Source organism: Microbacterium gorillae (assembly GCF_000826185.2).
Taxonomy (GTDB): Bacteria; Actinomycetota; Actinomycetes; order Actinomycetales; family Microbacteriaceae; genus Microbacterium; species Microbacterium gorillae.
Genome location: NZ_LN648873.1, coordinates 113,669 through 171,339 on the forward strand (window position 1 = coordinate 113,669; position 57,671 = coordinate 171,339).

The following is a 57,671-nucleotide window of genomic DNA, read 5'->3' on the forward strand; positions in this document are numbered from 1 at the left end:
GGCACGGCCAGGAGGAACGTCGGCTTGAACGAGCCGAGGGTCGGGACCAGTTTCGAGGTGTCCGGCTGGTGTCCGGTGCGCACGCCGGAGTGGATCGCGAGGATCGCGATGAAGCGCGCGAAGACGTGCGCCAGCGGCAGGAACAGGACGGTGGAGGACCCCGGCTGCTCGACGACCTCGGCGAGGCTCTTCGCGGAGTTGCGCGAGAGCTCCACGAAGTTGCTGTGCGTGAGCACGCAGCCCTTCGGACGCCCGGTGGAGCCGGACGTGTAGATGAGCGTGGCGATGTCCGAGCCGACGGCGATGTTGCGGCGTCGCTCGATCTCCTCGTCGGGCACCTCGGTCCCGGACGCGGTGAGGGTGTCGATCGCGCCCAGGGCGAGCTGCCAGGTCTCGCGGACGTTCGGCACATCCCCGGCCACCTCGTCGAAGCGGGTGAAGTGCTCGGCCGACTCGACGATCAGCGCGATGGCGCCGGAGTTGTCCAGGATCCACTGGATCTGGCTGGGCGAGCTGGTCTCGTAGATCGGCACCATCACGGCGCCGGCGTAGAACAGCGCGAAATCCACGAGCGACCACTCATAGGTGGTGCGCGCGAGGAAGCCGACCTTGTCGCCGGGCTCGATGCCGGCCGCCACGAATCCCTTCGCGAGGCCGATCACCTGCCGGCGGAATTCGGCCGCGGTCACGTCTCGCCAGCCATCGCCGACCGGGACGCTGAACAGCGCGAGATCCGGGGTGGCCGCGACGCGCTTCTCGAGCAGATCGGTGACGTTCGCTTCGGGATCGGCGGGGACGATGGCAGGGATGTCGAATTCAACCACGGCAGCTCCTTCGGTACCGGACAGGACGTGCACGACGCGGCGCGCGGGTTCACGTGCCGTCGTCTCCTCGAGTCTATGGCACCAGATACCCGATGACGTGGCACTCAGTGTCGAAGTCGGTGGGAGCCCGGGTCGATCCGGGGCGTGGGCGCCGACCGCGTCGTACCGCGCCGATAGACTTCCAACCGTCGCGTGCGCGCGCGACGAAAGACGGAAGGACGCGCGAGTTGCTCACAGTCGGCATCGACATCGGGGGAACCAAGATCGCCGGCGGTGTGGTCGACGCCTCGGGCGGCCTGATCGACCCACTCCGAGTGCCCACGCCGCGCGACCCGCGTGAGATCGAGGACGCCGTGGTCGCCATGATCACAGACCTTTCGCAGCGTCACCCGTCCGTCGGCGCGGTGGGGATCGCGGCCGCCGGCTTCATCGATCGAGACCGATCGGTGGTGACCTACGCCGCCAACATCGCCTGGCGCGATGAGCCGCTGCGCGCGCGCATCGAACCACGCGTCGGACTGCCCGTGGTGATCGAGAACGATGCCAATGCGGCTGGATGGGCGGAGTACCGGTTCGGGGCCGGAAGCGGCACGCGCAACATGATCATGCTCACGATCGGCACCGGAATCGGCGGAGCCGTGATCACCGAGGGCGCGCTGTACCGCGGCGGACACGGGTCCGCCGGCGAACTCGGCCACATGCGCTTCCAGCGCGACGGTCTCCAGTGCGGGTGCGGACAGCACGGGTGCATCGAGCAGTACGCGTCCGGACGCGCGCTCCAGCGCATCGCCGGTGAGCTCGCGGATGCAGGCGGGATCGGCTCTGCGCTGGCCGCGGCACGGGAGAGCGAGGGCACCCTCGACGGGCGCACGATCTCGGGGCTGGTCAGCGCCGGGGACAGCGGAGCGATCGAGGCGCTGCGCCGGATCTCGTCCGCCCTGGGGGAGGCCTGCGGCACGTTCCAGGCGGCGTTCGATCCGGAACTGTTCGTGATCGGTGGCGGCGTCTCACAGCTCGGTGAGATTCTGCTGGCACCGATGCGCGAAGCCTACGCGACGGCGGTGCCGGCACACGGCAACCGCCCGGGCGCGGACTTCGCGATCGCGCGTCTGGTCAACGACGCCGGAGTGATCGGGGTGGGCGATCTCGCTCGGGAAGGACGTCACTGATGTTCTACTGGCTGATGAAGTACGTCGTCATCGGGCCGATCATCAAGGCGATCTTCCGGCCGTGGGTGACCGGACGCGTCCACATCCCGCGCACCGGCGCGGCCATCCTGGCCAGCAACCACCTGTCCTTCGCGGATTCGATCTTCCTGCCGTTGATGATCGATCGCCCGGTGTCGTTCCTGGCCAAGAGCGACTACTTCACCGGCAAGGGGATCAAGGGCTGGGCCACCCGGATGTTCTTCAAGGGCACCGGTCAGCTCCCCATCGACCGCTCCGGCGGCAAGGCCTCCGAAGCCTCGCTGAACACCGGCCTGCGCGTCCTCGGCCGGGGGGACCTGCTCGGCATCTACCCGGAGGGAACGCGCAGTCCCGACGGGCACCTGTACCGCGGGCGCACCGGCATCGCTCGGATGGCGCTGGAGGCGAAGGTTCCCGTGGTGCCCGTGATCATGGTCGACACCGACACGATGATGCCCATCGGACAGCGCATGCCGCGCATCCAGCGGGTCGGAGTCGTGATCGGTGAACCGCTCGATTTCTCCCGCTTCGAGGGCATGGAATCCGACCGGTACATCCTGCGCAGCATCACCGACGAGATCATGGTCTCGCTGCAGCAGCTCGGCGAGCAGACCTACGAGGACGTGTACGCCTCGACCGTCAAAGATCGCCTCCGCGCGCCCCGTCGGAAGTGACGTCGGCAGCGGCGGCGTAACCTGCCGTCGCGGACGCCGTCGTACGGTCCGGAGCACCGTCTGCAGGGCGATACGATCAAGTAATGTCCCTCGCAGACCTCGATTCGTGGCGCTCCCTTCCCATCAAGCAGCAGCCGCAGTGGCCCGATGCGGCCGCCGTCGCCGACGCCTCGCAGCGACTCGCATCCTTCCCGCCGCTGGTGTTCGCCGGCGAGGTCGACCAGCTCCGCGAGAAACTCGGTCGCGCGGCGGCCGGTGAGGCGTTCCTGCTGCAGGGCGGCGACTGCGCCGAGACGTTCGCCGGTGCCAACGCCGACAACATCCGCAACCGGATCAAGACGATCCTGCAGATGGCGGTCGTCCTGACCTACGGCGCGTCCATGCCGGTCATCAAGATGGGACGCATGGCGGGGCAGTTCGCCAAACCGCGTTCGAGCGACACCGAGACCCGCGGTGACGTCACGCTGCCGGCCTACCGCGGCGACATCGTCAACGGCTTCGATTTCACCGAGAAGTCTCGCGTGGCCGACCCGCAGCGTCTGCTGCAGGGCTACCACATGGCCGCGTCGACGCTGAACCTCATCCGCGCGTTCACTCAGGGCGGCTTCGCGGATCTTCGCGAGGTGCACAGCTGGAACAAGGGCTTCGCCTCGAACCCCGCGAACGCCCGGTACGAGGGTCTGGCCGCGGAGATCGATCGTGCCATCAAGTTCATGGAGGCCGCCGGGGCGGACTTCGAGGAGCTCAAGCGCGTCGACTTCTACACCGGCCACGAGGGCCTGCTGATGGACTACGAGGCGCCCATGACGCGCATCGACTCCCGCACGCAGACGCCGTACAACACGTCGGCGCACTTCCTCTGGATCGGCGAGCGCACGCGTGAGCTCGACGGCGCGCACGTGGACTACTTCTCCAAGATCCGCAACCCGATCGGTGTGAAGCTCGGTCCCACGACGGATATCGACACGATGCTGCGCTTGATCGACAAGCTCGACCCGAACCGCGAGCCGGGACGCCTGACCTTCATCACGCGCATGGGGGCGGGCAAGATCCGGGACGCTCTGCCGCCGCTGCTGGAGGCCATCAAGTCCGCGGATGCGACGCCGCTGTGGGTCACCGACCCGATGCACGGCAACGGCATCACGACGCCGACCGGCTACAAGACGCGCCGCTTCGAGGACGTCGTCGACGAGGTCGTCGGGTTCTTCGAATCTCATCGCGCGGCCGGTACCCATCCGGGCGGCATCCACGTCGAGCTGACCGGTGACGACGTCACCGAGTGCCTCGGCGGATCCGAGATGATCGACGAGGCGACCCTGGCGACGCGCTACGAGTCGCTGTGCGACCCGCGCCTGAACCACATGCAGTCCCTCGAGCTCGCCTTCCTCGTGGCGGAGCAGCTCGAGAACCGCTGACCTTTTCCGCGAAACACCCGGGCACGGCCGAAACACCCCGCATTGCGCGGTTTCTCGGCCGTGCCCGGGTGTCTCGCGCGGCGTAGGGTGGGCGCGTGCCGGACCGGACGCGACACCTGAGCGGGGCGCTCGTCGTCGTCGCTCTCGTCGGAGCGGTGATCGGCAGCCTCGGGGCGCCGCTGATCACGCCGGTCTCGCGTGAACTCGGCGTCTCCCTGAATGACGCGCAGTGGACGCTCACGATCACCCTGCTCGTCGGCGCCGTCGCCGGACCCGTGCTGGGGCGACTCGGTGGGGGAGCGCAGCGTCGATCGGTGATTCTCGGCGCACTGGTCGCCGTCGTGATCGGGGCCGTGCTCACCACGGCCCCGGGGCCGTTCTGGCTGCTCCTGGTCGGGCGCGGACTCCAGGGGCTGGCGCTCGGAAGCGTGCCGCTGTTGATGAGCGTCGCGCGCTCCCACCTGCCCGACGAGCGCGGACGTCGTTCGATCGCGGCACTGTCAGTGACCTCGACCGTCGGCATCGGGGTGGGCTACCCGCTGGTCGGCTGGATCGACGATCTCGCCGGCCTGCGTGCGGCCTACGGCCTCGGGCTGGTCCTGGCGGTGATCGCCCTGGTCGTGGCCTGGTGGGCGGTGCCCCGGGAAGCGCCGGCGCCGCCGCCCCGCATCGACATCGTGGGCGCGGTCCTGCTCGGCGTCGGCACCCTCGGGGTGCTGGTCGCGATCGCGGTCCCGGCGGTGTGGGCCTCCGCCTCCTCGGCGGTCCTGCTGCCGCTGGTGACCGTCGGCGTTCTCGTGGCCTGGGTGGTCGTCGAGCTGCGCACGCCGACGCCCCTGGTCGATCTGCGCCTGCTCGCGCGCCCGACCGTCCTCCGCGCGAACGGCGCGATGCTCGTCTCCGGTATCGGGATGTATCTGCTGTTCAGCCTGTTCACCCGGTTCCTGCAGACCCCGGCCGACGCGGGTTACGGTTTCGCTCTCGCCGGCGTCGCGGCCGGGGCGGCCCTCATCCCGTTCTCCGCACTCGGATTCGTCGCCGGTCGAACGACACCACCGCTGATCGTCCGCGTCGGAGACCGGGGCGCGTTCGTCGTGGCGATCGGTGCCGTGATGCTCGCTGCGGTGGTGTTCGCGGCCGGGACCACGTCGCTGATCCTCGTCCTCGTCGCGATGGCCGTCCTGGGCTTCGGCGTGGGCGCGGTGTCGGCCGTGATGCCCGCCCTCGTTCTGACCGGGGTGCCCGCAGCGGAGACCGCCAGCGTCCTCACGGTCAACCAGGTGCTGCGCCAGATCGGCTTCAGCGTCGGCAGCGCGCTGGCGGGAGCGATGCTGGCAGCGGCGACTCCGGCCGAGGGGGAGTACCCGACCCCGGACGGCTACCTCGTTGCGGCGTGGTGGGCGCTGCCCCCGCTCGCACTAAGCCTCATTGCCTTGCTCGTGTCCAAGCGCGGGTCTTCGGGTCAGTAGTGCGCGTTTGTTCCTGTGACCGAGCGCCCGCAACCTCACGGACCGGTGATCGTCACTTCAGAGCCACGACGTACGGACGTCCCGCCTTGTGGGTCGGTGTTGACCGCCGGCACGAACGACCACAGGCGGCGGTCGATGTCCGGCGGGACGATCGGGACAAGGTCGGCAGCGCGGATGGCGTCGACGGCCTGTGAGATCGTCATGGCGCCCATGGTCGGCACAGTCACAAGGTCCACGCCCTTTGAGACGATGAGAGTCACCGTGTCCCCGGGGAACCAGTTTCCGCTTTCACGATCGGCAATGCCAATGACTGCTCCCTTATCGACCGTGTCGCTGAACTCCGTCTGGTTCTCGCCACTGACCTTCAGCCCGACGCCGTCGAGGGTGCTACGAGCATCCGATTCGGACTTGCCGGCGACATCTGGGACCGCGCCTCGTGAGACAACCAGCGTCACCGAGTCGCCTTCCTGCCAGTCGCGGTCGCGCGGACCGTTAACGTAGGCGACGAGGCCAGCGTTCACAGTTGGGTCGAAAACACCTCCCGAGGTCGCCTCCACCACGAGCTTCGCGGCGGTCAGCTTGGCGCGAGCTTCTGCTTCCGGAAGACCCTTCACCGTCGGAAGGTCGCCGCGTGACACGGCGAGCGCGGCCTTGTCGCCCTGGTGGACGCTGCAGCCCTCGGTGCAGGCGACGGCGTCGCCGCCGGCGCGTGGGGTGATGGTCACGGAGATGATCTGACCGGCGGCGACGTCACCCGTGAAGACGTAGGAGGTCTTGGTGATGTCGATGTGCTGGTCGCCGAGCACGGAGGTCGCCTGCTCCTCGGTGACGCCGACGAAGGTCGCGAGTTTCGCGGCGGCCGGACCCGTCGAGACGTAGACGGTGACGGAGGATTTCGCGTCCACCCGGGAACCGGAACCCGGCTTCGTCGACACCACCTTGCCGGCGGGGACGTCGAGATCGGCCTTGTCCGCGGGCACGCCGGTGAGACCGAGGTCCCGCAACTGCGCGACCGCTGAGTCGGAGCTCGCACCCCGTAGATCGGGAATCGCGATCTGCGAACCGGGCCCGGAGCCGAACCACCAACCCGCGCCGCCGGCCAGTGCCGCGAGAACGAGGACCAGGACGACCAACCAGCCACCGCGGCGGCGGTTACGGGAGACGACCTTCCGCAGACGGGTGCTGTTATCGCCGGTCTCGACCGGACCCGTGGGCACCGCACCGGTGGCGGGCAGGACCATCGTGGCACCCTCGGTGCGCAGCGGCTCGTCCGGAATCGCGAGTCCGGCGGTGGGCAGCGGTTCGCGTGTGGCGGCCACCACCGGAGCCACGCCCAGTTGCCGCTCGATCTCGCGCAGACGGTCGAGCATCACCTTGGCATCGGTCGGCCGGTCATCCGGCTCGCGTTCGGTGGACCAGAGGACGAGTTCGTCGAGCTGCTCCGGGACCCCGGGGTTGCGCACGCTCGGGCGCGGCACCGACTCGGTGGCGTGCTGGAACGCGATCTGCATCGGCTGCTCGCCCCGGTAGGGCTGCTCGCCGACGAGCATCTCGTAGAGCATGATGCCGAGCGCATAGATGTCGCTGCGGGCGTCGGCGGTACCGCGGGTGACCAGTTCCGGGGCGAGATAGGCGATCGTGCCCATCAGCTGCTGACCGGTCGCGGTGTTCGCGGTGGTCGCGCGCGCGAGGCCGAAGTCGCCGATCTTGATCCGGCCGTCCTCGGCCAGCAGCACGTTCTCCGGCTTGACGTCGCGGTGGACGATTCCGGCGCGGTGTGCGGCGGCGAGACCGGACAGGATCGAATCCATGATCGTGATCGTCTGGCCGACGGTGAGACGGCGCTGCTCCTTGAGCAGTTCGCGCAGCGTGATGCCCGGGAGGTACTCCATCACCAGATAGGCCAGTTCGCCGTCCTGACCCTGATCGAAGACGTTGACCACGTTCGGGTCCGCGAGCCGAGCCGCGGCGCGAGCCTCCTGGATGAAGCGGCTCTGGAAGACGGTGTCATCGCTCAGGTGCCCGTGCATCACCTTCAGCGCGATGCGTCGCTCGAGGCGAAGGTCGGTCGCGACGTATACGGTGGCCATACCGCCGCGGGCGATCCGAGCCCGGACGCGGTACCTGCCGTCGACGAGCCGCCCGATGAGCGGGTCGGCGGTCTGGCTGGTGGTCACGACCCGAGTCTACGAAGCGATTCCCGCCTTACCTGGGAACGGCTCGCCCCTCCTGGTCACGAATCGGCGTCGGCCGAGCCCGTGCGGATGAGACACTTGTGGGGTGACTTCCGCAGGTTCCGCTCCCGTTTCCACCGATTGGCTCGCTCTTCCGGACCTCGTCGAGGTCCTCGGGGAATCGCTCAGCCGCGTCCGCAAGCTCCTCGATGACCAGCACCTCGTCGGTTCCCGCCGCGACGGCGCGCTCAAGGTGCCGTCCGTGTTCATCGTCGACGGGCACCCGCTGTCGTCCCTGCGTGGCACCATCATCGTGCTGAAGGACGCCGGCTTCGCCGACGACGAGCTGATCGACTGGCTGCTCGCCCCGGAGGAGTCGATCGGGCTCGCCCCGATCGAGGCGTTGCGCGCGGGACGCAAGAGCGAGGTCCGCCGCGTCGCCGCCGCGCTCGGCTGAACCGACTCAGGCAGAGCGCCGCGTCGCCGCGTCGGCGAGGACGCTCAGCTCCTCGATCGCGTCCGCGGTCAGCGGCGCCGCGGCCAGGGCCGCGTCGGCTTCGCGCTGGTACTGCGCGATGCGCTCTTCGACGCGTGCCAGCGCGCCGGTGTCGCGGATGCCGTCCTGCATGCGCGTGATCGACGCCTCCTCCAGGTCGACGTCTCCGAGCCGCGCGTCGAAGGCGGCGCGATCCGCATCGCTCATTCCCTCGCGGGCGTAGGCCACCAGCAGGGTGCGCTTGCCCTCGCGCAGGTCATCGCCGGTCGGCTTGCCCGTGACCGAGCTGTCGCCGAAGACACCGAGGACGTCATCGCGCAGCTGGAACGCCAGGCCCACGGGCATCCCGAATCGGCGCAGCGCGTCCAGCTGTGGGGCGGATCCGCCCCCGAGCGCGCCGCCGATGACCAGGGGCTGCACCACGCTGTACCGTGCCGATTTGAGGGAGGCCACCTCCAGCGCGCGATCAGCGTGGGTGTCGTCGGGTTGCACGATCCATGCGGACTCCTGAGCGATGTCCAGGAACTGCCCGAGCGTCACGTCGCGACGCATGCGCGCGTACTCGTCGCGGGCGAGAGCGGGATCGGCCAGGGTGGCCAACGCGGACTCGAACAGGTCGTCGCTCCACGCGACCAGCAGGTCGCCGAGCAGGAGCGCGCCCGAGCGGCCGAAGGCGGCGGCATCCCCGGTCCATCCCGCCGCGCGATGCATCGCCTCGAGAGCGCGATGGGCACTGGGGCGACCGCGCCGCGTGTCGGAGTTGTCGATGATGTCGTCGTGCACGAGAGCGGCGGCCTGGAAGATCTCCAGCGCGGCGGCCGCATCGATGATGGCGGCGGAGCCGACGGCGGGGGAGACGGAGCGCCATCCGGTCTCGCAGAATCGTGCGCGCAGGCGCTTGCCGCCGGCCAGAGCAGACTCCGCGGCGTCGATCAGCAGCGCGGCATCGGGGCTCTCCGCGGACACCGCGGACCGCTGCTGGGAGACGAAGCCCCGCAGTCGCTGAGAAACCGCTTCGGGAACGTCCTGGGAGCCTGCCACGGACCTAGCCTAGTGACCGTCTCAGGCATAGACTGAGAAGCCAGCGCACAACACAAAGGGGGCCTGATGCCACTCTCCGAACAGGAACAGCGGCTCCTCGACGAGATGGAGCGGAATCTGCTCCACAACGACGCGGACGTGGTCTCCGCCGGGGGCGGCCGTTCCTTCAGTTATCGCAACCTCGTCTACGGCGCCCTCCTGGTCGTCGTCGGTCTCGCCGCTCTCGTCGCCGGCGTCTCGTTGTTCCAGTCGCTCGGCGGCGCCGCCTTCGTCGGCATCATCGTCGGTGTGCTCGGCTTCGCTCTGATGTTCTTCGGCGTCATCGTCGCCATGCGTCGCTCGCGTGATCCGTTCGATCTGGACGCTCCGACCCAGGACAGTGCCAAAGCGCCGTCCCAGCACAACGTCGGGTTCATGGACCGGATGAACGACCGGTGGGATCGTCGTCACGATCCCGACCACTGACACCACAGACACGACCTTCTTCCGAAAGGGCGCCGACGATCTCGTCGGCGCCCTTCGTCGTCTCCGGACTCGGCAGCGGCGCCGGGTGAGCTGAACCGTCTCCACCGGCCTCCCGGTCGATTCTCCACTTCCCTCCCCGAGCCCCTCCATTTCCCTCCCCGGCGTCCAAGACCTCCCTCCGAACCGCGCGATCGGCGCGTTCTGCGGCGTGATGACGAGGTCCGACGGCGCTGTCCTTCGCGCCGTCGGACGCAGACCTCCCTCCGAACCGCGCGATCGGCGCGTTCTGCGGCGTGATGACGAGGTCCGACGGCGCTGTCCTTCGCGCCGTCGGACGCTCGGGGGAGGGGCGGCGGAATTTCGCTCCACTTCCCTCCCCGAGAAAAATCCGCGTGTTTCCGCGGCTTGTGCGATGCGCGTCTGGAGAAACATCGCGATCATCATGCAAATGTGGAGTGAAGTGGAGTAAAGTGGGGCTCATCTCGACAGGCCGGTGAAGAGAGGGGGTGGCGGCGATGTTGTTGGGCACCCATACCCCCAAGCTCGATGACAAGGGCCGCGTCATCCTCCCGGCGAAGTTCCGTGAGGATCTCGCCGGCGGCGTCGTCATCACCCGCGGACAGGAGCGCTGCCTGTACGTGTTCTCGAATGACGAGTTCGAATCGGTCCACGAGCGCATCCGTCAGGCTCCGCTGAGCAACAAACAGGCGCGGGACTTCCTGCGCATGTTCCTCTCCGGAGCCAGCGCGGAGATGCCGGACAACCAGAACCGCATCACCATCCCGCCGGCGCTGCGCGCGTACGCCGGGTTGGAGAAGGAGCTGGTCGTGACCGGCGTCGGCGCGCACGCCGAGATCTGGAACGCGTCCGCCTGGAACGCGTTCCTCGAGTCCAACGAGTCCTCCTACGCCGAGATGGAGCAGGAGGTGATCCCCGGCCTGTTCTGACCTGCGTTCTGACTCCCAGCTGATTCGCCCTGAAGCCACTTCCCCGGCGGCAGGTCGTCTCGGAGGGGAATCAGAGCGCAGGACCCGCCGAAGACATCATGAGCATCGAAGACATTCACATCCCCGTCCTGCTCGAGCGCTGCGTCGAGCTCCTGGCCCCCGCGCTCGCCGAGCCCGGAGCCGTGCTCGTCGATGCCACCGAGGGCATGGGCGGGCACTCGTCCGCGCTGCTCGATCGGTTTCCGGACGTGCAACTGGTGGGCCTGGATCGGGACACCGACGCGCTGACGATCGCCCGGACACGCCTGGCGCCGCACATCGATCGCGTGCAACTCGTCCACACCGTGTACGACGGAATCGCCGATGCCGTCCGCTCCAGCGGTTTCGACCACGCCGACGGCATCCTGTTCGACCTCGGCGTCAGCTCCCTGCAGCTGGATGAGGCCGACCGTGGCTTCGCATACTCGCAGGACGCGCCGCTGGACATGCGCATGGACCAGACCACGGGCACGACCGCGGCCGACATCATCGCGACGTACAGCGAGGGAGAGCTGCGCCGGATCTTCGAGATCTACGGGGAGGAGAAGCTCGCCGGTCGCTACGCGCGGCACATCATCGCCGCACGCGCCGTCGAGCCGGTCACGACGTCGGGGCGGCTCGTGCAGATTCTGCAGGACGCCACGCCCGCTGCCGTCTCCCGTGCCGGGCACCCCGCCAAGCGGGTGTTCCAGGCGCTGCGCGTCGAAGTCAACGGCGAGCTGAACGCCCTCCGCACCGCGATTCCGGCGGCTCTCGATCTGCTGCCGGTCGGCGGACGCCTCGTCGTCATGTCCTACCAATCGCTCGAGGACCGCCTCGTCAAGCGCGCGTTCGCGCAGGCGACGGCCTCCACGGCACCGCGCGGACTGCCGGTGGAGCTGGAAGAGCACGCACCGCGGTTCCGAACCCTCACCAAGGGCGCGGAGCAGGCGAGTGCTGAGGAGCAGGAGCGCAATTCGCGCGCCAAGCCCGTACGGCTGCGAGCCGTGGAACGAATCCGGGAGGCCCTGTGAGCACCGCCCTGTCCGCCCTGCTGCCCGAGCGGCGGCGCTCCGAGCACGCCGAGCGCCATCTGCGGGCGCTCGAGCGTCCGACGCGTCGGCGTCGTCCCAAGCTGGCCTACGCCCTGACCGCCGTCATCGGCGCCGCCGTGATCGGTGCTCTCCAGCTCGGCTTCTCGATCGCGACGACCCAGACGACCTTCGAGATCCGCTCCCTGACCGAGGAGCAGCGGTCCCTGACCGTCCAGGGTCAGGCGCTGTACGACCAGGTCGCCGGCCTCAGCTCGCCGCAGTACCTGGCCTCGAACGCGACCGCACTGGGGATGGTCGTGGGCGGCTCGCCGACGTACATCAAGTTGAGCGACGGCAAGATCATCGGCGCCGCCGACGTGACCTACATGAGTTCGATCGCGGCCGCCAAATCGGCGGTGCCGAACTCCCTGATCGCGAACACGCCGCTGGTGACCGAGCCCGATAAGACGATCACCGGTAACACTGCCAAAGAGGCTCCCGCCGGTTCGACGGCGGCCGGTGCGGCACCACCCGCGATCACCGAGGGGCTGCCGAGCCCGCAGACGCACTGACCGAGAGGAACCGACAGCATGGCGAAGAGGTTCGCGGCCAGCGCTCGAGTACCGCGCCGCCGCACGGTCGTCCTGTTCGGCGGGGTGATGGTCCTGATGCTCGCGTTCACGGTCCGCCTCGTGGACATCCAGGTCGTGAACGCGGAGGAGCTCGTCTCCGAGTCGGTGAAGAAGACCGGGAACACCCGCTCCCTCGCCGGTGCGCGCGGAGACATCGTCGATTCCGCCGGTAACGTGCTGGCCACCAGCACCGTGACGTACGACGTCGCCGTCGATCCGTCGATCATCACCGCGTTCGAGGCCAAGCGGGCCAAGGAGCCGGACGCCAAGGACCTGCCCGCCCTGGACTGGCCGACGGCGGCTGAGAAGATCGGCGCGATCCTCGGCATCTCCGGCGCGGACGTTCAGAAGAAGGTGGCGCAGAACGTCGAGGGCAACCCGGACAGCCAGTACGCGCTGCTGAAGCGCGATGTCCCCACCGAGAAGATGGAGGAACTGCGCGCGCTGGATCTGGTCTACATCGGGTACGCCGGCGTGCAGTCCCGCACCTACCCGGACGGCGCCGTGGCCGGCAACATCATCGGCTTCACGAACGCGAATGCGGACCAGACCGGCGTGGTCGGTGCCGGCGGGCTCGAGCTGGCTGATCAGCAGTGCCTCGCCGGAAAGGACGGCTCGGAGAGCTACCTCTACGGCACCGGCGGCGAGATGATCCCCGGGTCTCTGAAGACGACGGCCGCCCAGAACGGCGGAACGCTGAAGCTCACGATCAACCGCGACCTGAACTGGTACCTCCAGCAGATGATCGCGGAGGAGACGAAGAAGCAGGGGGCGCAGAGCGGCACCGTCCTGGTCGTCGAGGTGAAGACCGGCAAGATCCGTGCGGCCGCCGAGTACCCCACGGTGGACCCGAACAACGTGTCCGCCTCCCAGCCGGACGACCGAGGAAGTCGGATCTTCAGCTACACCTTCGAGCCCGGATCGACGTTCAAGGCGGCCACGGCGGCGTCCCTGTTGGAGGAGAAGGCGATCGATCCGGCCACCACCACGGTGCAGGCGCCGGACTACTACGAGTTCCCCAACGGCGCGCGCCTGGGCGATTCGTTCGAGCACCCGACCTACGACTACACGATTGCCGGCGCGATGATCGACTCGTCCAACGTCGGACTGTCCATGTTCGGCTCGAAGGTCTCGCCCGAGAAGCGGCACGACTACCTGGCGAAGTTCGGGGTCGGAACCAAGACCGCGGTGAACTTCCCGGGCGAGGAGCCGGGCGAGCTGCACCCGGCCTCGGAGTGGGACGCGCAGTCGATCTACACCACGACATTCGGTCAGCACTTCACGGTGACGGCGGCACAGGCGGCGAGCTTCTACCAGTCCATCGCCAACGGCGGCGTCAAGGAGCCGCTGCAGCTCGTGGAGTCCTGCACCGCAGCGGATGGAACGGTGTCCGACACGCCGACGGCGAAGCCGCAGCGCGTGATGAGCGAGGGCACCTCTGCGGAGCTGCGCACGCTCATCGAGAACGTCGCCGAGCAGGGTGGCGTCGCGGACCTGATCAAGGTGCCCGGCTACCGCATCGCGGCGAAGACCGGAACGGCCCAGCTGTACGACCCGAAGACCGGTGGATACAAGCAGGGCGTCTACTTCACGTCGCTGATCGGCTTCGCCCCGGCGGACGATCCGAAGTACGTCGTGATGGTCACCCTGGATCAGCCGACTAGAATTACCTCGTCCACGGCTGACGCCTCCGCATTCCAGAAGGCGATGACGCAGGTCCTGAAGACGTATCGCGTCCTGCCGTCGGCGACACCCTTCACGGATCCGCTCCCGAAGTTCGGAAACTGAGCGCGTCCGGCACCCACGGAGCACCACCCCACATGATTTCCCTCACCCTCGCCGAGATCGCCGAGATCCTCGGCGGACACCTCCATGCCCACGGGACGGCCGGACCCGCGACCATCGTGTCCGGACCGGCCGAGACCGACTCCCGCGAGATCGTCGCGGGTGGCGTGTTCTTCGCCAAGCCGGGCGAGGTCACGGACGGGCATCTGTTCGTCCGTGCGGCGATCGACAACGGGGCAGCGGTCGCGATCGTGGACCACGTCGTGGCGGAGCCCGTGTCGCAGATCGTCGTCGCGGACGTCGTGACGGCGCTGGCCGATCTCGCCCGCGCCGTGGTGGCACGGGTCCGCGCGCACGGTGACCTGCGGATCATCGGCATCACCGGGTCCAACGGCAAGACGACGACCAAGAACATGCTCGCGCGCATCCTCTCCGACGAGGGCGAGACGGTGGCGCCGATCGCCTCGTTCAACAACGAGGTCGGCGCACCCCTGACGATGCTGCGCGTCAGCGACACCACGCGGTACCTGGTCAGTGAGTTCGGGGCGTCCGGTCCCGGCGAGATCGCACGCCTGGCGGGTCTGGTGAACCCCGACGTCGGTGTCGTGCTGATGGTCGGCATGGCTCACGCCGGCGGCTTCGGCGGCATCGAGCACACCGTGTACGAGAAGGGGCGGCTCATCGCGGCCGTTCGTCCGGGGGGCACCGCCGTGCTGAACCTCGACGACGCCCGGGTGGCGAGCATGCAGGAGATCGCCGCGGCCAATGACGAGAGCGTTCTCTGGTTCGGGCATGCCGCCGACGCCGACGTGCGCGTGTCGGATGTCGCCGTGACCGGGGACGGGACGACCGCGATCGTCACCGTCGACGGGGTGGACCATCCGCTGCGGATGCGCGTGCTCGGCGCCCACCACGTGATGAACGCGGTCGCGGCGATCACGGCGGCGCGCGCCGTCGGCGTCCCCGTCGCGGATGCGATCGCCCGCATCGAGACCGTGGAACTCGCCGAGCGCTGGCGGATGCAGCCGATGGGCAACGCATCCGTCCGCATCATCAACGACGCTTACAACGCCAGCCCGGACTCGATGTCCGCGGCTCTGCGCACGCTGGCCCAGATCGCCGAACCCGGGCAGCGCAAGGTCGCCGTCCTCGGCGCCATGAGCGAGCTCGGTGAATTCGCGGGGGAGGAGCATGACAACATCGCCCTCCTCGCCGTTCGCCTGCGGTTCGAGCGCATCGTCGTCGTCGGCCGCGAGGCCCGCCGGCTGTATCTCGCCGCGATCGCGGAGGGCTCCTGGGACGGTGAGGCCGTGTTCTTCGAATCGGCGGACGAGGCGTTCGAGTACCTGAAGACGGAGCTGCGGGACGGTGATCGCGTGATCGTGAAATCGTCCAATTCCGCGGGACTTCGACACCTCGGCGACCGGATGGGAGAATTCTTCTCGTGAGGTCACTTCTGTCGTCAGCCGCGGTCTCGCTGGCCTTCACGCTGTTCCTGACTCCGGTCTTCCTGCGCCTGTACGAGCGCTGGGGCTGGGGGCAGGTCATCCGCACGCCGGAGAGCATGAACAACCCGCAGCACGGCGCCAAGCGGGGCACGATGTCGATGGGTGGCGTGATCTTCATCCTCGGCACCCTGATCGGCTACTTCGTCGGCAGTTACGCCGGCGGATTCCCGCCCAATGTCTCGAGCCTGCTCGTGCTGTGGATGATGGTCGGCTTCGGGGCGGTCGGTTTCGTCGACGACTACCTGAAGATCAAACGGCAGAACAGTCTCGGCCTCTCGGGCTGGCGCAAGATCGCGGGGCAGGTGCTGGTCAGCGTGGTGTTCGGCGTCGCCGCCCTGAACTTCCCGAACGACCGGGGCATCACACCGGCGTCCAGCGCCGTGTCGCTGTTCCGCGACATCCCGTTCCTCGATTTCCGCTCGCTGGAGCAGCTGACCCCGCTGTGGCCGATCCTCGGACTGGCGATCGGCTGGCTGCTCTATCTGGCGTGGATCACCCTGCTCGGCGTCTCGTCATCGAACTCCGCGAACATCGCCGACGGCCTGGACGGCCTGGCCGCGGGCTCGGGCATCTTCGTGGTCGGCGTGTACAGCCTCATCGCCTTCTGGCAGTTCAACCAGCGCTGCAGCGGTGAGCTGACGCCGTCTGCATACGCGGGCTGCTACGACATCCGCGATCCTCTCGATCTCGCGATCGTCTCGGCCGCGTTCATCGGTTCCCTGATCGGTTTCCTGTGGTGGAACGCGCCGAAGGCGAAGATCTTCATGGGTGACACCGGATCGATGGCCATCGGTGGCGTCGTCGCCGCGATGGCGATCCTCACCCACACCGAACTCCTGATGATCATCGTCGCGGGCGTCTACGTCATCGCGTCCGGATCGGTCATCCTGCAGCGGCTCTACTTCAAGCTCACGCGCGGCAAGCGCCTGTTCCTGAACAGTCCGCTGCACCACCACCTCGAGTTCCGGGGCTGGCCCGAGGCGACGATCGTCGTGCGCATGTGGATCATCGCCGGCATCCTCGCGGCCACCGGAATGGGTCTGTTCTACGTCGAATGGTTGTCACGCACATGAGTCGACTCGATTCCCTCACCAGCTGGTACGCGGACTGGAAGGGACTCCGGGTGGCCGTGCTGGGCCTGTCCGACACCGGCTTCTCGGTCGCCGACACGCTCACCGAGCTCGGCGCGGACGTGCTCGTGGTCACCGAGGGGGCGAGCGAGGAGTACGCGAAGCTGCTTCCGGTGATCGGCGCGCGTCTGCACCTCGGCTCTCTGGAAACCGTGCCGGACGCGCTGGTCGACTTCGACCCCGAGGTCGTCGTCGCCTCGCCCGGATTCCCGCCGCATCATCCCGTGATCCGATGGACCCAGGAGTCCGGGATCGCGCTGTGGGGCGACATCGAACTCGCCTGGCGCGTACGGGACAAGGTCACGCGTCCGGACGGCACCCCTGCCGAGTGGGTGCTGATCACCGGTACCAACGGCAAGACCACCACCACGCGTCTGACCGCGGCGATGCTCGTGCAGGGCGGACTGCGCGCCGCCCCGGTGGGCAACATCGGCACGCCGATCCTGGATGCCGTGCGCGATCCCGGCGGCTTCGACGTTCTCGTCGTCGAACTGAGCAGCCACCAGCTCTGGTACATCGGCAACAACGACGGCGTCGGCGCACTCGTGCCGCACGCGTCCGTCTGCCTCAATCTCGCCGATGACCACCTGCTCTGGCACGGATCGTTCCAGGCCTACCGCGATGCGAAGGCGGTGGTCTACCGCAACACCCGCGTCGCCTGCGTCTACAACAAGGGCGACGAGGCCACTCGGAGCATGGTCGAGGACGCCGACGTGGTCGAAGGCGCGCGTGCGATCGGCTTCGATCTGGGCATCCCCGGCCCGAGCGACCTCGGCGTCGTGGAGGGAATCCTCGTCGACCGTGCGTTCCTGGACGAGCGGCACACGTCCGCGCTCGAGCTGATCACGGTCGACGATCTCGCCGAGCGGCATCTGTCCGCCCCGCACATCGTGGCGAACATCCTGGCCGCCGCCGGCCTCGCCCGCAGCCTCGGGATCTCTCCGGCGGACATCCGGGACGCGCTCGGGACGTTCCAGCTCGACCCGCACCGCATCCAGCTGGTGGCGCGCGCGAAGGGCGTCACCTGGATCGATGACTCCAAGGCGACGAACCCGCACGCGACCGCGTCCTCACTGACCGCCTACCCGGGAGCGATCTGGGTGGTCGGTGGCCTGCTGAAGGGCGTGGACATCTCCGACCTGGTCGCCACGCGCGGTCCGTCGGCCAAGGCGGCGATCGTGATCGGCGTCGACCGGCACGAGGTGGTGGACGCGTTCGGGCGACACGCGCCGGACGTCCCGCTGTACGAGGTCGAGGCAACGGACACTGAGGATGTCATGCCGCGGGTGGTCGAGATCGCGAGCGGGATCGCGCAGGACGGAGACGTCGTCCTGCTCGCTCCGGCAGCAGCGAGCTTCGATCAGTTCACCGGCTACGACGAACGCGGCGAGAAGTTCGCCGCGGCGGTACGCAGCAGCATCGAGCGAGGGGACGCGGATGGCGACGACGCCGGTTCCCCCGAGCGGGAAGTCTGACGGCCCCGGCCGCGGACTCGCCGCGCGCGTTTCGCTGGGACGGCAGTTCCGTCCGCTCGCCTCGGAGTTCCTGCTGATCGCAGCCGTTGCGATCTTCCTGACCGTGTTCGGTTTCGTGATGGTGCTCTCGGCGACCTCCGCCAGCACCGATCCGTTCGACATCGCCCTCAAGCAGGGCATCTTCGGTGCGGTCGGCATCCCGCTGATGTTCGTGCTGAGCCGATTCCCGCTGACGTTCTGGAAGCGGATGGCCTGGCCCATCCTGATCCTCGCGGTCGCCTTCCAGATGCTGATCTACACACCGCTCGCCATCGAGAACGACGGCAACGTCGGGTGGGTGGACCTCGGTGTCGCCCAGGCCCAGCCGGCCGAGTTCCTCAAGCTCGCGACCGCCATCTGGATCGGCTTCATCCTGGCGCGCAAGGAAGCGCTGCTGACCAACTGGAAGCACCTGGCGATCCCGCTGGTGCCGGTGGTCATTCTCGTGCTGGCGAGCGTTCTCGGTGGCGAGGACCTCGGCACCGCGATGATCATCATGCTCGTCGTGTTCGCCGCGCTGTTCTTCGCCGGCGTGAAGCTGCGGATTCTGATCTTCCCCCTGGCCGTGGCGGCGGTGGCGGTGGCGGTGCTGGCCATCACCAGCCCCAACCGCATCCAGCGCATCACGTCCTTCCTCGACCCGAACTGCTCCGCGAGCGATGCCCTCTGCTATCAGCAGGAGCACGGCCTGTGGGCGCTGGCCAACGGCGGCCTCTTCGGGGTGGGGCTGGGCAATTCCACCGAGAAGTACGGGTGGCTGCCGGCGAAGGGCAACGACTTCATCTTCGCGATCATCGGTGAGGAGCTCGGCCTGATCGGCTGCTTCGTCGTGCTGGCCCTGTTCGCGGTGTTCACGTTCGCGGCGATCCGGATCATCCGGCGCACGGATGACACCTTCGTCCGCATCGTCGCGGGCGCGATCGCCATCTGGATCGTCGGCCAGGCCCTGGTGAACATCGCCGTCGTGCTCCGGCTCGCTCCGCCGCTCGGTGTGCCGTTGCCGTTCCTGTCCCAGGGCGGGACGTCGTTGCTGTCCGTCCTCATCGCCGCCGGCGTGCTGCTGTCGTTCGCGCGGACGCTGCCCGCGGACGCGCCGGCGCCGACCCCCGTGCGGGTGCGCAACCCCGTCCAGCGCATCGACACGCTCTGACCCGGCGCTCGAGCGACGATTCGTGCCCGGCAACGCGGGGTGAGAGGATCGAAGGATGACGACGTACCTCCTGGCCGGCGGCGGAACCGCGGGGCACGTGAACCCGCTTCTCGCGGTGGGCGATGGCCTCCGGGCACGCGACGCGGAGTCCGACGTGCTGGTGGTCGGGACGAAGGAGGGGCTCGAAGCCCGCCTCGTCCCCGAACGGGGGTACGAGCTGCTGATCGTGGACAAGGTGCCGTTCCCGCGCCGACCGAACGCCGCCGCACTGGCGTTCCCGAAGCGCTTCCTGCGCGCGATCGCGCAGGTCCGCGCCCACATCCGTGAGCACGGTGTCGACGTCGTGGTCGGCTTCGGCGGGTATGCGTCCGCGCCCGCGTACATCGCAGCCAAGCGCGAGCACATCCCGTACGTCGTCCACGAGGCGAATGCTCGCCCAGGCCTGGCGAACGTGCTCGGCGCGCGCGGTGCCGCGGGCGTCGGCGTGGCCTTCGCCGGCACACCCCTGCGTCGTGCGACCGTCGTCGGGATGCCGCTGCGCCGCGAGATCGTGGACCTGGATCGGGCCGGTACCCGAGTCGAGGCCGCCGAGTACTTCGGCCTCGACCCGGCCAAGCCCACGCTGCTCGTCTTCGGGGGCTCGCTCGGGGCGCTGCGCCTGAACACCGCCTTCGGCGGGTCCTGGCAGGACGTGCTGGATGCCGGATGGCAGCTCGTGCACGCGACGGGCGAGAAGAACGAGCTGGTCGATCCGGGCGTGCCGGGCTATGTCGTCGTTCCGTACCTGGACCGGATGGACCTGGCGTTCGCGGTCGCCGACTTCATCGTGTCGCGGTCCGGTTCCGGCACCGTCAGCGAGATCAGCGCGCTCGGCATCCCCGCGGTGTACGTCCCGTATGCGGTCGGCAACGGCGAACAGCGGCTGAATGCCGCATCCGCGGTCGAGGCGGGGGCGGCGATCATCATCGACGACGGTGAGTTCACGCCGGATGCCGTCCGTCAGCGGGTGGTTCCGCTGCTGCGGGACGCCGACGCTCGGGAGCGGATGCGCGTCGCCGCAGAGCACGTCGGGACTCGCCACGGCACCGAGAACGTCATCGACCTCGTGGATCGCGCGCTCCGGCACTGAGTTCCTTGGGTCGGCGTGGTGCGAGTGCTAACGTCGGGCCGCGTGGCGGTGACGGAGCAGTCCGGACGCCGGTCGGCGAATGTCCGGGAGGTCCGAAATGCACACGAGAACCGTACGACGACTCGACGAGCCGGATGAAAGTGAGCTCACCGTCGGCGGAGTCCCCGGCGTCCTCTGGACGCCGACGTTCGCCTCACCGGCCACCCCCGTTCCCCTCATCCTGCTCGGACAACCGGGCGGTCTCGGGCTGGAGCGGATGCGTCCCAGGCTGGCGGCGCGGGCTCGGGCGCTGAGCGAGCAGGGATTCGCGGCGCTGGCCATCGAACCTCCGGGCGCCGGCGAACGCGCGCCGATGCCGGAGGTGGACGCCGCGCGCGCGGACCTGCGCCGGGCGATCGACGCGGGGGAGAAGCCGGCTGACGAGGTGGTCGACCGACTCATCCTGCCCCTGGTGGATCAGGCCGTTCCGGAGTGGCAGAACGCGCTCGATGAGATGCTGCTGCGGCCGGAGTTCACCGGTCGCGTCGGCTTCTCCGGCGGCGTGATCGCGATCGGGACGCGCCTGGCCGCGATCGACCCGCGCATCGCCGCCGCGAGCCTGTTCTCGGGCAGCTACGTGCCGCGAGCGACCCGGGACGAGGCGCGCCAGGTCACGATTCCGCTGCATGTCCTGCTGCAGTGGGACGACGAGGGCAACGATCGGCAGGCCGCGCTGGATCTCTTCGACGCCTTCGGCTCGGCGGAGAAGACGCTGTACGCCAGCATGGGCGGACACACCGGTGTGCCCTCGTCGGCGGGCGACGACGCCGTCCGGTTCTTCGTCCGCCACCTCGGTCCCTCCTCCGCCTGACCCACCCCGCCTGAGTCGCTCCCGCCTGAGTCGCTCCCGCAGCCGACGGTTCCGCAGGATTCCTGCGGTTCCGCAGGAAGCGGCGACCTGTCGTCCGCGACTTTCCGGGGCCCGCCGTCCTGCCGAACTGTTTGACTTCCTGCGGATCCCGGGAGATCCTGCAGAACCCGGGGCCGGGGACGGACTGGGGCGGGACGGGGCGGGAGTCAGGCGTGGGGGGGTTGGCGGGCCAGGGTCAGGGCGTTGGGGGGGGGCAGGCGGGTGGCGGCAGGGCCGCCCCCACCTCCGCTGACAGGTCACGGATCGCCAGGTCGCGATCCCGCACCCGGGTCCAGGCGGAGGGCGCGGATCGTCGCGGCGAAATCGGCGGCCGCCTGCTGGGCTCGGCGGGCGACGCCGTCGCCCTGCGGGAGGACGAACGTGCCGTTGCGGCCACGGGTTTCGATGATTCCGGACGCCTCGAGCTCCTTGTACGCCCGCGCCACGGTTCCGGGCGCAAGTCCCAGCTCCTCCGCGAGGCGGCGGACGGTGGGCAGCTTCTCACCGCCGGCGATCTCGCCGGAGGACACGGCGTCGATGAACTGACTGCGCAGCTGCTCGAACGGCGGAACGGCGGAGCGTGGGTCGATGACGATCATGACAGTGCCTCCTGCGCGCCGCCGGGAGTGTGATCCGGACGGTTCAGGGTATCGCGCGGGCGATCGGCGCCCGTGGTGAACACGACCGCGTCCACGTTCATCGCCCCACCGAGCAGGTGTGCCGTTGAGGAGATGCGCGGCCGGGCGAATCTAAACTGGGACGGTCATGATTCGACCTGATCTCAGCCTCCCCATTCCCGACGACATCCGGGCCGCGCACTTCATCGGCATCGGTGGCTCCGGAATGAGTGGACTCGCGCGCATGTTCCTCGCCCGTGGCATTCGCGTGTCCGGTTCCGACCGGGCCGACAGTCCCGGGCTGCGCGCGCTGGCCGACGCCGGTGCCACCGTGTACGTGGGGCACGACGCGGCCAACCTCGCCGACGACGTCGACACCGTGGTGCACACCGGTGCGATCTGGCCGGAGAACCCCGAGTTCGTCCTCGCCAAGGAGCGCGGACTGCACGTCATCCACCGCTCGCAGGCGCTGCACTGGCTCATCGGCGCGCGCCGCCTGGTCTCGGTAGCAGGCGCGCACGGCAAGACCACCTCGACCGGCATGATCGTCACCGCTCTGCAGCGACTGGGGGAGGAGCCGACCTTCGTCAACGGCGGCGTGATCGCCGAACTCGGCGTGTCCAGCGGCGTCGGTTCGGACGAACTGTTCGTCATCGAGGCGGACGAGTCGGATGGCACGTTCCTGCTCTACGACACCTCGATCGCGCTCATCACGAACGTCGACCCGGACCACCTGGACCACTACGGCTCGCGCGAAGCCTTCGACGCCGCGTTCGTCCGCTTCGCCGACGAGGCGCGCGAGGCCGTCGTCATCTCGGTCGATGATCCCGGCGCGCGGACGGTGCTGGCTGCGATCTCGCATCCGCACGTGCTGACCTTCGGGGAGGACCCGGCCGCGGACGTCCGTCTGTCCGACGTGGTCACCGACGGCGACGTGGCCTTCACGCTGCACTACGACGGGCGCTCGGCGCAGGCGCACTTGAAGGTGCCCGGCCTGCACAATGCGATCAACGCCACCGGTGCCGTCGCCGTCCTGATCGCGCTCGGACAGGACTTCGAGGCGTCCGTACGCGCGGTTCAAGGTTTCGCCGGGACGGCGCGGCGCTTCGAGCTGCACGACACCGTTCGCGGTGTCAGCGTTTATGACGACTACGCGCACCACCCGACCGAAGTCGACGCCATCCTCGCAGCGGCGCGCACGGTCGTGGGTACCGGCCGCGTGATCGCGCTCCACCAGCCCCACACGTACAGTCGCACGCAGCTGATGGCGGGCGAGTTCGCGCAGGTGCTCGAGGACGGCGCTGACCACACCGTCGTCCTGGACGTGTACGGCGCTCGAGAGGATCCCGTGCCCGGTGTCACCGGTGAACTGGTCAGCGGCCGTTTCCATGACCCGTCGCACGTGCATTTCGAAGCCGACTGGCAGAAGGCGGCGGACTACGTCGCCTCCGTCGCGCGCGCCGGCGATTTCATCGTCACGCTCGGCTGCGGCAACGTGAACCTCATCATCCCGCAGGTGCTGGACGCCCTCGCGGAGGACGCGGACTGAGGCATGCGCCGCCCCGATCCGCTGCCGACCCCGCCCGAGCGCGCGTCGGACGAGACGCCGCAACCGCCGGTCGCGCCCCGGCGTGCGGCGAAGCGTGAGCCACGGGTGCCCGTGACCAGTCCCGACGAGGTGGACACAGCGGTCGACGTGCAGACCCTGGACGGGTGGGCGGAGTCCGTCGATCCGAACGCCACGGCGCCGATTCGTCCGCTGCATGTCGAGCCGGAGACCGTTACGGACGTCGCTGAGGAAGACACGGCGGACGAAGCCGACACCGCGGACGCGGCGCCCACGGGATTGCGCGACGTCTGGCGCGCTTCACGGGCGCGGCGGCGCACGCTGCGCCGCGAGGTCCGCCGCTTCACCGTGCGGTCGCGGCGGCGTCGGATGATCTGGCTCGTATCGCTCGCGGCCGTCGTCCTGGTCGTCGCGGGGTCGTTCGCGGTCGCCTACAGTCCGCTGTTCGCGGTGCGGACCATCGTCGTCACCGGGACGAAGACCCTCCCGGCCCAGACCGTGGAGAAGGCGCTCCATGCCCAGGTGGGCACACCGCTGGCCGCGGTGGACGCGAGCGCGATCAAGGCTGAGCTGGTGAAGTTCCCCCTGGTCGAGACCTACTCCGTGGAGGCCCGGCCGCCGCACGAGCTGGTGGTGCGCATCGTCGAGCGGACACCGATCGGCGTGATCGATTCGGCGGCGGGCTACACGCTGGTCGATGCCGCCGGCGTCGCGCTGAGCACCACGCCGGAGCAACCCGCGGGTGAGCCGCTGATCTCCGCCGGCGAGGCGGGGTCGAAGGCGTTCACGGCCGTCGGGCTGGTGATCCGGTCGCTGCCGGCGGACATCCGCGCGAATCTCGCCACGGGGACCGCGACCACCGCCGATGACGTCACGGCCGGCTCTTATACACATCTGGAGCCGGCGGCGGACAAGGGGGGGTGATCTCCGCCGGCGAGGCGGGGTCGAAGGCGTTCACGGCCGTCGGGCTGGTGATCCGGTCGCTGCCGGCGGACATCCGCGCGAATCTCGCCACGGTGACCGCGACCACCGCCGATGACGTCACGCTGACGCTCGCCGACAGCGGCGTGACGATCGTCTGGGGGAGCGCGGAGCAGTCCGTCCTCAAAGCCGAAGTCCTCGCGGTGTCGATGAAGGCGCGGCCGCCGGGTGTGGTCACGCACTACGACGTCTCCTCGCCGACCGCCGTCGTGATGCACTGAGCCCGCAGACACGCCCGAGTGTCGCGAATCCGCGCGCGTTCTCGCCGACACGCGGCGCGCCCTTCAGCGTGTTCCGCTCTGGTCCGCATACCGTCAATCGAGAGAAATGTATGCCGGGAAATACTTTAACCCTATACCTGAGGGTGAAGGTTGAACGGTAGGGCACACGACACGGAGGCCGGCATGAGCCAGAACCAGAACTACCTCGCCGTGATCAAGGTCGTCGGCGTCGGCGGCGGTGGCGTCAACGCCGTCAACCGGATGATCGACATCGGCCTGCGCGGTGTGGAGTTCATCGCGGTCAACACGGACGCGCAGGCGCTGCTGATGAGCGACGCCGACGTCAAGCTTGACGTCGGACGCGAGCTGACGCGCGGCCTCGGGGCGGGTGCCGATCCCGAAGTCGGCCGTCGCGCCGCGGAGGACCACGCGGAGGAGATCGAGGAGGCCCTGCGCGGTGCCGACATGGTCTTCGTCACCGCCGGTGAGGGTGGTGGCACCGGAACCGGTGGCGCTCCCGTCGTCGCCAAGATCGCCAAGTCCATCGGTGCGCTGACCGTCGGTGTCGTCACCAAGCCGTTCTCCTTCGAGGGCCGCCGCCGTCAGCAGCAGGCCGAGCAGGGTGTCGCACGCCTGAAGGAAGAGGTCGACACCCTCATCGTGGTGCCGAACGACCGCCTCCTGGAGATCAGCGACCGCGGCATCTCGATGATCGAGGCCTTCGCCACCGCTGACCAGGCTCTCCTCGCCGGTGTGCAGGGCATCACCGATCTGATCACGACCCCGGGTCTGATCAACGTCGACTTCGCCGACGTGAAGAGCGTCATGCAGGGCGCCGGCTCCGCCCTCATGGGCATCGGCTCCGCGCGAGGAGCGGACCGGGCCATCAAGGCCGCAGAGCTCGCCGTCGAATCGCCCCTGCTGGAGGCGTCCATCGAGGGCGCGCACGGCGTTCTGCTGTCGATCCAGGGTGGTTCGAACCTCGGCATCTTCGAGATCAACGACGCAGCGCAGCTGGTCAAGGAAGCGGCGCACCCGGAAGCGAACATCATCTTCGGGACGGTCATCGACGACACTCTCGGCGACGAGGTCCGCGTCACGGTGATCGCGGCGGGCTTCGACGCGGGCGAGCCCACGCCGCGCCTCGAGCTTCCGTCGGTCAGTCGTCCCGCGGCGGACAAGGCCGTACCGGAGAAGAAGGACGACGCCGGAGAGTCGGAGAAGAAGGACGACAAGCCCGCCGTCTCCGAGCCCGCTCGCACGCCGGTTCCCGCGAACGTGCTGCCCGAGCCGGGCGGCTACGACACCGCTTTCGATGACAACGACATCGACATCCCCGATTTCCTGAAGTGAACGACGACCTGCGGACCCGGCTCGCGGAGGTCGATGCGCGCATCGCCTCCGCGGCTCGGGCTGCCGGTCGCACGCCCGAGGAGATCACCCGGATCGTGGTGACGAAGTTCCATCCGGCATCGCTGGTGCGCGAGCTCCACGACCTCGGCGTGCGCGACGTGGGGGAGAACCGCCAACAGGAGCTCACCGCGAAGCGCGCGGAGCTCGGCGATCTGGACGGACTGCGCTGGCACTTCATCGGCCAGGCGCAGACGAACAAGGCGCGTGCCGTCCGCGCCGGCGCCGACGTGGTGCACTCCGTGGATCGCGCTCGGCTCGCCGACGCGCTGCACGCCGTGGCCGAGCCCGGTGATGTCCGGGATGTGCTGGTGCAGGTCAATCTCACCGACGACCCCGGACGCGGCGGTGTCGCCCCGTCGGATCTCACCGCCCTGGCCGAGCACGTGCTCGGCCTGGATTCCCTGCGGCTGCGCGGCCTGATGGCGGTCGCGCCGCTGGACGAGGAGCCCGCTCGGGCGTTCGAGCGCCTCGCCGGCCTGGCGGCATCTCTGCGCGCCGTCGCTCCGGACGCGGACTGGGTGTCCGCGGGGATGAGTCACGATTTCGCGGAAGCGATCGCGCACGGCGCGACACACCTCCGCATCGGTTCCGCAATCACGGGACCGCGCCCTGACCGGCGCTAACCTGCAAGAAGACGAGCACACACACGGAGGACGCAATGTCGAACCCGCTCAAGAAGACCATGGTCTACCTCGGCCTCGCTGACGAGGAAGAGGTCTACGACGAGCCCGCGGCCGAGCAGGCTCCCGCGCGTTCGCGTCACCGCGACGAGGTCGTGGAGGAGGCGAAGGCTCCCGTGACCCCGCTGCGCCGCCCGACCGTCGTCCGCCAGCCGGTGGCCGCTGCGGGTTCGGTCAGCGAGATCCTCACCGTGCACCCGAAGCAGTACCGCGACGTGCAGATCATCGCGGAGAGCTTCCGTGACGGTGTTCCGGTGATCATGAACCTCTCGCAGATGGCCGACGCCGAGGCTCGTCGCCTCATCGACTTCGCCAGCGGCCTCTCCAGTGGCCTGTTCGGGCGGATCGAGCGCGTCACCAGCAAGGTGTTCCTGCTCTCGCCGGCGAACATCTCGGTCTCGGGGGACGGTGGCCTTCAGCACGCCGACTCCGAGGCTGTGCCCTTCGCGCAGTCCTGATTCGTGTCCGACGTCGTCGGGATCATCGCTCGGATCCTGCTCTTCGCCGAATACCTCTATCTGATCGCGCTCTTCGCCCGGATGATTCTGGACCTCGTTCCGGCGATCAATCGGGAGTGGCGCCCCCGTGGGTTCGCTCTCGTGCTCGCGGAATTCGTCTACACGATCACGGACCCGCCGGTGAAGTTCTTCCGGCGCGTGATTCCCCCCTTGCGCCTCGGGCCGATCGCCCTGGACCTGGGATTCTCGCTCACGTTCTTGATCATGCTGGTGCTGATCTCATTCACCGGCATCTTCGCGCGGTGATGATCGTCGGGCTATGCTGAGTGTTCGGAGCGAGCGTCCGACGGCCCTGCCGAGACCTTGACCTGATCGAAGTACAAAGGAGCCATCATGGCATTGACCCCGGATGACGTCGTCACCAAGCAGTTCCAGCATGTCCGGTTCAAAGAGGGTTTCGACCCGGACGAGGTTGACGACTTCCTCGACGAGATCGTCGTCGAGTGGCGCAAGACCATCGAGGAGAACACCGAGCTCAAGGCGAAGCTCGCCGCGTACGAGTCCGGTGAGAAGCCGGCCGAAGCCGCGGCTCCCGCCGCCGAGCCGGAAGCCGCCAAGCCCGAGCCCGAGGCTGCCAAGCCTGAGCCCGAAGCGGCTCCGCTGGCCGCTCCGGTCGCCGCCGGTGAACCCCAGGGTGCTGCCGCGTCCGCGGGCATCATCGAGCTGGCTCAGCGCCTGCACGACGAGCACGTCGCCGAGGGCAAGACCCAGCGCGACCGTCTCATCGCCGACGCTGAGAAGCAGGCGAAGAAGATCGTCGACGACGCGGAGGAGAAGAGCCGCGTCGAGACCAAGCGTCTCGATGACGAGCGCCAGGTCCTCGAGGGCCGGATCACCGAGCTGCGCGGATTCGAGCGGGACTACCGCGCCAACCTGCGCAAGTACATCGAGGGTCAGCTGAAGGACCTCGACCAGTCAGGCACCGCGTCGGGCAACACGCCCGTCTCGGCCATCGGTCTCTGAGACCGGTGACCAGCCGGACACCGATCCACAAGGCGGCGGCCGGTACCACGATCGCGATCATCGCGGTCCTGGTACTGGCCGCCGACCAGTTCACCAAGTACCTCGCGCTGCGTGACCTGCGCGAGGGCGACTGGGCGAACGTCATCGGCGAATTCCTGCGTTTCACGCTCGTGCGCAACCCGGGCGCCGCGTTCTCGCTCGGTGAGAACGTGACCTGGGTCTTCACCATCGCTCTGGCCATCGTGGCGATCGTCATCGTGGTGCTGATGTTCACGCGCGTGCGTTCGCGCCTCTGGGCCGTCGTGCTCGGTGCGCTGCTGGGCGGCGTGCTGGGCAACCTGACCGACCGCCTGGTTCGTGACCCGGGCTTCGGCGTCGGGCACGTCGTGGACTTCATCAACACCCCGTGGATGATGCCGGCGATCTACAACGTCGCGGACATCTTCATCGTGTGCAGCATGATCTCGATCGCGCTGCTCGTGCTGGTGGGGCAACGTCTGGACGGGACCCGCGAGTCGCGGGAGAAGGATGCGCCCGCGTCCGCATCGGCGCATGATGTCGTCATGGGTGAATTCGACGAGAACGACCGATACGAGAGCCGCAAGGAACGCCGACTCCGCGAGGAAGCCGAGCAGAAGGCCGCCGAGCAGGCGACCGCCGCCGAGGAGGCGTCGGATGTCGACGACTCCTTCACGGACGCCGCCGACGCGACGGATCCCGACGTGGACGGCTCGGAGGCGCCGCGCGGCGGCGCCGCCGGGTGAGTCTGCAATCGCGGAGTCTCGTCGTCCCGGATGAGCTCGACGGGCGTCGCGTGGACGCCGCCCTGGCGACGCTCCTGGAGGTCTCGCGCACGTTCGGTGCGGAGGTCGCCGAATCCGGCGGTGTCTTCCTGGACGGACGTGCGGTCGGGAAGTCCGACCGGCTCGTGGCGGGTGCGCGGCTGGATGTCGCGTGGCAGCCGAAGGCGGAGCTCACGGTCGTCCCGACCGCGGTCGATGAACTCGGGATCGTCTATGACGACGACGACATCGTGGTCGTCGACAAGCCGGCGGGCGTCGCCGCGCACCCCTCGCCGGGGTGGGAGGGGCCGACCGTGGTGGGTGCCCTCGCCGCGGCCGGGTACCGCATCTCGACGTCCGGCTCTCCGGAGCGGCAGGGGGTCGGCCCANGTGTCTTCCTGGACGGACGTGCGGTCGGGAAGTCCGACCGGCTCGTGGCGGGTGCGCGGCTGGATGTCGCGTGGCAGCCGAAGGCGGAGCTCACGGTCGTCCCGACCGCGGTCGATGAACTCGGGATCGTCTATGACGACGACGACATCGTGGTCGTCGACAAGCCGGCGGGCGTCGCCGCGCACCCCTCGCCGGGGTGGGAGGGGCCGACCGTGGTGGGTGCCCTCGCCGCGGCCGGGTACCGCATCTCGACGTCCGGCTCTCCGGAGCGGCAGGGGGTCGTCCATCGGCTGGACGCCGGCACGAGTGGGCTCATGGTGGTCGCCAAGAGCGAGCGCGCATACACGCTGCTGAAGCGGGCGTTCAAGGACCGCACGGTCGAGAAGGTCTATCACGCGGTCGTGCAGGGGTACATGGATCCGCTCACCGGCACCATCGATGCGCCGATCGCACGGCATGCGACGCATTCGTGGAAGTTCGCGGTGCGCCCGGACGGCAAGGACTCGGTGACGCACTACGAGACGCTGGAAGCCTTCGTCGGTGCATCGCTGCTGGAGATCCACCTGGAGACCGGACGGACGCACCAGATCCGCGTGCACATGGCGGCGCTGCGGCACCCCTGCGTCGGCGATCCGCTGTACGGCGCGGATCCGACGCTGTCCGCTCGGCTGGGGCTGACGCGGCAGTGGCTGCACGCCCACCGACTCGCATTCGAACACCCCGGGACGGGGGAGTGGGTGAGCTTCTCCTCGCCCTACCCCGCCGACCTGCAGCACGCCGTCGATGTTCTCGAGGCCGGCTGACCCGCCGGTGCACGGGCGGCTCGCCGGTCGCGGGTCGGTGACAGGATGGACCGATGACCGCTGAGAGCATCACCGAACTCCTGGACGCGAACCGACTGAACGGGCTCATCACCACCCGTGGCGGACGGATCGTCGCCCTCGTCTCCCGTCCGAACGACGCCCACAACGCGTATCGCACCGGCCTCGTCGAGATCGAATCGCGCTCGTTCATCCCGCTCACCCGGGGCGATGCGTCGGTCGGGTCCGTGGCGCTCCTGGAGGACGGCACCACGCTGTTCACCGCCAAGCGCGTCGGGGAGGACGGCAAGGAGTCCGACGACGCGCAGCTGTGGGCTCTGCCGAGCCGTGGAGAGGCCCGCGAGCTCGCGTCACGCCCCGGCGGATTCGGTGGGCTGGTGGCGCGCTCGGGCCGTCTGGTCGCCGAAGTGTCCGTCCACTCGCAGGCCGACGACGAGGAATCGCACGCGAAGCTCAGCGCGGAGAGGTCCGAAGCGAAGGTGAGCGCGGTGCTGCACGCCGGCTTCCCGGTGCGGCAGTGGAATGCTGATCTCGGTCCGGCACGACGGACTCTCGCCGTCGCGGACCTGCCGGAGGACATCGCCGGTGCGATCGCACCCACCCCGGAGGTCGCGGACGGGGACGATGCCCCGAAACCGCAGCTGATCCGGTTCCGCCACCTCACCCTGCCCGCGGGGACCCTCCGCGACTGGACCGTCGCCCCGGACGGGACGTTCGCGATCGTCACGATGGCGATCGACCTGCCCGGCATGCTCGGCTCCGGTCAGGTGTACCGGGTGGACCTCGTCGGCGACGACGAGGCGCGGGCGCTGCTGACGCCGACCGAGACGCATGACTTCCACGGCGGCAGCGTCAGCCCGGACGGCACGCGGGTCCTCGTCTCTCGCACGGCCCAGTGGACGCGAACACAGAGCCTGGCCGACCGCGTGCAGGTGCTCGATCTGACCGATGGATCCACCGCAGACCTGTGGCCGGACCTGGACCGGTGGATCGCCGCGGAGTGGGTGGACGATGACACGATCGTGGCATCCGGCGATGACGGCGGACGCGGCGCGGTCTGGGTCGGCGGTCCAAGCGACGCCGCGCCGCGCTTGCTCGCCGGCGGACCCGAACAGGACCTGAGCTTCGGAGCGCCCTCGATCGCGGATGGCTCGGTCGTCCTGCTCGCGTCGGGCATCGACGTGGCGCCGCACCCGGTTTCGGTGGATCCGTCGGAGGGCACCGTGACCGAACTGCCCAACCCGGGCACGGTCCTGGCGGCGCCCGGTCGGCTTCGCGAGGTGCACGCCGTCGGCGTGGACGGTACGCCCGTGCGGGCCTGGCTGCGCACTCCGGACGGCGACGGACCGCACCCGCTCGTCGTCTTCGCCCACGGCGGCCCCTGGGGGTCGTGGAACGCGTGGACCTACCGCTGGAACCCGAACCCGTTCGTGGCGGCCGGATATGCCGTCCTGCTGCCGGACCCCGCGATCTCCACCGGCTACGGCCAGGCGATGATCGAGCGCGGTCAGCACGAGCTGGGTGGCGCGCCGTTCACCGACATCATGGCGCTGACGGACGCCGCGATCGCGGAGCCCGACATCGATGCCGAACGCACCGCCTTCGCCGGCGGCAGCTACGGCGGATACATGGCGAACTGGGTCGCCGGACACACGGGCGACCGCTTCCGCTGCATCGTGACGCACGCTTCGCTGTGGGACACGGAGATCATGGGACGGACCACGGACAACGACGGCTGGTCGCGTTCGATGGTCGACCAGAACGCGCTCTACTCGCCCGACGCCTTCGTCGCGGACATCACGGTGCCCATGCTGGTGATCCACGGTGATCGGGACTACCGCGTGCCGATCGCGCAGGGGCACGCGCTCTGGTACGACCTGCTCACGCGCTCGGCGACGCCGAAGAACGCGGACGGGTCCACGCGGCACCGCTTCCTGTACTTCCCGGACGAGGGTCACTGGATCCTCGGTCGGGGCAACGCGCAGGTCTGGTACGAGACCTTCCTCGGCTTCCTCGACGAGCACGTGCTCGGCACGGACCGACCGCGGCCCGCCACCCTGGGCTGAGACGCGGCTCGATCTGATCCGCGGCGGCGGCCTCAGGTGCGGAAGCGGGCTTCACCGTGCGCGTCGGCGGCGAGGCGGATGCGCTCGAGCATGTCGGGGGAGACGACCCCCTCGAGCGCGTCGAGCTGGTGCCACTTCACCGCGCTCATCTCTCCGTCCACGGGCCGCGGCTCGCCGGAGACCCACCGACAGCGGAACACGAGGTCGAGGTAGTCCGCCTGGTCGCCGTTGACGTGGGTGATGCGGGGGAGCTGGTGCACGGCGGCGAGGCGCTCCACGACGATCTCGACACCGGCCTCCTCGGCTGCTTCACGGCGTGCCGCGACGGCGGGCTCCTCGCCCGGATCCACGATCCCCGTGATCGGCGCGACGAGCCCGTTGTCCGAGCGACGACCGAGCAGGACCTCATCGCCGCGCAGGACGACCGCGGTCACGCCGACCAGCGACAGGGGTGCATGCCCGATATGGCGGCGGAGTTCGAGGACGTATTCCGGAGTCGGCATGGACTCAGCGTAGGGAGCGGTCGGTGTCCGTCGCGGCCACCACGCCGTCCAGGCTCCGTTCCAGGAATGCGACGATCTCGGCGGCGCGCGTGTCCGTGTCGATGACGAGTTCGACGAGCGCCTCCTCGGCGAACGCGACCCAGGAACGGAGCGCGACCTGCAGCAACGGGGTGTCGACTTCGCCGAGTTCCAGGTAGACGTCCGCGAGCCGTTGAGCGTTGGCCGCACGGGTGTCGGCGACGACACCGCGCACAGCGGTGTCCGCGCTCGCGACGCCGCGGACGAGCGAGTAGAAGGTTCCCTCGTGCTCCCGAACGAAGTGCACGAAGCGGTGCAGCACGTCGCGCACTCGCTCGCGAGGGGGCAGCGTGGCATCGGGTTCGGTCGCGCGCAGCAGCGCATCGCGCGCGGTGGTGACGATGACGGCGTGCATGCCAGGGCGACTGTCGAAGTAGTGGAAGACCAGCGCCCGGGAGACACCGGCGGCGGATGCGAGCGCATCGATGGTCAGCTCGTCCAGCGGCCGCTCGGCGAGGAAGTCCACCCCGATCCGCACGAGCTGGGCTCGGCGTTCCTCAGGGCTCAGACGTCGTGTGGAGGACGGCATGAATCTTCCCTCATCTTCCCCCGGGGCTTATTGACTCGGAGTCAATTGCAGTTAGCGTGGTCCCCGGCGATCGGCGACGGTGCCGATCCCACACATCCATGATGGAGGATCGATGAAGTTCCGTCAGTTCGTTCGCAGCCGCACCGGCCGCGTCATCCTCACCGCCGTCCCCGTCGGGGTCGTCGCCGGAGCACTCCTCGGCGGAGTCGCGCAGGGCGCGGTGCCCGTTTCCTTCGCCGTGTCCGGCAGCCAGTTCCAGATCAGCGCGTCCACCCTCGACGGCACGGGCTTCTCGCAGTACGCCGGTGTCGCGGAGGACACCGAGGGAGCGCAGCACGCGGTCGCGATCGCCAACATCAAGCAGGCGACCCTGTCCGATCTCTGCCAGTCCGTCTCCAGCGAGACGCCCCTCGGCACGGTCGGCATCCTCATCCATGCCGGAGGAGGGGACACACCCGCCGGGGCCAGTGATCTGCAGATCGGAATGACCGGTCTGCGCGGAGACGCGAAGTTCGGCAACATCCGCATCGGGGTGGACGCGTCCACCGTCGGTACCGAGGCGAAAGGCTCGGCCGGCGATTTCGCGCAGGACTCCGACACCATCACGATCACCGGACTGCAGCAGACCGCGTGGTCGACGCAGGCCTCCACGTTCACGCTCACCGGAATGGAGCTCGAACTGACCGACGGGACGAAGGGATGCTTCTGACTCGCCGCGCCGCCCGGGAGCGAGCCGGGGCGGAGGCGGAGGAGCGCATCGGTGCGGTTCGCACCGTGGTGATCCCGGTCGCGCTGCCGGATCCGGAGACATCGAACACCGAGGACTTCGAGACGGCCGACACTCTCGTCGCGCCGGAGGCGGCCGCCGGCGTTCGCGCACGGTTCGCGCGCTGGCGTCGGGAGCGTCCGCTGATCGGCGGGTCGCTGATCGCGATCGCCGGCATCGAGATGTTCTTCTCCGGCCAGCTCGACATCGGCAGGATCCACATCCAACTGGGGATCCAGGGCCTGCAGGCCATGGTCATCCCGGTGGTGCTCGTGGTCCTCGGTGTGCTCATCGTGCTCATGCCCGCGCATCACGTGTTCTACGGGGTGATCGCGCTCGTCGTGGCGCTGTACGCCCTGGTCGGTGTGAACCTCGGCGGATTCCTGCTGGGGACCGTCCTCGGCGCGGTCGGCGGAGTGATCGCGGTGTCCTGGCTCACGCCCGAGGCGCGCGAACGTGCGTTGCCGGGGACAGAGGCGGGGGGAACGGCCGCGTGAACCGCACTCCGCGCGTCACCGCGGCGCTCGCCGTCGCGCTCCTCGTGCCCGTGATCGTCGGCGGCACGGCGGCGCCGACCGCGATCGGACCGCGCCCGACGGAGTTCTGCTGGAAGAGCCTCATCCTGCAACCGTGCGACGAGGATCCGCACCCCGACCCGGCGCCGACCGCGGCGCAGTCTCCCACTCCCACGACCGCCGCCACGCTCGGCCCGATCGAGCCGGAGCCGATCGAGGTGCCCGAACCGACTCCCACATCGGCACCGGCTCCCGCGCCGGAACCGACCACGTCGCCCGCCGAGCCGGTGGACGATCCTGAGGCCCCGGTGTTCACCACACCACCGGCGCAGATGGGGTCCGGGGGAATGTCCTTCCGGGGACTGCGGGGCATCGCGCTGGTGAACGTCCCGCTCGATGACGGCACGACCGTGCCGGCGCTGCGGATCGAGGCGAAGGAGATCTCGATCACGGGCTTCTCGCTGACCGTGCGTCAGGCGCAGGGACCGGCGCTGGTCACCACCGCGGACCGGATGACGCTGAGCGGAAACGTGCGCGTCTACATCGGTTCGATCACCGCGACCCTCGGTGACGGGGCGTCCTACACGTTCGGCGCCGACACGCCGGCTCCGCTGCCCGATCTGTCCGGCGGGCTGATCACCGTGACGATGGGCCTGCTCGGCTCGTTCGCGGACGGCATCGCCTACGAGAACATCGACCAGGGCATGCGGGAGTGAGACCAACCGTGCCGCCTCCCCTCGGCACGGTGCGACGACGGCCGGGACACGCCCATCGGGGCCATGACCCGGCCGTCGGCGTCCGAGGCCGAAGGTAGGCTCGAAGGCGTGACATCCGACTCCTTCGTGCACCTCCACGTCCACAGCGAATACTCGATGCTGGACGGTGCGGCCCGCCTCGGCGCGATGGTCGAGGAGGCCGCCCGACAGGAGATGCCGGCGATCGCCGTCACCGACCACGGCAACACGTTCGGCGCGTTCGAGTTCTACAAGACCGCCAAGGCCGGCGGGGTCAAGCCGATCATCGGCATCGAGGCGTACGTGACGCCGGGCACGCACCGCACCGACAAGACGCGCATCAAGTGGGGTACGGCCGACCAGGGCCGCGACGACGTGTCCGGATCCGGTGCGTACACGCACATGACCATCTGGGCCGAGAACAACACCGGCATGCAGAACCTGTTCCGGCTCTCATCGCTGTCCAGCATCGAGGGGTACTACTTCAAGCCCCGCATGGACCGGGAGCTGCTGAACACGTACCGCGAGGGCTTGATCGCCACGACCGGGTGCCCGTCCGGTGAGATCCAGACGCGGCTGCGCCTCGGTCAGTACAACGAGGCCCGCGCCGCCGCGGCGGAGTTCCAGGACCTGTTCGGCAAAGACAACTACTTCGCCGAGATCATGGACCACGGCCTCGACATCGAGCGCCGCATCATGGGCGATCTGCTGAAGATCTCGAAGGACCTGAAGATCCCGCTGGTCGGCACGAACGACCTGCATTACACGCACCGCCACGACGCCGACGCCCATTCGGCGCTGCTGTGCGTGCAGTCCGGGTCCACGCTGGATGACCCCAACCGCTTCAAGTTCGACGGCGACGGCTACTACCTGAAATCCGCCGCGGAGATGCGCGACCTGTTCCGCGATCACCCCGAGGCCGTGTCCAACACGCTGCTGATCGCGGAGCGCTGCAACGTGGAGTTCGACACGTCCGCGAACTACATGCCGCGCTTCCCGGTGCCCGAGGGGGAGACCGAGGACACCTGGTTCATCAAGGAGGTCGAGAAGGGGCTGCACTTCCGCTACCCCGGCGGCATCCCGGACGAGGTGCGCAAGCAGGCCGACTACGAGGTCGGCATCATCACCCAGATGAAGTTCCCGGGCTACTTCCTCGTCGTGGCCGACTTCATCAACTGGGCCAAGGAGAACGGCATCCGCGTCGGCCCCGGACGCGGGTCCGGTGCCGGCTCGATGGTGGCGTACGCGATGCGCATCACCGACCTCGATCCGCTCCCGCACGGCCTGATCTTCGAGCGGTTCCTGAACCCTGACCGCGTCTCGATGCCTGACTTCGACGTCGACTTCGACGACCGGCGCCGCACCGAGGTGATCCAGTACGTCACCGAGAAGTACGGCGATGAGCGCGTCGCGCAGATCGTCACGTACGGCACGATCAAGGCCAAGCAGGCGCTCAAGGACGCCGGCCGCGTTCTCGGCTTCCCGTTCAGCATGGGGGAGAAGCTGACCAAGGCGATGCCGCCCGCGGTGATGGGCAAGGACATGCCGCTGACCGGCATGTACGACCCCGACCACCCGCGGTACAAGGAGGCCAGCGAGTTCCGCGCCGTGGTGGACGCGGACCCGGAAGCCAAGACCGTGTTCGACACCGCGCTCGGCATCGAGAACCTGAAGCGCCAGTGGGGCGTGCACGCCGCCGGCGTGATCATGTCCTCGGACCCGCTGATCGACATCGTGCCGATCATGAAGCGGGAGCAGGACGGCCAGATCGTCACGCAGTTCGACTATCCGGCGTGCGAGTCGCTCGGCCTGATCAAGATGGACTTCCTGGGGCTGCGCAACCTCACGATCATCTCGGACGCGCTCGATAACATCACCGCCAACCGCGGCGAGACGCTCGAGCTGGAGAACCTGCCGCTGGATGACCGAGCCTCGTACGACCTCCTCGCGCGCGGCGACACGCTGGGCGTCTTCCAGCTCGACGGCGGCCCGATGCGCGCCCTGCTGCGCCTGATGAAGCCGGACAACTTCGAAGACGTCTCCGCCGTCATCGCGCTGTACCGCCCGGGTCCGATGGGCGCGAACTCGCACACGAATTACGCCCTGCGCAAGAACGGTCTGCAGCCGGTCACGCCGATCCACCCGGAGCTGGCGGAGCCGCTGAAGGACGTCCTGGACATCAGCTACGGCCTGATCATCTACCAGGAGCAGGTCATGGCGATCGCGCAGAAGGTCGCCGGGTTCTCGCTCGGTCAGGCCGACATCCTGCGCCGCGCCATGGGCAAGAAGAAGAAGTCCGAGCTGGACAAGCAGTACGAGGGCTTCCACAACGGCATGATCGAGCGCGGCTTCGGCGAGGCCGCGATCAAGGCGCTCTGGGACATCCTGCTGCCCTTCTCCGACTACGCCTTCAACAAGGCCCACTCCGCCGCGTACGGCCTGGTGTCGTACTGGACGGCGTACCTGAAGGCGCACTACCCGGCCGAGTACATGGCCGCCCTGCTGACCAGCGTCGGCGATTCCAAGGACAAGATGGCGCTGTACTTGAACGAGTGCCGCCGGATGGGCATCAAGGTCCTGCCGCCGGACGTGTCCGAGTCGATCAAGTACTTCGCCGCCGTCGGTGAGGACATCCGCTTCGGCCTCGGCGCGGTCCGCAACGTCGGCTCGAACGTCGTGGACGGCATCATCGCGGCGCGTGCGGAGGGGCCGTACACCTCCTTCCACGACTATCTGGACCGCGTTCCCGCCCACGCCGCGAACAAGCGCACCGTGGAATCGCTGATCAAGGCCGGCGCCTTCGACTCCACCGGAAGCACCCGCCGCGCGCTGATGGAGATCCACGAGGACGCCGTCGAGGCGGCCGTGGACACCAAGCGCAAGGCCGCCACCGGCGCCATCGGTTTCGACTTCGACAGCCTCTACGACGACTCCGAGCACGGCGTCCCGGCCAAGGTGCCGGAGCGCCCGGAGTGGGTGAAGAAGGACAAGCTGGCGTTCGAGCGCGAGATGCTCGGCCTCTACGTCTCGGACCACCCGCTGGCCGGGCTCGAGGTCGCCCTGGCCAAGCACGCCAGCATCGGCATCGAGCGGCTGATGACCAGCGAGGACATCGAGGACGGTCAGCAGGTCACCGTCGCCGGCCTGGTCACGAGCGTCCAGCACCGCGTCGCGAAGGCCAGCGGCAACCCGTACGGCATGATCACCGTCGAGGACTTCAGCGGTGAGATCACCGTCATGTTCATGGGCAAGACGTACCTGGAGTTCCAGGACGTGCTGCAGGGCGATGCGATCCTCGCCGTCCGCGGGCGGGTCTCACGGCGCGATGACGGCATGAACCTGCACGCGCAGTCCGCGTTCGCGCCGGACGTGGGCTCGTTCGCGGCGAGCGGCCCGCTCACTCTGGTGATGGCGGAGCAACGGGCCACGGAGCGAACCATGGTGGACCTGCTGGAGGTCCTGGAACGGAACTCCGGCGACACCGAGGTGACCCTCAAGATGCATCGCGGACGCAGTGCCAAGGTCTTCGAGGTTCCGCATCGGGTGTCCGTGACGACCGAACTGTTCGGCGATCTCAAGTCGCTGCTCGGTCCGCAGTGCCTCGGCTGACGTGCCACACTGAAATCTACGCGCACGGCCCGCGCTCGCGGGCGACGGAAGGACCTGACGGTGAGTGACCCCAACCAGCCCCGCCCGGACGCGCCCGCGTCCGCGACCGGACCGGTGACCGGAGCACCGTCGGGCATGTGGCCGGTGGCCGCGGACTCCGCACCCTGGACGCCGACGGCCGCGCCGTCGGCCGCGCCGGACGCATCGCGCTTCGCGCCGGGTGCGCCGCAGGTGTCCGCGGCAGCGGGGGAGAGCGCACCGGGGACACCGGCGCCGCAGTTCGCCGCATCGCAGACGTTCGTCCCTCCGGCCGGGTCGGCGCCCGCGCCCGGTCGTCCGGTCCCGGATCCGGGATCGGTCTCGCAGCCGTACGTCGCCGACCCGGGGGCTCCCGCCACGTCCGCGATGGCGTCACCGTTCGACGCGGCCACCGGCCGCCCCCCGCGCGCGCCCCGCCCGGCAGGCGAGCCCGTTCGCCTCGGACCCTTCCCGCTGCGCGAAGTCGTGGTCGTCGGACTGCTGCTGGTGTCGATCGTGCTGTCGTTCGTGTCGTTGACACCCGTGATGTATCGGCCGCCGCTGCTCATCGGCGCCAACGGACTGCTCACCGCCGCCGGTCCGGCGCTCGCGATCTCCCTGCTCGCCGTGCGTCGGCTGAGCAAGCCCTCGCTGACGATGGCGGGGGTGACGCTGGAACGCCTGGTCGTGATCGTCGGGATCGGTGCGGTGATCGGGTGGCTGAACGTCCTCGTCGGTGTCGTCGGAACGATCGGCCTGCTGGTCGCGGTCCTCGTTCTCCTCGTCTGGCTGGTCGGTCCGCTCGTTCCCGCGCTCGGCCTGGGCCCGGACCCGCAGCTCGCTCTGCCGGCCGGAGCCGTGCCCCTGGCCGTCGAATCGCCCGCGGCGGCTCCGGTGGTCGTGCAGCCGGAGTCTCCCGTCTCCGGCAGCCTCGGCGTCGTTCCGATGCCCGGCACGCACGCGCCGCACCCGCGTCCGGACACCCCTGGCCTGCGGGCGACGGCCGAGCAACCCGCGCGGGAGGTGCCGGTCCCCGGACCGGACGCCCACATCCCGGAATCGCCGCTGGCGAGCGCCGATGCACGCACCGAGCCTTCGGTCGCCCGCGACCTCCCGTCCGAACCCGGCAGCGCCGCGACGGCCGCACCCGCCGATGCGGCACGGCTGACCGGAGCCGGTGCCGTGAATGACATCTTCCCGTCCGCCGCGCTGGAGACGCTCGAGCATACCGAGACGACGGGAGCGGCCGTGCTGTCCGGAACGTATCCGGTGCCGTCCGATTCGCCGGCGCACGAGGCCTTCTGGGCCCTGGTGCCGGATGAGCGTCCCGTCGTCGACGATGGCGGTCGCGTCCTGTTCACGGTGGGACCGACGGCCTGGTCGCTTGTCATCGAAGACCGAGGTGGCTCCTTCCTCGTCCGCGACGCGGACGGCCGAGTGGGGCTGCTCACCGATGTGACCGGAGTGATTCGCAACTGATGCGCACCATTGACCTCCGCGGCCGTGACCTCACGCCCGCCGAACTTCTCGCCGCCCTTCCGCGTGCCACCGAAGCACGCGCCACCGCCCAGGCCGTCGCCGACGACATCGTCGCAGACGTCGCGGCCCGTGGTGAGACCGCACTGCGTGAGCAGGCGGAACGCTTCGACGGGGTCGCCGACCACGCCGTGCGCGTCCCGCGTGAGCACCTGGATGACGCGCTGGCGAACCTGGACGAGGACGTCCGCCTCGCCCTCACCGAGGCCATCACGCGCGTGCGCGCCGCCTCGGCAGCACAGATTCCGGCCCCAGCGGTCACCGAACTGGCACCGGGCGCGACCGTCACGCAGCGGTGGCAGCCGGTCAGCCGGGTCGGTGTGTACGTCCCGGGTGGCAAGGCGGTCTACCCGTCCAGCGTCATCATGAACGTGGTTCCCGCGCAGGTCGCCGGCGTCCACGACGTCGCCCTCGCCTCACCACCGCAGCGCGCGTTCGACGGTCGGGTGCACCCGACGATCCTCGCGGCCGCGGCACTGCTCGGCGTGGATGAGGTCTACGCCATGGGCGGCGCCGGAGCGATCGGTGCCCTCGCCCACGGCGTTCCGAGCCTGGGGCTGGAGCCGGTCGACGTCGTCACGGGCCCGGGGAACAACTTCGTCGCGGCCGCGAAGCGGGCGGTGTCCGGCTTCGTCGGCATCGACGCCGAGGCCGGTGCCACCGAGATCCTGGTCGTCGCCGATGACACCGCCGATGCGGCCCTGGTCGCGGCGGATCTGATCAGCCAGGCCGAGCACGACGAGCAGGCCGGTGCGGTCCTCGTCACCGACTCCGAAGTGCTCGCGATCGCCGTCGCCGGGGACATCGCCGGCCGGGCGGCGCAGACCAAGCACGCGGAGCGGGTGGCGGCTGCGCTGTCCGGTCCGCAGTCCGCCATCGTGCTCGTGGACTCGCCCGCGGACGCGGTCGCGGTCAGCAATGCGTACGGGCCGGAGCACCTCGAGCTGCACATCGCGGATGCCGCCGCGCGTGCGGGGGAGTTCACCAATGCGGGTGCCCTGTTCATCGGTTCGTCCTCGCCGGTCAGCCTCGGGGACTACCTCGCCGGCAGCAACCACGTGCTGCCCACCGGAGGGACCTCACGCTTCGCCGCCGGGCTGAACGCGAGCACGTTCCTGCGGCCGCAGCAGGTGATCGAATACTCGCGCGACGCCCTCGCCGAGGTGCACGAAGCGATCGTCGCCCTGGCCACGGCCGAGGACCTGCCCGCGCACGGCGAAGCTGTCACGGCCCGCTTCGTCTGACAGGTCGCTCCCGACTTTCGCAGTTCCCTGCTTCGGGATCCGCCGTACGCGAGAGCGACCGCAGGAATGCTCCCACGAGTGGCAGGAACACGGGCGTGAAAGGGGCGAAGGGGAGAGCGACGGCGCGTCGGGTGGCGTGGCTGCCGTATCGTGGCCAGTGCTATGCACTGCCCGTTCTGTCGCCATTCCGATTCCCGCGTCATCGACTCCCGCACCAGCGATGACGGACTCTCGATCCGTCGCCGCCGCCAGTGCCCCGAGTGCGGCGGCCGTTTCACGACCCTGGAGACTGCGAGTCTCGGCGTGATCAAGCGCTCCGGCGTGGTCGAACCGTTCAGTCGGGACAAGGTCGTCGCAGGCGTTCGCAAGGCGTGCCAGGGGCGTCCGGTCACCGACGGCGATCTGGCGCTGCTCGCGCAGCAGGTCGAGGAGGCCGTGCGCCAGACCGGCCAGAGCCAGATCGACGCGAACGAGATCGGGCTGTCCATCCTCGGACCGCTCCGGGCTCTGGACGAGGTCGCGTACCTGCGTTTCGCCAGCGTCTACCAGGCGTTCGACTCGCTGGAGGACTTCGAGAGCGCCATCGGCGACCTCCGCGCCGATCATGAGCGGGTCGCGGAGGCGGAGCCCGAGCTCTGAGCCCGGGACCGGTGGCGCGCGAGCCGCGCCGGGAACAGTAGCCTGGAGGCGATGTATCGACTCCTGTTCCGCGTCTTCCTGTCTCGTCTCGACCCGGAGAGCGCGCACCACCTGGCCGTGCCGGTGATCCGCCTGCTCGGCGTTCGTCCGTTCTCCTGGATGGTCCGCGCCCTGACGGCACCGCACGCCGCCCTGCGCACGCGGGCCCTCGGACTCGATTTCCCGTCGTCGTTCGGTATCGCCGCGGGCTTCGACAAGGACGTCAAGATGGTCCGGGGCCTGGCTGCGCTCGGGTTCGGGCACGTCGAGGTCGGCACCGTCACCGCCGTGCCGCAGGAGGGCAATCCGCGGCCGCGGTTGTTCCGTCTGGTCGCCGACCGCGCGCTGATCAACCGGATGGGCTTCAACAACGCCGGCGCCGCGGCCGCCGCCGATCGCCTGCGCGCCCTCCGCCGCCGCGCACCCCGGATCGTGATCGGTGCGAACATCGGCAAGAGCCGCGTGGTGGACGTGGAGAACGCCACCGCCGACTACGTCACCTCGGCACGCCTCGTCGCGCCGCACGCCGACTACCTCGCCGTGAACGTCTCCTCTCCGAACACGCCGGGACTGCGTGGTCTGCAGGCCGTCGAGACGCTCGCGCCGCTCCTGCGCGCCGTCCAGGGGGCGGCGGGATCCACGCCGCTGCTGGTCAAGATCGCCCCGGACCTCCCGGACGAGGAGATCGTCGGCATCGCCGAGCTCGCCGTTCGCGAGGGCCTGGCCGGCATCATCGCGACCAACACCACGATCTCTCGCGAGGGCCTCACGACGCCGCCCGAGAAGGTCGAGGCCATCGGCGCCGGCGGGCTCTCCGGTGCTCCGCTGCGAGAGCGGAGCCTGGCGGTGCTGCGGGTCATCCGCGCCGCCGTGCCCGACGAGTTCTGCGTGATCTCCGTCGGTGGCGTCACCACCGCCGACGATGTGCGCGAGCGCCGCGCCGCGGGCGCGGACCTGGTGCAGGGCTACAGCGCCTTCATCTACGAGGGCCCGTTCTGGGGCCGCTCGTTGAACCGCGGGCTGCGCCGCGGCTGACCCCACGAACGACGAAGCGCGCGGGCCCCGGGGGACTCCGCGCGCTCCGTATGAAGGGCCAGGATCAGGACGGGTACTGCCCGCGCTTGACCTGAGGCTTGGGCAGACGGATGAAGCGCATCTGCATGGAGCGCATCGCCGAGTACCAGCCGAGGCCACGCTCGAGGCGGTCCTCGCCGTACTTGGCGGCGAGCTTCTTCTTCACCGTGCGGCCGAGGATGAGCATGTCGCCGACCATGAACAGGACGAGCACGATCAGCGCCAGGAAGGCGATGTAGTACACCGCGGTGCTCGGGATCATCGAGATCAGGATCACGACGAGCATCGCTGGCATGATGATCTCGCCGACGTGCCACCCGGCGTCCACGTAGTCACGCGCGAACCGGCGCTGCGGACCCTTGTCCTTGGCCGGGAGGTACTTCTCCTCGCCGGCGGCCATGCCGTCCGAGGCACGGCGACGCTGCTCGCTCGCGCGGGAGCGGGCGGCCGCTTTGGCCTCCTTGGTGTCGGGGGCGAGTGGACGCTTGCGTGCGGCCTCCTGCTCGGCGCGCGTCGGAGTCGCGCGACCCTTACCGCTCGTCGAGCGGTCCTCGGCGTCGGGAGCGGGAATCTCGGCCTTCTGTGCCACGGGTGAACCTCATGTCTCGGGTGGGGAACGCCCATAAGATTACCCGCATGACCTCTGAGCAGTCTTCACGTCCCGATCCGACCCCCACCGAGGCCGCCGTCCACGGCGCCGCTCGCGGCGGCGTCACCGCCGCGCTCGCCGATCTCGGCTCGCTGGTGCGCATCCCCGGTATCGCCTGGCCGGCGTTCGATCAGACCCAGTTGCAGCGCTCCGCGGAAGCGGTGAAGGCGCTGGCCGAGGGGACCGGCGTGTTCGACTCGGTCGAGATCCGCACGGCCGCGATCCCCGGTACGGATGAGCACGGACAACCCGCGATCCTCGCCCGCCGCGCCGCCCGCAACGGTGCTCCGACGATCCTCCTCTACGCGCACCACGATGTGCAGCCGCCCGGGGACGAGGCCCTGTGGCAGACACCGCCGTTCGAGCCGACCGTGCGCGACGGCCGCCTCTACGGCCGCGGTGCGGCCGACGACAAGGCCGGGATCATGGCGCACATCGGTTCCATCCGCGCGCTCACCGAAGCCGTCGGCGACGACTTCGACCTCGGCATCGCGCTGTTCATCGAGGGGGAGGAGGAGTACGGTTCCCGCTCCTTCGCGCAGTTCCTCAACGACAACAAGGACGCCCTCCGCGCCGACGTCATCGTGGTGGCGGACTCCGGCAACTGGGATTCGGTGACGCCCGCCCTGACGGTGTCCCTGCGCGGCAACGCGAAGTTCGCGCTCACGGTGCGCACCCTGGAGCACGCGTCGCACTCGGGCATGTTCGGGGGCGCCGTCCCCGACGCGATGCTCGCCACGATCAAGCTGCTCAGCACGCTGTGGGACGCCGATGGGGCGGTGGCCGTCGAAGGTCTCGCGGTGCGGGACACGGACACCCCGGCCTACACGGAGGACACCCTGCGTGATGAGGCGGGTCTGCTGCCGAACACGACGCCGATCGGCGCCGGCACGATCCTCAGCCGCATCTGGAACAAGCCGTCGGTGACCGTCACCGGAATCGACTTCACCAGTGTGGGCGCGGCGTCCAACACGATCTCGCCGGAAGTGACCGTCGTGGTCTCCTCGCGGGTCGCTCCCGGACAGTCGGCCGCCGATGCTTACGCAGCACTGGAGAAGCACCTGCGTGCGAACGCCCCGTTCGGCGCGGAACTGACCTTCTCGGAAGTCGACCTCGGCGACGGATTCCTGGCTGACACCAGCGGCGAGGCCGCCGAGATCGCCCGCGGTGCCATGCACGACGCGTACGGAGTCGCGCCGGTCGACCTCGGCATCGGCGGCTCCATCCCGTTCATCTCGGACCTCGTGCGCGAGTTCCCCCAGGCGCAGATCCTCGTGACGGGCGTCGAGGACCCGCACGCTCGAGCGCACAGCCCGAACGAGTCGTTGCACCTGGACACGTTCGCCAACGCCCTGGCCACCGAGGCGCTTCTGCTGGCCCGTTTGAACGAGCGCAAGGGCTGAGAAACGGCGCCGCCACGCCCGACCCGCCGGTAGACTCGAATCGCCGGACATCGGCGCGCACACTTCAGGAGGAAGTCATGACGGACACCACCGCCACCACTCAGGCACCGGCCCACGGTGTCTCGCTGACCGACGCTGCGGCTGCGAAGGTCCGGAGTCTGCTGGAGCAGGAGGGTCGCGATGACCTGCGCCTGCGTGTCGCCGTGCAGCCGGGCGGCTGCTCCGGACTGATCTACCAGCTGTACTTCGATGAGCGCTACCTCGATGGCGACGAGACGGTCGACTTCGATGGTGTCGAGGTCATCGTGGACAACATGTCCGTTCCGTACCTGGACGGTGCCGCCATCGACTTCAAGGACACGATCAGCGAGCAGGGCTTCACGATCGACAACCCCAACGCGGCGGGCAGCTGCGCCTGTGGCGACAGCTTCCACTGATCCATTCACCACGGAGGGGCGTCGGACCGATCGGTCCGACGCCCCTCCGTCCTTTCGCGGACACGACGCGCCGACGGGGGACAGGCCCCGTTATCTGATCGTGACATCGCGTCCACGGCGGTTAACCGCTGATGTGAAGCGCGTGTGCCGACACGCAGTCGGTATGCGACGCGCCAGGGTGGCGGCGTGACCCAAACCGGGGGTTCGCTTGCCCTAGACTGAGAGTTGACTGACTACCGATCGGAAAGGTGCATCGTGCCGTCGAAACGTCACCTCCGCCGGGTCGCCCTGCCTGTTGGCCTGGGCGCCGGCGTCCTTCTCCTGGCTGGCTGCACGCCTCAGGAGCTGAACGGGTTCCTGCCCGGCTTCATGGACGAGAACGGCAATGCCTACGCCGAGCCCGCCACCAACCACACCGACATGGTCTCGAGCCTGTGGGTGAACTCCTGGATCGTGCTCCTCATCGTGGGTGTGATCACGTGGGGCCTCATGGGGTGGGCCGCCATCGCGTACCGCCGCCGGAAGGGCCAGACCGGCCTGCCGGTGCAGATGCGGTACAACATGCCGATCGAGATCTTCTACACGATCATTCCGCTGATCCTCGTGGTCGGGTTCTTCTTCTTCACCGCACGTGATCAGGTCACGCTGGAGACGCAGACCGAGAACCCGGACGTGTCCATCACCGCGACGGGCAAGCAGTGGTCGTGGGACTTCGAGTACCACGGCACGGCCGCTGACGGTTCGGATGACGTGTGGACGATGGGCGTTCAGGCCCAGCCCGCCGCGAACGGCGACATCGATCAGGCCGCGCTGCCCACGCTGTACCTTCCGGTCAACAAGAGCGTGAAGATCCAGCTCGAGTCGCGCGATGTGATCCACTCGTTCTGGATCATCGACTTCCTGTACAAGAAGGACATGTACATCGGCCGGGACAACTACTGGTCCTTCACGCCGACCCGAGAGGGCACCTACCAGGGCAAGTGCGCCGAGCTCTGCGGCGAGTACCACTCGATGATGCTCTTCAACGTGAAGGTCGTCAGCGACGCCGAGTACGAGGACTACCTGGCCTCGCTGAAGGACAAGGGTCAGACCGGCCCGATCGGCGACGAGTACGACCGACTCTCCAACTTCCCCGGTACCGGGGCGCAGTCCAGTGAGGAGAAGCACTGAAATGACGACGACCGCAGCTCCCGCTGACGCGCGTCCGACGACGGTTCCGCCGCGTCAGGCGGCCCTGATGAGCTCGACCCGGGTCGAGCAGAAGGGCAATCTGATCGTCAAGTGGATCACCTCCACTGACCACAAGACCATCGGGTACATGTACCTGATCGCCTCCGTGCTGTTCTTCCTGCTCGGCGGTGTGATGGCCCTCATCATCCGCGCTGAGCTCTTCGCGCCGGGCATGCAGATCGTGCCGACGAAGGAGCAGTACAACCAGCTGTTCACGATGCACGGCACGATCATGCTGCTGATGTTCGCGACCCCGCTGTTCGCCGGTTTCGCCAACGCGATCCTGCCCCTGCAGCTCGGTGCGCCGGATGTGGCGTTCCCGCGTCTGAACGCATTCGCGTTCTGGCTGTTCCTGTTCGGCTCGCTGATCGCCGTCGCCGGCTTCCTCACCCCGCAGGGTGCGGCCTCGTTCGGATGGTTCGCGTATCAGCCACTGGCCAATGCGTCCTTCTCGCCGGGCGCGGGTGGAAACCTCTGGATGGTCGGCCTCGGCATGTCCGGTTTCGGAACCATCCTCGGTGGCGTGAACTTCATCACCACGATCATCACGATGCGCGCGCCGGGTATGACCATGTGGCGCATGTCGATCTTCTCGTGGAACACGCTGATCACGAGCCTGCTCGTCCTGATGGCCTTCCCGGTGCTGGCCGCGGCGATGTTCGCAGCCGCTTCGGACCGCATCCTCGGCTCGCACATCTACGACCCGGCCAACGGCGGAGTCCTGCTGTGGCAGCACCTGTTCTGGTTCTTCGGCCACCCCGAGGTGTACATCATCGCGCTGCCGTTCTTCGGCATCGTCTCGGAGATCTTCCCGGTGTTCAGCCGCAAGCCGATCTTCGGATACAAGACGCTGGTCTACGCCACGATCGCCATCGCCGCCCTGTCGGTCGCCGTCTGGGCGCACCACATGTACGTGACGGGCGCGGTGCTCCTGCCGTTCTTCTCGCTGATGACGATGCTCATCGCGGTTCCGACGGGTGTGAAGATCTTCAACTGGATCGGCACCATGTGGCGAGGTTCGGTGACCTTCGAAACACCGATGGTCTTCGCCCTCGGCTTCCTGGTCTCGTTCGTGTTCGGTGGTCTCACCGGTGTCATCCTGGCCTCGCCGCCGCTGGATTTCGCGCTCAGTGACTCCTACTTCGTCGTGGCGCACTTCCACTACGTCGTCTTCGGAACCGTCGTGTTCGCCATGTTCGCGGGCTTCTACTTCTGGTGGCCGAAGTGGACGGGCAAGATGCTGAACGAGCGTCTCGGCTACATCCACTTCTGGTTGCTGTTCATCGGCTTCCACATGACCTTCCTCATCCAGCACTGGCTGGGCGTGGACGGCATGCCGCGTCGCTACGCCGACTACTCGAGCTACGACGGCTGGACCTGGCAGAACCAGGTCTCCACCATCGGCTCGATCATCCTCGGCATGTCGATGATCCCGTTCTTCCTGAACGTCTGGATCACCGCTCGCAAGGCGCCGCGCGTCACGGTCAATGACCCGTGGGGCTACGGCGGATCGCTCGAGTGGGCGACCTCCTGCCCGCCGCCGCGGCACAACTTCACCTCGATCCCGCGCATCCGCTCGGAGCGTCCGGCGTTCGACCTGAACCACCCGGAGGCGGCGGAGGGCTTCGTGCCCGCAGCCTCGCCGGTCGTGGTCGCCGAGAACGGAGAGGGCAAGTAAATGCGCTCCAACGTCAACCTCTGGTGGATCCTCGCGATCTTCTTCGGCGTCGTCGCAACCGCATACACGGTGTGGAACATTCTCGAGAACGGCCACCCCGAGTGGGTCGGGTCGGTCGCGATGTACTTCACCATGCTGATGGGCATCATGATCGGGTTCTACCTGAGCCGGGTGCACAAGTCGCAGGGCGGCGAGCTGCCCGAGGACACCCTGACGGCCGACATCGATGACGGCGACCCCGAGATGGGCGAGTTCAGCCCGTGGTCCTGGTGGCCGCTCGTGCTCGCCTTCTCCGCGGCGATCTTCCTGATCGGCCTGGCCGTCGGACAGTTCCTGCTGCCGATCGGTGTGGCGATCTTCCTGGTCGCGATCGTCGGCTGGGTCTACGAGTACTACCGCGGATACTTCGCTCGCTGAGCGAGACCGCACGACGAGAAAGCCGCCTCCCTCGGGAGGCGGCTTTCTCGTCATGCTACGCGAGCGGTTCGATCAGCTCGGGCCCGTTGTTGCGCACGTTGCCGACGGCGGTCGAGACCGGGCGAAGCTCGAGGCGTTCGGTGAGCTCGGGGGCGGCGTCCACGGCGGCGTCGAGAATGTCGCGGGCGTAGTCCACGGTGGGGTCGAGCCAGGCGTCGGCGTAGTCGGCGTCGACGAACACCGGCATCCGGTCGTGGATCTCGGCGAGGGGGCCGGCCGCGTCCCGGGTGAGGATCGTGAAGCTGAGGGTCCAGCGGGTCGGATCGTCCGCCGCCTTGGACGGGTCCTTCCACCATTCGTACAGGCCGGCGAAGAACAGCGGTGACTCGTCCGCCGGGCGGATGAAGTAGGGCTGCTTGCCTTCGGGCGTGGTGTTCCACTCGTAGTAGCCGGTCACGGGGATGACCGCGCGACGGTTCTCGAATGCGCCTCGGAACATCGGCTTGTCCTCGAGCTCCTCGGACCGGGCGTTGAACGCGCGCGCGCCCATCTTCGGGTCCTTCGCCCACGGCGGGATGAGGCCCCAGCGCGCGCCCTCCAGACGTCGGGTCGGTGGCTCGGTCTTGGCCGAGTCCAGCACGATCGCGGCACGATCGGTCGGCGCGACGTTGTAGGAGGGGGCGGGCAGGTCGTCACCGACCAGGTCCACCCGCAGCACCGAGACGAGCTCGGATCCGACTTCGGCCACGACGAAACGTCCGCACATGAGGCCAGCCTACGGCGTGGGTCGGACAGCGTCGGTCGTCAGCGCGTGACGCCGTTCTCCTGGAGCTGCTCCAGAAGACCTGCGCCGTCGGACGCGCTCACCCATGGCACCGGCGCGTGGTCGTCCACGAGCGTGCGACCGCCCGCGAGGACCGCCTCGGTCGGGGACAGTCGACGGATCGCGACCGCGGCGACGTTGTCCGGATGCTCCTGCGCGAACGCCGTGTAGATGGCGTCGTCGTGCTGACCGTCATCGCCGATCAGCAACCAGCGGATGTTCGGGAACTCGGCGGCGAGCCGACGCAGGTTGTCCTGCTTGTGGTCCTGGCCGCTGCGGAACATGCGATCGTGCGTGGGCCCCCAATCGGTCAGGAGCAGGCTGCCGGGGGGAAACAGGTGGCGCTGCTGGAACCGCGTCAGCGTGGGCGCGATGTTCCAGGCCCCGGTGGAGAGATAGATCATCGGCGCGCCCGGGTGCGTACGCATCAACCGGTCCATGAGGACGGCCATCCCGGGCACCGGCAGACGCGCGTGCTCATCGACGACGAAGGAGTTCCAGGCGGCGACGAAGGGTCGAGGCAGGGCGGTCACCATCACGGTGTCGTCGATGTCGCTGACCACGCCGAAACGGACATCGTCCGCGACGATGAACACCTGGGCGTCCACGGCCGCGCCCTCCACCGCCATTCGCACGGTCTGCCACCCGGGTTCCAGACGAGCCGGGATCACCTGGTCGAGCACACCGCCGCGGTCCGTGACCAGCTCGTGCACGTCACCGCCGACCGTGACCGTCACCTGTGCGAAGCCGACCGGAATCCCGAGGAAGCTCCGCCAGCCGCGGACGCTCGCGTACTCGCCGCTGGCCGTGCGTGGCCGGGGTGGAACGATCAGCACCCGGCCGAGGACCCGGACCCATGACGTGCTGCCGTATCCGGGGAACGGGGTGATCGTTGCGCGCTTGCTGTGGGCCCGCGCGCGCCGCTCACGCCACGCGTGGTACTGGTACTCGACGCGTGCGAGCGGGTGGATCCGGGGTTTCGGGTCGGATGCGGAGGCCATCGGCTCCAGTCTGTCACGTTCCGCGCGGTCCGCACCGCCGCCGGTCAGTGGTCGTCGGCCTCGAGGTGGTGACGCTCGTTGCGCTCGATGATCTTCTTCGTGACGAACACCCCGAGCAGGAACAGCACGATGATGCCGACGAAGATGTACCCGGCGCCGTGGATCTGGTCGCCGAGCTGGCGGTAGGACCCGGCCGCGGTCGCGGCCACGGTGACGTACAGCGCTGTCCAGATCGCGCAGGCGGGCAATGTCCAGGCCAGGAAGCGGCGGTACGAGTAGCCCGCCATTCCGGCCGTGAGCGGGACGAGCGAGTGCAGGACCGGCAGGAATCGGGACAGGAAGATCGCCGGGCCGCCACGGCGGGCGAGGTAGCGGTCCGCCCGCTCCCAGTTGTGTTCGCCGATCTTGCGACCGAGCCAGGACGACCGGATCCACGGACCCAGCCAGCGACCGAGGAAGAAGCCCACCGTCTCACCGATGAGCGCACCGGCGATCACCCCGATGGCGAGGACGATGCCCTCCGGGACGGAGGCGACGCCGGTGGCGGCGACGATGACGATCGTGTCGCCGGGAACCACGAGACCGACCAGGACGCTCGTCTCCAGCATGATCGCGATGCCGGCGATCACGGTGCGCAGGACCGGGTCGACGGCCTGCACCCACTGCAGTACGGCATCGACGAACTCAGTCACAGGGGAAGCCTAGGTCACGCCCGCCCGGCGAGCCTGTGCGGTCGGCGGGAATCGCGCCCCACCCGCGTGCGGCGGCATCGGTCTCGATCAGGAAGGCGTCGCGCCTCGTTCATCCGGGTCGGCGCACCCTAGGCTGAGGGCGTGGCCGCACCCGATCCCGTGATCCGGCACGAGCGCTGGATCGAGCCCGAGGCGGTGTTCCTCGCGCTCGCCGCCGACGTCCCGGACTTGTTCTGGCTGGACGCCGGTGCGGAGGCCTCGCACGGGTGGAGCTTCATCGGCGCCGGGGCGCGCGCCACGTTGGACATGGTGGCCGCGACCGGGCTCGGCGGCCCGGCCGAGCCCGCCGGCCCGCTCGCCGGCGGCAGCGTGGGCTGGCTCGACTACGAGCTCGGTGCCCGCGCGATGGGGCTGGATGCCGAGCGGGACCCGGACGCGTCCCGCTGGATCCGCGCGGACCGCGTCGTGGCGTTCGATCACGCCAACCGTGTCCTGCACACGCGCGGAGACGTGGAGCGCCTCCTCGCCGCCGGTGACCCCGGGCCGGTCCCGCCCGCCCCGGATCGCGGGACCGCCGTCGGACGGGTCTCGGCCCGCCGGCCCGCCGCGCCCCTCCCACGCGCGGGGCCGGGGCGCGCCCCCCCGCCGCCGGTGCCCCCGGGCCGGTCCCGCCCGCCCCGGATCGCGGGACCGCCGTCGGACGGGTCTCGGCCCGCCGGCACGCCGCGCTCATCGCCGCGTGTCGCGAGCGGATCCGACGCGGCGACGCATATCAACTCTGTCTCACGACGCGGTTCACGGTTCCCGGCGAGCACGACGAGCTCGCCGTCTACCGTCGGCTGCGCGCGGCCGCGCCCTCGCACCACGGTGGGTTCATCCGCATCGGGGACACGTCGATGCTGAGCGTGAGTCCGGAGCTGTTCCTGCACGCTGAGGGGGGACTGCTCACCACCCGCCCGATCAAGGGCACGCGACCGCGGGGCACGGACATCAGCGAGGACGCGCGCCTGGGCGCCGAGCTGCTGGCCAGCGAGAAGGAGCGTGCCGAGAACGTCATGATCGTCGACCTCATGCGCAACGACCTGGCGCGCGTATGCGATCCGGCGACGGTGCGCGTGACCGCCCTGTGGCAGGTGGAGACCTATCCGACCGTGCACCAGCTGGTCAGCACCGTCGAGGGACGGGCCGAGCCCGGGCTCACGGTGGGGGAGCTGTGGGACGCGACGTTCCCGGCCGGCTCCATGACCGGTGCCCCGAAGCTGTCCGCGATGACGATCCTGGCGGAGCTGGAGGAGGAACCGCGGGGAGTGTTCGCGGGATGCTTCGGTTGGGTCTCGGACGCCGGAGCCCTGGATCTGGCGATGGTGATCCGGACGATCGTCATCGAGCCCGGCGCGGCGCACGTCGGAGCCGGCGGGGGCATCACCTGGGGGTCGGTGGCGACCGAGGAGGTCACCGAGGTCGGGATCAAGGCCCGGACCCCGCTGGCGGCGCTGGGAGCAGCGCGGCCGGACGGCTGGTGAGAGCGCGGTAACCTGGATGGATGCGTCCGTGTGGCGCCCATCGCTTTCATCTCGTGAGGTTGTCCGTGACTGAGAACACGTCGCCCGAAGCCGTCGTCGACACGGCCTTCGATCCGCATGCCATCCAGCAGAAGTGGCAGGCCGCCTGGGCCGAGGCGGACCCGTTCCGCGCCGGTGGCGACGATGACCCCCGTCCGCGCAAGTACATCCTCGCGATGTTCCCGTACCCCTCCGGCGACCTGCACATGGGTCACGCCGAGAACTACCTCTACTCGGACATCGTGGCGCGCTTCTGGCGTCACCGTGGCCACAACGTCCTGAACCCGATCGGGTGGGACTCCTTCGGCCTGCCCGCGGAGAACGCCGCCATCCTGCGCGGTGCGGACCCCAAGGTGTGGACCTACGACAACATCGCCCAGCAGAAGGCGGCGTTCCAGGCGTACGGCGTGAGCTTCGACTGGTCGCGAGAGCTGCACACGTCCGACCCGGAGTACTACCACTGGAACCAGTGGCTGTTCCAGAAGCTGCACGAGCGGGGGCTGGCCTACCGCAAGGAGAGCGCGGTCAACTGGTGCCCGGTCGATCAGACCGTGCTGGCCAATGAGCAGGTCGTCGACGGCCACTGTGAGCGCTGCGGTGCCGCCGTGGTCAAGAAGAAGCTGACGCAGTGGTACTTCAAGATCACCGATTACGCCGACCGCCTGCTGGATGACCTGAACCAGCTGGAGGGCTCCTGGCCGTCGAAGGTGCTGCAGATGCAGCGCAACTGGATCGGCCGGTCCACCGGTGCGGACATCGACTTCGTCATCGAGGGACGCGAGGAGAAGATCAGCGTCTTCTCCACCCGCCCGGACACGCTGCACGGCGCCACCTTCATGGTCGTCGCTCCCGACTCCGACCTGGCCGCCGAGCTGGCCGCCGGGGCGTCCAACGAGGTGCGGATGCGCTTCCAGGCCTACCTGGAGGAGGTCGGCCGGACGTCAGAGATCGACCGTCAGTCCACGGATCGCCCGAAGACCGGAGTCTTCCTGGAGCGGTACGCCGTCAACCCGGTCAACGGCGAACGCCTGCCGATCTGGGCCGCGGACTACGTCCTGGCCGACTACGGTCACGGTGCCGTGATGGCCGTGCCCGCGCACGATCAGCGTGACCTGGACTTCGCCCGCGCGTTCGATCTGCCCGTCCGGGTCGTCGTCGACACCACCGCATCGGCCACCGGCGTCATCCGGGTGATCGATCCGGACGCCGAGATCGTCGAGCTGGACTCGATCGATCCCGCGAAGACCGGTGTCGCGCTCACCGGTGAGGGACGCCTGATCAACTCCGGGAAGCTGGACGGCCTGAGCAAGCGCAACGCCATCGCGCGCGTCATCGCGCAGCTGGAGGACGCCGGCACCGGTCGCGCGACGACCACGTTCCGGCTGCGGGACTGGCTGATCTCGCGCCAGCGGTTCTGGGGCACGCCGATCCCGATGATCCACACCGACGACGGCCGTATCGTGCCGGTCCCCGAGGACCAGCTGCCGGTCACCCTGCCGAGCGCGGAGGGCCTGGATCTGAAGCCGAAGGGCACTTCGCCCCTGGGGGCCGCCACCGAGTGGGTCACGACCGTGGACCCGGAGACAGGCGAGCCGGCGCGACGGGATCCGGACACGATGGACACCTTCGTGGACTCGTCCTGGTACTTCCTGCGCTTCCTGAACCCCAACAGTGACGTCGAGGCGTTCAGCCCCGAGCAGGCGCGTCGCTGGGCACCGGTGGATTCCTACGTCGGAGGCGTCGAGCACGCCATCCTGCACCTGCTGTACGCGCGCTTCATCACCAAGGTGCTCTATGACATGGGCCTGGTGGAGTTCACGGAGCCCTTCTCGCGCCTGATCAACCAGGGCATGGTGATCCTGGACGGCGCGAAGATGTCCAAGTCCAAGGGCAACCTCGTGCTGTTCAACGAGGAGCTCCAGGCGGAAGGTGCCGATGCGCTGCGCGTCGGCCTGGCCTTCGCCGGTCCGGTGGAGGATGACAAGGACTGGAAGGACGTCTCGACCACGGGCGCCCACAAGTTCCTGGCCCGCGCCCTCCGCATCGCGCACGACGTCACGAGCGCCCCGGACGTGGTCTGGGCCGACGGTGACACGGCCCTCCGTCGCGTCACGCACAAGCTGTGGGCGGACGCCCCGGGCCTGGTCGAGCAGACGAAGTTCAACGTCGTCGTCGCCCGCCTGATGGAGCTGGTCAACGCCACCCGCAAGACGATCGACTCCGGCGCCGGTGCCGCCGACCCCGCGGTCCGTGAAGCCGCCGAGGCCGTGGCGCTGGTCCTGGACCTGATCGCCCCGCACACCGCGGAGGAGATGTGGCAGGTGCTCGGACGCGAGCCCTTCGTCGGCCTGGAGCAGTGGCGGACGGCCGACCCGTCTCTGCTGGTCGAGGACGACGTCACCGCCGTCGTGCAGATCGACGGCAAGGTGCGCTCGTCGCTGTCCGTGTCCGCGAAGATCTCGCCCGAGGAGCTGGAGGCGCTGGCCCGCGCCGATGAGAAGGTGCAGCGCTCCCTCGGCGACCGCGAGATCGTTCGCGTCATCGTTCGCGCCCCGAAGATCGTGAGCTTCGCCACGAAGTGACCTTTGAGCAGCGCAGAGGCCCCCGGATCCGTTCGGGGCCTCGTGCGTTTCCGGGTTGACCTTGTCCCTGGGGGAGAATGAACGCTGGTCATCGAGCCGCTGAGAGACAGCGGCCGTGACGAGACGAGGACCCATGCCGCGGATGCCGATCGGGGAGTTCGCCGGACGGACGGGCCTGACGCCCAAAGCGCTGCGCCTGTATGACGAGCTCGATCTGCTCGCCCCCGCCCGGACGGACCCGTTCACCGGCTACCGGTTCTACGACGAGGCGCAGCTCGAGCCCGCCCGGCTCATCGCGGCGCTGCGGGGGATCGGCATGCCGCTGACCCGGATCCGCGCCGTCGTCGAGGCGGCGCCGGGCGTCCGCGCGACGCTGGTGGAGTCGTACTGGCGACAGGTCGAGGCGGACACCCGTTCGCGTCGCACACTGGTCCACGGCATCGTCACGAGACTCCGGGAGGAGATCGAGATGAACACCGAGAACACACCGCGCACGCGCGTGGCCACGGTTGTGGGCCAGGGCGCGCGAGCGATTCAGCAGGACGCGATCCGGGTCGGCATGCACTCGTGGGCCGTCGCCGACGGCTTTCACCAGGGCGTCGGTGGCGCGACCGCGATCGGGGCCCTGGGGGATCTTCCTCTCACGTCTGCGGACGAGGTGGACGCCGCCTTCCGACGCGCCGGTGACGCCTTCGCCGGGGCGGACGACGAGGGCAGCACCCTGACCGTGCTCGCTCTGACGGGGCAGAACGCCACGATCGGACACCTCGGCGACTCGCGGGTCAGCCTCCTGCGCGACGGCGAGCTGCGCGCTCTCACGCGGGACCACACCGAGGTCGCCGCGCTCGTGGAGTCGGGATCCCTCACCACCGAGGAAGCGCGTCTGCACCCGCGCCGAGCGATGCTGAATCGCGCGCTCGGCTCGGGGCTCGCGGCGGATCCGGACCTGAGCGTCGTGCCGGTCCGATCCGGGGACCGTTTCGTCCTCACCACGGACGGCGTGCATGCGCTGTTCTCCTCAGCCGAGCTCTGCGCGCTGCTGGACGGCGATGCGGACGAAGCGGCGGGGGCGATCACGGCCGCGGTCGAGTCCGCGGGTGCCCCGGACAACTACGCGGCGATCATCGTCGACGTGCTCTGATGACCTCGCCCGCGCGGGTCCGGCCTTCGTGCGTTCCGGACCCGCGCGGCAGCACACGCGTCCGAACAGGGCGGTGGAGGACCCGCTGCGGGGACGTCCACCGTGACAGGATGAGCGGGTGGTGGTGAGTGGCGAACCCGACCTGGAACCGATGCTCCGGTGGGCTTCCCGCTGGATCGGCGAGACGCTGGACGTGACGCCTCTGGTCGGCGGGTGGACCTCCACCATGCTGAAGCTCTCGGGCACCGAGGCCACGGCCGTCTGCCGAATGA

The 57,671-nt window shown here is 69.1% G+C and carries 53 protein-coding genes and 2 pseudogenes (2 of these 55 running past the window's edge); 45 read left to right on the forward strand and 10 right to left on the reverse strand.

The features are described 5' to 3' along the window. Positions 1–824, reverse strand: the beginning of a protein-coding gene (locus tag BN1193_RS03515) for an AMP-dependent synthetase/ligase (protein WP_040164126.1). It extends 1,009 nt beyond the left edge of the window; only the first 824 of its 1,833 coding nucleotides appear in the window; its start codon is at positions 822–824; its stop codon lies off the left edge, out of view. A gap of 227 nt (positions 825–1,051) precedes the next feature. On the opposite strand from BN1193_RS03515, the gene BN1193_RS03520 reads away from it, so the two are divergent. The 4 genes from BN1193_RS03520 to BN1193_RS03535 all read left to right on the forward strand — a co-directional run bounded on the left by BN1193_RS03520 (position 1,052) and on the right by BN1193_RS03535 (position 5,569). Next, a complete protein-coding gene (locus BN1193_RS03520; RefSeq protein ID WP_040164128.1) occupies positions 1,052–1,993 on the forward strand; it encodes an ROK family glucokinase in 942 nt (313 codons plus the stop codon). Then, on the forward strand, positions 1,993–2,685 hold the full coding sequence (locus tag BN1193_RS03525) for a lysophospholipid acyltransferase family protein (protein WP_040164130.1): 693 nt from the start codon (positions 1,993–1,995) through the stop codon (positions 2,683–2,685). Before BN1193_RS03520 ends, BN1193_RS03525 begins: the two co-directional genes overlap by 1 nt. Before the next feature lie 83 nt (positions 2,686–2,768). Continuing rightward, positions 2,769–4,100 (forward strand): class II 3-deoxy-7-phosphoheptulonate synthase, encoded by a 1,332-nt coding sequence (locus BN1193_RS03530; RefSeq protein WP_040164132.1) that lies wholly within the window; start codon positions 2,769–2,771, stop codon positions 4,098–4,100. Positions 4,101–4,195: 95 nt separating this feature from the next. Beyond that, positions 4,196–5,569 (forward strand): MFS transporter, encoded by a 1,374-nt coding sequence (locus BN1193_RS03535; RefSeq protein WP_040164134.1) that lies wholly within the window; start codon positions 4,196–4,198, stop codon positions 5,567–5,569. Between the two features lie 35 nt (positions 5,570–5,604). On the opposite strand, the gene pknB is transcribed toward BN1193_RS03535, so the two are convergent. Then, positions 5,605–7,746, reverse strand: a complete 2,142-nt coding sequence (gene pknB / locus BN1193_RS03540; protein WP_052460394.1) for a Stk1 family PASTA domain-containing Ser/Thr kinase — start codon at positions 7,744–7,746, stop codon at positions 5,605–5,607. Between the two features lie 103 nt (positions 7,747–7,849). Here pknB and BN1193_RS03545 point away from each other — a divergent pair, with 103 nt between their 5' ends. Then, on the forward strand, positions 7,850–8,200 hold the full coding sequence (locus BN1193_RS03545) for an Rv2175c family DNA-binding protein (protein WP_040164136.1): 351 nt from the start codon (positions 7,850–7,852) through the stop codon (positions 8,198–8,200). Positions 8,201–8,206: 6 nt separating this feature from the next. Here the strand turns inward: BN1193_RS03545 and BN1193_RS03550 are convergent, their stop codons facing one another. Continuing rightward, a complete protein-coding gene (locus tag BN1193_RS03550) occupies positions 8,207–9,280 on the reverse strand; it encodes a polyprenyl synthetase family protein (RefSeq protein WP_040164138.1) in 1,074 nt (357 codons plus the stop codon). 66 nt (positions 9,281–9,346) lie between these two features. On the opposite strand from BN1193_RS03550, the gene BN1193_RS03555 reads away from it, so the two are divergent. The 11 genes from BN1193_RS03555 to BN1193_RS03605 all read left to right on the forward strand — a co-directional run bounded on the left by BN1193_RS03555 (position 9,347) and on the right by BN1193_RS03605 (position 21,442). After that, a complete protein-coding gene (locus tag BN1193_RS03555) occupies positions 9,347–9,745 on the forward strand; it encodes a DUF3040 domain-containing protein (protein ID WP_040164140.1) in 399 nt (132 codons plus the stop codon). A gap of 515 nt (positions 9,746–10,260) precedes the next feature. Beyond that, positions 10,261–10,692 (forward strand): division/cell wall cluster transcriptional repressor MraZ, encoded by a 432-nt coding sequence (gene mraZ, locus BN1193_RS03560; RefSeq protein WP_040164615.1) that lies wholly within the window; start codon positions 10,261–10,263, stop codon positions 10,690–10,692. 98 nt (positions 10,693–10,790) lie between these two features. Beyond that, on the forward strand, positions 10,791–11,744 hold the full coding sequence (rsmH, locus tag BN1193_RS03565; RefSeq protein ID WP_052460395.1) for a 16S rRNA (cytosine(1402)-N(4))-methyltransferase RsmH: 954 nt from the start codon (positions 10,791–10,793) through the stop codon (positions 11,742–11,744). Further along, positions 11,741–12,316: a hypothetical protein gene (locus BN1193_RS03570; RefSeq protein ID WP_052460396.1), complete on the forward strand. Its 576-nt coding sequence runs from the start codon at positions 11,741–11,743 to the stop codon at positions 12,314–12,316. Before rsmH ends, BN1193_RS03570 begins: the two co-directional genes overlap by 4 nt. Before the next feature lie 18 nt (positions 12,317–12,334). Further along, complete coding sequence (locus tag BN1193_RS03575) at positions 12,335–14,164, forward strand: peptidoglycan D,D-transpeptidase FtsI family protein (protein WP_040164143.1); 1,830 nt, start codon at positions 12,335–12,337, stop codon at positions 14,162–14,164. A gap of 32 nt (positions 14,165–14,196) precedes the next feature. Continuing rightward, the gene (locus BN1193_RS03580) at positions 14,197–15,609 is read left to right on the forward strand and encodes a UDP-N-acetylmuramoyl-tripeptide--D-alanyl-D-alanine ligase (protein ID WP_040164144.1); all 1,413 of its coding nucleotides are present in this window, start codon (positions 14,197–14,199) and stop codon (positions 15,607–15,609) included. Next, a complete protein-coding gene (gene mraY, locus BN1193_RS03585) occupies positions 15,606–16,742 on the forward strand; it encodes a phospho-N-acetylmuramoyl-pentapeptide-transferase (RefSeq protein ID WP_040164146.1) in 1,137 nt (378 codons plus the stop codon). The genes BN1193_RS03580 and mraY overlap by 4 nt, the downstream gene beginning before the upstream one ends. Then, positions 16,739–18,274 (forward strand): UDP-N-acetylmuramoyl-L-alanine--D-glutamate ligase, encoded by a 1,536-nt coding sequence (gene murD / locus BN1193_RS03590; RefSeq protein ID WP_094770256.1) that lies wholly within the window; start codon positions 16,739–16,741, stop codon positions 18,272–18,274. The genes mraY and murD overlap by 4 nt, the downstream gene beginning before the upstream one ends. Next, complete coding sequence (locus BN1193_RS03595) at positions 18,237–19,463, forward strand: peptidoglycan glycosyltransferase FtsW (RefSeq protein ID WP_052460397.1); 1,227 nt, start codon at positions 18,237–18,239, stop codon at positions 19,461–19,463. The genes murD and BN1193_RS03595 overlap by 38 nt, the downstream gene beginning before the upstream one ends. 55 nt (positions 19,464–19,518) lie before the next feature. Continuing rightward, positions 19,519–20,592, forward strand: a complete 1,074-nt coding sequence (locus BN1193_RS03600; protein ID WP_040164149.1) for a UDP-N-acetylglucosamine--N-acetylmuramyl-(pentapeptide) pyrophosphoryl-undecaprenol N-acetylglucosamine transferase — start codon at positions 19,519–19,521, stop codon at positions 20,590–20,592. A gap of 97 nt (positions 20,593–20,689) precedes the next feature. Beyond that, positions 20,690–21,442: a dienelactone hydrolase family protein gene (locus BN1193_RS03605; protein ID WP_040164151.1), complete on the forward strand. Its 753-nt coding sequence runs from the start codon at positions 20,690–20,692 to the stop codon at positions 21,440–21,442. 296 nt (positions 21,443–21,738) lie between these two features. Here BN1193_RS03605 and BN1193_RS03610 read toward each other — a convergent pair whose 3' ends face one another. Then, on the reverse strand, positions 21,739–22,080 hold the full coding sequence (locus tag BN1193_RS03610; protein ID WP_040164153.1) for a GntR family transcriptional regulator: 342 nt from the start codon (positions 22,078–22,080) through the stop codon (positions 21,739–21,741). Positions 22,081–22,246: 166 nt separating this feature from the next. Between BN1193_RS03610 and murC the strand changes: the two genes are divergently transcribed. The 12 genes and pseudogenes from murC to BN1193_RS03665 all read left to right on the forward strand — a co-directional run bounded on the left by murC (position 22,247) and on the right by BN1193_RS03665 (position 32,500). Further along, the gene (gene murC, locus BN1193_RS03615) at positions 22,247–23,647 is read left to right on the forward strand and encodes a UDP-N-acetylmuramate--L-alanine ligase (protein ID WP_040164155.1); all 1,401 of its coding nucleotides are present in this window, start codon (positions 22,247–22,249) and stop codon (positions 23,645–23,647) included. A 111-nt stretch (positions 23,648–23,758) separates the two neighbouring features. Further along, positions 23,759–24,589: an FtsQ-type POTRA domain-containing protein gene (locus BN1193_RS03620; protein ID WP_230206400.1), complete on the forward strand. Its 831-nt coding sequence runs from the start codon at positions 23,759–23,761 to the stop codon at positions 24,587–24,589. Beyond that, a complete protein-coding gene (locus tag BN1193_RS03625; RefSeq protein ID WP_040164157.1) occupies positions 24,586–24,867 on the forward strand; it encodes a hypothetical protein in 282 nt (93 codons plus the stop codon). Before BN1193_RS03620 ends, BN1193_RS03625 begins: the two co-directional genes overlap by 4 nt. 183 nt (positions 24,868–25,050) lie before the next feature. Then, positions 25,051–26,220, forward strand: coding sequence for a cell division protein FtsZ (gene ftsZ / locus BN1193_RS03630; protein WP_040164159.1), 1,170 nt, complete (start codon positions 25,051–25,053; stop codon positions 26,218–26,220). After that, positions 26,217–26,903 (forward strand): YggS family pyridoxal phosphate-dependent enzyme, encoded by a 687-nt coding sequence (locus tag BN1193_RS03635; protein WP_040164161.1) that lies wholly within the window; start codon positions 26,217–26,219, stop codon positions 26,901–26,903. Before ftsZ ends, BN1193_RS03635 begins: the two co-directional genes overlap by 4 nt. Positions 26,904–26,938: 35 nt before the next feature. Then, positions 26,939–27,418, forward strand: coding sequence for a cell division protein SepF (locus tag BN1193_RS03640; RefSeq protein ID WP_040164163.1), 480 nt, complete (start codon positions 26,939–26,941; stop codon positions 27,416–27,418). Positions 27,419–27,421: 3 nt separating this feature from the next. Beyond that, the gene (locus tag BN1193_RS03645; RefSeq protein ID WP_052460399.1) at positions 27,422–27,724 is read left to right on the forward strand and encodes a YggT family protein; all 303 of its coding nucleotides are present in this window, start codon (positions 27,422–27,424) and stop codon (positions 27,722–27,724) included. A gap of 87 nt (positions 27,725–27,811) precedes the next feature. Next, entirely contained in the window at positions 27,812–28,441 is a 630-nt protein-coding gene (locus tag BN1193_RS03650) for a DivIVA domain-containing protein (RefSeq protein WP_040164164.1), read from the forward strand. Between the two features lie 5 nt (positions 28,442–28,446). After that, the gene (gene lspA / locus BN1193_RS03655) at positions 28,447–29,205 is read left to right on the forward strand and encodes a signal peptidase II (RefSeq protein ID WP_094770257.1); all 759 of its coding nucleotides are present in this window, start codon (positions 28,447–28,449) and stop codon (positions 29,203–29,205) included. 2 nt (positions 29,206–29,207) lie between these two features. Continuing rightward, positions 29,208–29,327 (forward strand): annotated as a pseudogene (locus tag BN1193_RS18540) (RluA family pseudouridine synthase); the annotation flags it as partial. Positions 29,328–29,570: 243 nt separating this feature from the next. Further along, on the forward strand, positions 29,571–30,416 hold the full coding sequence (locus tag BN1193_RS03660) for an RluA family pseudouridine synthase (RefSeq protein WP_040164624.1): 846 nt from the start codon (positions 29,571–29,573) through the stop codon (positions 30,414–30,416). Between the two features lie 53 nt (positions 30,417–30,469). Beyond that, on the forward strand, positions 30,470–32,500 hold the full coding sequence (locus tag BN1193_RS03665; RefSeq protein ID WP_040164166.1) for a S9 family peptidase: 2,031 nt from the start codon (positions 30,470–30,472) through the stop codon (positions 32,498–32,500). A gap of 32 nt (positions 32,501–32,532) precedes the next feature. Here the strand turns inward: BN1193_RS03665 and BN1193_RS03670 are convergent, their stop codons facing one another. Together BN1193_RS03670 and BN1193_RS03675 are read right to left on the reverse strand one after the other, a co-directional pair. Further along, complete coding sequence (locus tag BN1193_RS03670) at positions 32,533–33,003, reverse strand: NUDIX hydrolase (protein WP_040164168.1); 471 nt, start codon at positions 33,001–33,003, stop codon at positions 32,533–32,535. Between the two features lie 4 nt (positions 33,004–33,007). Beyond that, positions 33,008–33,610: a TetR/AcrR family transcriptional regulator gene (locus tag BN1193_RS03675; protein WP_040164169.1), complete on the reverse strand. Its 603-nt coding sequence runs from the start codon at positions 33,608–33,610 to the stop codon at positions 33,008–33,010. 112 nt (positions 33,611–33,722) lie between these two features. On the opposite strand from BN1193_RS03675, the gene BN1193_RS03680 reads away from it, so the two are divergent. The 8 genes from BN1193_RS03680 to BN1193_RS03715 all read left to right on the forward strand — a co-directional run bounded on the left by BN1193_RS03680 (position 33,723) and on the right by BN1193_RS03715 (position 43,745). After that, positions 33,723–34,319, forward strand: coding sequence for a DUF6230 family protein (locus tag BN1193_RS03680; RefSeq protein WP_040164170.1), 597 nt, complete (start codon positions 33,723–33,725; stop codon positions 34,317–34,319). Next, positions 34,310–34,873 carry a DUF6114 domain-containing protein gene (locus BN1193_RS03685; RefSeq protein ID WP_052460400.1) on the forward strand — a complete coding sequence of 188 codons (564 nt, stop codon included), beginning with the start codon at positions 34,310–34,312 and terminating at the stop codon, positions 34,871–34,873. The genes BN1193_RS03680 and BN1193_RS03685 overlap by 10 nt, the downstream gene beginning before the upstream one ends. After that, positions 34,870–35,607: a superantigen-like protein SSL4 gene (locus BN1193_RS03690; protein WP_040164172.1), complete on the forward strand. Its 738-nt coding sequence runs from the start codon at positions 34,870–34,872 to the stop codon at positions 35,605–35,607. Before BN1193_RS03685 ends, BN1193_RS03690 begins: the two co-directional genes overlap by 4 nt. Positions 35,608–35,763: 156 nt before the next feature. Beyond that, positions 35,764–39,234, forward strand: coding sequence for a DNA polymerase III subunit alpha (gene dnaE, locus BN1193_RS03695; RefSeq protein WP_052460470.1), 3,471 nt, complete (start codon positions 35,764–35,766; stop codon positions 39,232–39,234). 60 nt (positions 39,235–39,294) lie between these two features. After that, a complete protein-coding gene (locus BN1193_RS03700; RefSeq protein WP_040164175.1) occupies positions 39,295–40,731 on the forward strand; it encodes a hypothetical protein in 1,437 nt (478 codons plus the stop codon). Further along, complete coding sequence (hisD, locus tag BN1193_RS03705) at positions 40,728–42,032, forward strand: histidinol dehydrogenase (RefSeq protein WP_040164177.1); 1,305 nt, start codon at positions 40,728–40,730, stop codon at positions 42,030–42,032. The genes BN1193_RS03700 and hisD overlap by 4 nt, the downstream gene beginning before the upstream one ends. Positions 42,033–42,194: 162 nt before the next feature. Beyond that, on the forward strand, positions 42,195–42,671 hold the full coding sequence (nrdR, locus tag BN1193_RS03710) for a transcriptional regulator NrdR (RefSeq protein ID WP_040164179.1): 477 nt from the start codon (positions 42,195–42,197) through the stop codon (positions 42,669–42,671). 51 nt (positions 42,672–42,722) lie between these two features. Next, positions 42,723–43,745 carry a quinone-dependent dihydroorotate dehydrogenase gene (locus BN1193_RS03715; RefSeq protein ID WP_040164181.1) on the forward strand — a complete coding sequence of 341 codons (1,023 nt, stop codon included), beginning with the start codon at positions 42,723–42,725 and terminating at the stop codon, positions 43,743–43,745. A gap of 64 nt (positions 43,746–43,809) precedes the next feature. Here the strand turns inward: BN1193_RS03715 and BN1193_RS03720 are convergent, their stop codons facing one another. Further along, entirely contained in the window at positions 43,810–44,373 is a 564-nt protein-coding gene (locus tag BN1193_RS03720) for a DUF3043 domain-containing protein (protein ID WP_040164183.1), read from the reverse strand. Between the two features lie 47 nt (positions 44,374–44,420). Between BN1193_RS03720 and BN1193_RS03725 the strand changes: the two genes are divergently transcribed. The 5 genes from BN1193_RS03725 (at position 44,421) to BN1193_RS03745 (ending at position 49,598) form a co-directional block, all read left to right on the forward strand. Continuing rightward, on the forward strand, positions 44,421–45,836 hold the full coding sequence (locus BN1193_RS03725) for a dipeptidase (RefSeq protein ID WP_040164185.1): 1,416 nt from the start codon (positions 44,421–44,423) through the stop codon (positions 45,834–45,836). Between the two features lie 77 nt (positions 45,837–45,913). Further along, complete coding sequence (gene erpA / locus BN1193_RS03730; RefSeq protein WP_040164187.1) at positions 45,914–46,273, forward strand: iron-sulfur cluster insertion protein ErpA; 360 nt, start codon at positions 45,914–45,916, stop codon at positions 46,271–46,273. A gap of 255 nt (positions 46,274–46,528) precedes the next feature. Further along, positions 46,529–47,443, forward strand: a complete 915-nt coding sequence (ctaC, locus tag BN1193_RS03735) for an aa3-type cytochrome oxidase subunit II (RefSeq protein WP_040164189.1) — start codon at positions 46,529–46,531, stop codon at positions 47,441–47,443. A 1-nt stretch (position 47,444) separates the two neighbouring features. Continuing rightward, positions 47,445–49,181: an aa3-type cytochrome oxidase subunit I gene (ctaD, locus tag BN1193_RS03740; RefSeq protein WP_040164191.1), complete on the forward strand. Its 1,737-nt coding sequence runs from the start codon at positions 47,445–47,447 to the stop codon at positions 49,179–49,181. Beyond that, on the forward strand, positions 49,182–49,598 hold the full coding sequence (locus tag BN1193_RS03745) for a cytochrome c oxidase subunit 4 (protein ID WP_040164192.1): 417 nt from the start codon (positions 49,182–49,184) through the stop codon (positions 49,596–49,598). Between the two features lie 55 nt (positions 49,599–49,653). On the opposite strand, the gene BN1193_RS03750 is transcribed toward BN1193_RS03745, so the two are convergent. Genes BN1193_RS03750 through BN1193_RS03760 form a run of 3 tightly spaced genes read right to left on the reverse strand, consistent with a single transcriptional unit; the run spans position 49,654 to position 52,114 of the window. Continuing rightward, positions 49,654–50,364, reverse strand: a complete 711-nt coding sequence (locus tag BN1193_RS03750) for an SOS response-associated peptidase (protein ID WP_040164194.1) — start codon at positions 50,362–50,364, stop codon at positions 49,654–49,656. Positions 50,365–50,402: 38 nt separating this feature from the next. After that, positions 50,403–51,422, reverse strand: a complete 1,020-nt coding sequence (locus BN1193_RS03755; RefSeq protein WP_040164196.1) for an App1 family protein — start codon at positions 51,420–51,422, stop codon at positions 50,403–50,405. 44 nt (positions 51,423–51,466) lie between these two features. Then, the gene (locus BN1193_RS03760) at positions 51,467–52,114 is read right to left on the reverse strand and encodes a DedA family protein (RefSeq protein WP_040164198.1); all 648 of its coding nucleotides are present in this window, start codon (positions 52,112–52,114) and stop codon (positions 51,467–51,469) included. 752 nt (positions 52,115–52,866) lie between these two features. Here BN1193_RS03760 and BN1193_RS03765 point away from each other — a divergent pair. The 4 genes and pseudogenes from BN1193_RS03765 to BN1193_RS18545 form a co-directional block, all read left to right on the forward strand. Further along, the gene (locus tag BN1193_RS03765; protein ID WP_230206419.1) at positions 52,867–53,637 is read left to right on the forward strand and encodes an anthranilate synthase component I family protein; all 771 of its coding nucleotides are present in this window, start codon (positions 52,867–52,869) and stop codon (positions 53,635–53,637) included. Between the two features lie 20 nt (positions 53,638–53,657). Then, positions 53,658–56,258, forward strand: coding sequence for a leucine--tRNA ligase (gene leuS, locus BN1193_RS03770; protein ID WP_094770259.1), 2,601 nt, complete (start codon positions 53,658–53,660; stop codon positions 56,256–56,258). Positions 56,259–56,391: 133 nt separating this feature from the next. Further along, positions 56,392–57,399 (forward strand): MerR family transcriptional regulator, encoded by a 1,008-nt coding sequence (locus BN1193_RS03775; RefSeq protein ID WP_040164199.1) that lies wholly within the window; start codon positions 56,392–56,394, stop codon positions 57,397–57,399. A gap of 151 nt (positions 57,400–57,550) precedes the next feature. Then, positions 57,551–57,671 (forward strand): annotated as a pseudogene (locus BN1193_RS18545) (aminoglycoside phosphotransferase family protein) (its annotated part continues 443 nt past the right edge of the window); the annotation flags it as partial.

Bases quoted from the DNA above. Each gene is read 5' to 3' on its own strand.
- BN1193_RS03750 (WP_040164194.1), bottom strand. From the start codon at position 50,364: ATGTGCGGACGTTTCGTCGTGGCCGAAGTCGGATCCGAGCTCGTCTCG.
- BN1193_RS03755 (WP_040164196.1), bottom strand. From the start codon at position 51,422: ATGGCCTCCGCATCCGACCCGAAACCCCGGATCCACCCGCTCGCACGC.
- BN1193_RS03685 (WP_052460400.1), top strand. From the start codon at position 34,310: ATGCTTCTGACTCGCCGCGCCGCCCGGGAGCGAGCCGGGGCGGAGGCG.
- BN1193_RS03725 (WP_040164185.1), top strand. From the start codon at position 44,421: ATGACCTCTGAGCAGTCTTCACGTCCCGATCCGACCCCCACCGAGGCC.
- BN1193_RS03745 (WP_040164192.1), top strand. From the start codon at position 49,182: ATGCGCTCCAACGTCAACCTCTGGTGGATCCTCGCGATCTTCTTCGGC.
- nrdR (WP_040164179.1), top strand. From the start codon at position 42,195: ATGCACTGCCCGTTCTGTCGCCATTCCGATTCCCGCGTCATCGACTCC.
- erpA (WP_040164187.1), top strand. From the start codon at position 45,914: ATGACGGACACCACCGCCACCACTCAGGCACCGGCCCACGGTGTCTCG.
- ftsZ (WP_040164159.1), top strand. From the start codon at position 25,051: ATGAGCCAGAACCAGAACTACCTCGCCGTGATCAAGGTCGTCGGCGTC.
- ctaD (WP_040164191.1), top strand. From the start codon at position 47,445: ATGACGACGACCGCAGCTCCCGCTGACGCGCGTCCGACGACGGTTCCG.
- BN1193_RS03605 (WP_040164151.1), top strand. From the start codon at position 20,690: ATGCACACGAGAACCGTACGACGACTCGACGAGCCGGATGAAAGTGAG.
- dnaE (WP_052460470.1), top strand. From the start codon at position 35,764: ATGCTGGACGGTGCGGCCCGCCTCGGCGCGATGGTCGAGGAGGCCGCC.
- BN1193_RS03600 (WP_040164149.1), top strand. From the start codon at position 19,519: ATGACGACGTACCTCCTGGCCGGCGGCGGAACCGCGGGGCACGTGAAC.
- BN1193_RS03530 (WP_040164132.1), top strand. From the start codon at position 2,769: ATGTCCCTCGCAGACCTCGATTCGTGGCGCTCCCTTCCCATCAAGCAG.
- BN1193_RS03580 (WP_040164144.1), top strand. From the start codon at position 14,197: ATGATTTCCCTCACCCTCGCCGAGATCGCCGAGATCCTCGGCGGACAC.
- BN1193_RS03595 (WP_052460397.1), top strand. From the start codon at position 18,237: ATGGCGACGACGCCGGTTCCCCCGAGCGGGAAGTCTGACGGCCCCGGC.
- BN1193_RS03775 (WP_040164199.1), top strand. From the start codon at position 56,392: ATGCCGCGGATGCCGATCGGGGAGTTCGCCGGACGGACGGGCCTGACG.
- mraZ (WP_040164615.1), top strand. From the start codon at position 10,261: ATGTTGTTGGGCACCCATACCCCCAAGCTCGATGACAAGGGCCGCGTC.
- BN1193_RS03715 (WP_040164181.1), top strand. From the start codon at position 42,723: ATGTATCGACTCCTGTTCCGCGTCTTCCTGTCTCGTCTCGACCCGGAG.
- BN1193_RS03640 (WP_040164163.1), top strand. From the start codon at position 26,939: ATGTCGAACCCGCTCAAGAAGACCATGGTCTACCTCGGCCTCGCTGAC.
- leuS (WP_094770259.1), top strand. From the start codon at position 53,658: ATGCGTCCGTGTGGCGCCCATCGCTTTCATCTCGTGAGGTTGTCCGTG.
- BN1193_RS03650 (WP_040164164.1), top strand. From the start codon at position 27,812: ATGGCATTGACCCCGGATGACGTCGTCACCAAGCAGTTCCAGCATGTC.
- BN1193_RS03610 (WP_040164153.1), bottom strand. From the start codon at position 22,080: ATGATCGTCATCGACCCACGCTCCGCCGTTCCGCCGTTCGAGCAGCTG.
- BN1193_RS03680 (WP_040164170.1), top strand. From the start codon at position 33,723: ATGAAGTTCCGTCAGTTCGTTCGCAGCCGCACCGGCCGCGTCATCCTC.
- BN1193_RS03675 (WP_040164169.1), bottom strand. From the start codon at position 33,610: ATGCCGTCCTCCACACGACGTCTGAGCCCTGAGGAACGCCGAGCCCAG.
- BN1193_RS03525 (WP_040164130.1), top strand. From the start codon at position 1,993: ATGTTCTACTGGCTGATGAAGTACGTCGTCATCGGGCCGATCATCAAG.
- rsmH (WP_052460395.1), top strand. From the start codon at position 10,791: ATGAGCATCGAAGACATTCACATCCCCGTCCTGCTCGAGCGCTGCGTC.
- BN1193_RS03670 (WP_040164168.1), bottom strand. From the start codon at position 33,003: ATGCCGACTCCGGAATACGTCCTCGAACTCCGCCGCCATATCGGGCAT.
- BN1193_RS03665 (WP_040164166.1), top strand. From the start codon at position 30,470: ATGACCGCTGAGAGCATCACCGAACTCCTGGACGCGAACCGACTGAAC.
- murC (WP_040164155.1), top strand. From the start codon at position 22,247: ATGATTCGACCTGATCTCAGCCTCCCCATTCCCGACGACATCCGGGCC.
- BN1193_RS03575 (WP_040164143.1), top strand. From the start codon at position 12,335: ATGGCGAAGAGGTTCGCGGCCAGCGCTCGAGTACCGCGCCGCCGCACG.
- murD (WP_094770256.1), top strand. From the start codon at position 16,739: ATGAGTCGACTCGATTCCCTCACCAGCTGGTACGCGGACTGGAAGGGA.
- BN1193_RS03555 (WP_040164140.1), top strand. From the start codon at position 9,347: ATGCCACTCTCCGAACAGGAACAGCGGCTCCTCGACGAGATGGAGCGG.